This window comes from Streptomyces sp. NPDC051219 (assembly GCF_040682335.1).
Taxonomy (GTDB): Bacteria; Actinomycetota; Actinomycetes; order Streptomycetales; family Streptomycetaceae; genus Streptomyces.
Genome location: NZ_JBFBAS010000025.1, coordinates 1 through 57,671 on the forward strand (window position 1 = coordinate 1; position 57,671 = coordinate 57,671).

The 57,671-nt window shown below is 69.2% G+C and carries 42 protein-coding genes, 5 pseudogenes and 1 riboswitch; of the genes and pseudogenes, 14 read left to right on the forward strand and 33 right to left on the reverse strand.

Features of this window, described 5'->3' with window-relative positions; translation table 11 throughout:
• Positions 1 to 100: 100 nt before the first annotated feature.
• From AB0M62_RS24710 to AB0M62_RS24725, 4 genes are all read right to left on the reverse strand, one after another.
• Complete coding sequence (locus AB0M62_RS24710) at positions 101 to 1,867, reverse strand: choline/carnitine O-acyltransferase (RefSeq protein ID WP_366076465.1); 1,767 nt, start codon at positions 1,865 to 1,867, stop codon at positions 101 to 103.
• A gap of 59 nt (positions 1,868 to 1,926) precedes the next feature.
• Positions 1,927 to 2,880 carry a class I SAM-dependent methyltransferase gene (locus tag AB0M62_RS24715; RefSeq protein ID WP_366076466.1) on the reverse strand — a complete coding sequence of 318 codons (954 nt, stop codon included), beginning with the start codon at positions 2,878 to 2,880 and terminating at the stop codon, positions 1,927 to 1,929.
• 70 nt (positions 2,881 to 2,950) lie between these two features.
• Positions 2,951 to 3,820, reverse strand: coding sequence for an arpA protein (locus AB0M62_RS24720; protein ID WP_366076467.1), 870 nt, complete (start codon positions 3,818 to 3,820; stop codon positions 2,951 to 2,953).
• A gap of 535 nt (positions 3,821 to 4,355) precedes the next feature.
• On the reverse strand, positions 4,356 to 4,898 hold the full coding sequence (locus tag AB0M62_RS24725; RefSeq protein WP_366076468.1) for a DoxX family protein: 543 nt from the start codon (positions 4,896 to 4,898) through the stop codon (positions 4,356 to 4,358).
• 588 nt (positions 4,899 to 5,486) lie between these two features.
• On the opposite strand from AB0M62_RS24725, the gene AB0M62_RS24730 reads away from it, so the two are divergent.
• Entirely contained in the window at positions 5,487 to 6,413 is a 927-nt protein-coding gene (locus AB0M62_RS24730; RefSeq protein ID WP_366076469.1) for a serine hydrolase, read from the forward strand.
• Between the two features lie 406 nt (positions 6,414 to 6,819).
• On the opposite strand, the gene AB0M62_RS24735 is transcribed toward AB0M62_RS24730, so the two are convergent.
• On the reverse strand, positions 6,820 to 6,999 hold the full coding sequence (locus tag AB0M62_RS24735; RefSeq protein WP_366076470.1) for a hypothetical protein: 180 nt from the start codon (positions 6,997 to 6,999) through the stop codon (positions 6,820 to 6,822).
• A 284-nt stretch (positions 7,000 to 7,283) separates the two neighbouring features.
• Entirely contained in the window at positions 7,284 to 7,919 is a 636-nt protein-coding gene (locus AB0M62_RS24740; protein ID WP_366076471.1) for a TetR/AcrR family transcriptional regulator, read from the reverse strand.
• 318 nt (positions 7,920 to 8,237) lie between these two features.
• Between AB0M62_RS24740 and AB0M62_RS24745 the strand changes: the two genes are divergently transcribed.
• The 4 genes and pseudogenes from AB0M62_RS24745 to AB0M62_RS24760 all read left to right on the forward strand — a co-directional run.
• Complete coding sequence (locus AB0M62_RS24745) at positions 8,238 to 8,885, forward strand: DUF5701 family protein (protein ID WP_366076472.1); 648 nt, start codon at positions 8,238 to 8,240, stop codon at positions 8,883 to 8,885.
• 461 nt (positions 8,886 to 9,346) lie between these two features.
• Positions 9,347 to 9,697, forward strand: coding sequence for a hypothetical protein (locus AB0M62_RS24750; protein WP_366076473.1), 351 nt, complete (start codon positions 9,347 to 9,349; stop codon positions 9,695 to 9,697).
• A 247-nt stretch (positions 9,698 to 9,944) separates the two neighbouring features.
• Positions 9,945 to 10,322 carry a Fic family protein gene (locus AB0M62_RS24755; protein WP_366076474.1) on the forward strand — a complete coding sequence of 126 codons (378 nt, stop codon included), beginning with the start codon at positions 9,945 to 9,947 and terminating at the stop codon, positions 10,320 to 10,322.
• Positions 10,323 to 10,426: 104 nt separating this feature from the next.
• A pseudogene (locus AB0M62_RS24760) lies at positions 10,427 to 10,480 on the forward strand (CGNR zinc finger domain-containing protein); the annotation flags it as partial.
• An 18-nt stretch (positions 10,481 to 10,498) separates the two neighbouring features.
• Here the strand turns inward: AB0M62_RS24760 and hemC are convergent.
• A complete protein-coding gene (hemC, locus tag AB0M62_RS24765; protein WP_366076475.1) occupies positions 10,499 to 11,434 on the reverse strand; it encodes a hydroxymethylbilane synthase in 936 nt (311 codons plus the stop codon).
• A 719-nt stretch (positions 11,435 to 12,153) separates the two neighbouring features.
• Between hemC and AB0M62_RS24770 the strand changes: the two genes are divergently transcribed.
• Entirely contained in the window at positions 12,154 to 12,858 is a 705-nt protein-coding gene (locus AB0M62_RS24770) for a 4'-phosphopantetheinyl transferase superfamily protein (RefSeq protein ID WP_366076476.1), read from the forward strand.
• Between the two features lie 139 nt (positions 12,859 to 12,997).
• Here the strand turns inward: AB0M62_RS24770 and AB0M62_RS24775 are convergent, their stop codons facing one another.
• On the reverse strand, positions 12,998 to 14,014 hold the full coding sequence (locus AB0M62_RS24775; protein ID WP_366076477.1) for a serine/threonine-protein kinase: 1,017 nt from the start codon (positions 14,012 to 14,014) through the stop codon (positions 12,998 to 13,000).
• A 536-nt stretch (positions 14,015 to 14,550) separates the two neighbouring features.
• Entirely contained in the window at positions 14,551 to 14,841 is a 291-nt protein-coding gene (locus tag AB0M62_RS24780) for a hypothetical protein (protein ID WP_366076478.1), read from the reverse strand.
• Positions 14,842 to 15,232: 391 nt separating this feature from the next.
• Here AB0M62_RS24780 and AB0M62_RS24785 point away from each other — a divergent pair, with 391 nt between their 5' ends.
• Together AB0M62_RS24785 and AB0M62_RS24790 are read left to right on the forward strand one after the other, a co-directional pair.
• Positions 15,233 to 16,456, forward strand: a complete 1,224-nt coding sequence (locus AB0M62_RS24785) for a SpoIIE family protein phosphatase (protein WP_366076548.1) — start codon at positions 15,233 to 15,235, stop codon at positions 16,454 to 16,456.
• 77 nt (positions 16,457 to 16,533) lie between these two features.
• Positions 16,534 to 16,773: pseudogene (locus AB0M62_RS24790) on the forward strand (amino acid permease); the annotation flags it as partial.
• 127 nt (positions 16,774 to 16,900) lie between these two features.
• Here AB0M62_RS24790 and AB0M62_RS24795 read toward each other — a convergent pair.
• The 3 genes from AB0M62_RS24795 to AB0M62_RS24805 all read right to left on the reverse strand — a co-directional run bounded on the left by AB0M62_RS24795 (position 16,901) and on the right by AB0M62_RS24805 (position 20,437).
• Positions 16,901 to 17,926 carry a hemolysin family protein gene (locus AB0M62_RS24795; protein ID WP_366076479.1) on the reverse strand — a complete coding sequence of 342 codons (1,026 nt, stop codon included), beginning with the start codon at positions 17,924 to 17,926 and terminating at the stop codon, positions 16,901 to 16,903.
• A complete protein-coding gene (locus AB0M62_RS24800; protein ID WP_366076480.1) occupies positions 17,923 to 19,251 on the reverse strand; it encodes a hemolysin family protein in 1,329 nt (442 codons plus the stop codon). The genes AB0M62_RS24795 and AB0M62_RS24800 overlap by 4 nt, the downstream gene beginning before the upstream one ends.
• A 313-nt stretch (positions 19,252 to 19,564) precedes the next feature.
• Complete coding sequence (locus AB0M62_RS24805) at positions 19,565 to 20,437, reverse strand: glycosyltransferase (RefSeq protein WP_366076481.1); 873 nt, start codon at positions 20,435 to 20,437, stop codon at positions 19,565 to 19,567.
• Positions 20,438 to 21,078: 641 nt separating this feature from the next.
• On the opposite strand from AB0M62_RS24805, the gene AB0M62_RS24810 reads away from it, so the two are divergent.
• Positions 21,079 to 21,486, forward strand: a complete 408-nt coding sequence (locus tag AB0M62_RS24810; protein WP_366076482.1) for a hypothetical protein — start codon at positions 21,079 to 21,081, stop codon at positions 21,484 to 21,486.
• Positions 21,487 to 21,621: 135 nt separating this feature from the next.
• Entirely contained in the window at positions 21,622 to 22,566 is a 945-nt protein-coding gene (locus AB0M62_RS24815; RefSeq protein ID WP_366076483.1) for a DUF5996 family protein, read from the forward strand.
• Between the two features lie 401 nt (positions 22,567 to 22,967).
• On the opposite strand, the gene AB0M62_RS24820 is transcribed toward AB0M62_RS24815, so the two are convergent.
• The 10 genes from AB0M62_RS24820 to AB0M62_RS24865 all read right to left on the reverse strand — a co-directional run bounded on the left by AB0M62_RS24820 (position 22,968) and on the right by AB0M62_RS24865 (position 41,037).
• Positions 22,968 to 24,509, reverse strand: a complete 1,542-nt coding sequence (locus tag AB0M62_RS24820; RefSeq protein ID WP_366076484.1) for a vWA domain-containing protein — start codon at positions 24,507 to 24,509, stop codon at positions 22,968 to 22,970.
• A 51-nt stretch (positions 24,510 to 24,560) separates the two neighbouring features.
• A complete protein-coding gene (locus AB0M62_RS24825) occupies positions 24,561 to 27,350 on the reverse strand; it encodes a hypothetical protein (protein ID WP_366076485.1) in 2,790 nt (929 codons plus the stop codon).
• A 2-nt stretch (positions 27,351 to 27,352) separates the two neighbouring features.
• Positions 27,353 to 28,438 carry a hypothetical protein gene (locus AB0M62_RS24830; RefSeq protein ID WP_366076486.1) on the reverse strand — a complete coding sequence of 362 codons (1,086 nt, stop codon included), beginning with the start codon at positions 28,436 to 28,438 and terminating at the stop codon, positions 27,353 to 27,355.
• A 6-nt stretch (positions 28,439 to 28,444) separates the two neighbouring features.
• Complete coding sequence (locus tag AB0M62_RS24835) at positions 28,445 to 30,457, reverse strand: hypothetical protein (RefSeq protein ID WP_366076487.1); 2,013 nt, start codon at positions 30,455 to 30,457, stop codon at positions 28,445 to 28,447.
• A gap of 462 nt (positions 30,458 to 30,919) precedes the next feature.
• The gene (locus AB0M62_RS24840) at positions 30,920 to 32,938 is read right to left on the reverse strand and encodes a serine/threonine-protein kinase (protein ID WP_366076488.1); all 2,019 of its coding nucleotides are present in this window, start codon (positions 32,936 to 32,938) and stop codon (positions 30,920 to 30,922) included.
• A gap of 4 nt (positions 32,939 to 32,942) precedes the next feature.
• Positions 32,943 to 33,848, reverse strand: coding sequence for a hypothetical protein (locus tag AB0M62_RS24845; RefSeq protein WP_366076489.1), 906 nt, complete (start codon positions 33,846 to 33,848; stop codon positions 32,943 to 32,945).
• 15 nt (positions 33,849 to 33,863) lie between these two features.
• Positions 33,864 to 36,716 carry an SAV_2336 N-terminal domain-related protein gene (locus tag AB0M62_RS24850; RefSeq protein ID WP_366076490.1) on the reverse strand — a complete coding sequence of 951 codons (2,853 nt, stop codon included), beginning with the start codon at positions 36,714 to 36,716 and terminating at the stop codon, positions 33,864 to 33,866.
• 18 nt (positions 36,717 to 36,734) lie between these two features.
• The gene (locus AB0M62_RS24855) at positions 36,735 to 37,835 is read right to left on the reverse strand and encodes a MoxR family ATPase (protein WP_366076491.1); all 1,101 of its coding nucleotides are present in this window, start codon (positions 37,833 to 37,835) and stop codon (positions 36,735 to 36,737) included.
• Complete coding sequence (locus tag AB0M62_RS24860) at positions 37,832 to 39,859, reverse strand: caspase family protein (protein ID WP_366076492.1); 2,028 nt, start codon at positions 39,857 to 39,859, stop codon at positions 37,832 to 37,834. The genes AB0M62_RS24855 and AB0M62_RS24860 overlap by 4 nt, the downstream gene beginning before the upstream one ends.
• Complete coding sequence (locus AB0M62_RS24865) at positions 39,856 to 41,037, reverse strand: hypothetical protein (RefSeq protein ID WP_366076493.1); 1,182 nt, start codon at positions 41,035 to 41,037, stop codon at positions 39,856 to 39,858. Before AB0M62_RS24865 ends, AB0M62_RS24860 begins: the two co-directional genes overlap by 4 nt.
• A 394-nt stretch (positions 41,038 to 41,431) precedes the next feature.
• On the opposite strand from AB0M62_RS24865, the gene AB0M62_RS24870 reads away from it, so the two are divergent.
• Positions 41,432 to 41,620: a hypothetical protein gene (locus tag AB0M62_RS24870; protein ID WP_366076494.1), complete on the forward strand. Its 189-nt coding sequence runs from the start codon at positions 41,432 to 41,434 to the stop codon at positions 41,618 to 41,620.
• A 122-nt stretch (positions 41,621 to 41,742) separates the two neighbouring features.
• Here the strand turns inward: AB0M62_RS24870 and AB0M62_RS24875 are convergent, their stop codons facing one another.
• The 6 genes and pseudogenes from AB0M62_RS24875 to AB0M62_RS24900 all read right to left on the reverse strand — a co-directional run bounded on the left by AB0M62_RS24875 (position 41,743) and on the right by AB0M62_RS24900 (position 45,450).
• Positions 41,743 to 42,228, reverse strand: a complete 486-nt coding sequence (locus AB0M62_RS24875; protein ID WP_366076495.1) for a hypothetical protein — start codon at positions 42,226 to 42,228, stop codon at positions 41,743 to 41,745.
• Between the two features lie 590 nt (positions 42,229 to 42,818).
• Positions 42,819 to 42,992: a hypothetical protein gene (locus AB0M62_RS24880; RefSeq protein ID WP_366076496.1), complete on the reverse strand. Its 174-nt coding sequence runs from the start codon at positions 42,990 to 42,992 to the stop codon at positions 42,819 to 42,821.
• A 414-nt stretch (positions 42,993 to 43,406) separates the two neighbouring features.
• Positions 43,407 to 43,802: a DUF3662 domain-containing protein gene (locus tag AB0M62_RS24885; protein ID WP_366076497.1), complete on the reverse strand. Its 396-nt coding sequence runs from the start codon at positions 43,800 to 43,802 to the stop codon at positions 43,407 to 43,409.
• Between the two features lie 127 nt (positions 43,803 to 43,929).
• Complete coding sequence (locus tag AB0M62_RS24890) at positions 43,930 to 44,214, reverse strand: aldo/keto reductase (RefSeq protein ID WP_366076549.1); 285 nt, start codon at positions 44,212 to 44,214, stop codon at positions 43,930 to 43,932.
• Positions 44,147 to 44,668: pseudogene (locus AB0M62_RS24895) on the reverse strand (aldo/keto reductase); the annotation flags it as partial. The gene AB0M62_RS24890 and the pseudogene AB0M62_RS24895, both read right to left, overlap by 68 nt.
• Positions 44,669 to 45,015: 347 nt before the next feature.
• Positions 45,016 to 45,450, reverse strand: coding sequence for a hypothetical protein (locus AB0M62_RS24900; RefSeq protein ID WP_366076498.1), 435 nt, complete (start codon positions 45,448 to 45,450; stop codon positions 45,016 to 45,018).
• Between the two features lie 192 nt (positions 45,451 to 45,642).
• Between AB0M62_RS24900 and AB0M62_RS24905 the strand changes: the two genes are divergently transcribed.
• Positions 45,643 to 46,461 carry a sulfurtransferase gene (locus AB0M62_RS24905; RefSeq protein WP_366076499.1) on the forward strand — a complete coding sequence of 273 codons (819 nt, stop codon included), beginning with the start codon at positions 45,643 to 45,645 and terminating at the stop codon, positions 46,459 to 46,461.
• Between the two features lie 484 nt (positions 46,462 to 46,945).
• Positions 46,946 to 49,093 carry an RNA polymerase recycling motor ATPase HelR gene (gene helR / locus AB0M62_RS24910; protein ID WP_366076500.1) on the forward strand — a complete coding sequence of 716 codons (2,148 nt, stop codon included), beginning with the start codon at positions 46,946 to 46,948 and terminating at the stop codon, positions 49,091 to 49,093.
• A 134-nt stretch (positions 49,094 to 49,227) separates the two neighbouring features.
• Here the strand turns inward: helR and AB0M62_RS24915 are convergent, their stop codons facing one another.
• Positions 49,228 to 51,339: a SpoIIE family protein phosphatase gene (locus AB0M62_RS24915; protein ID WP_366076501.1), complete on the reverse strand. Its 2,112-nt coding sequence runs from the start codon at positions 51,337 to 51,339 to the stop codon at positions 49,228 to 49,230.
• 410 nt (positions 51,340 to 51,749) lie between these two features.
• Here AB0M62_RS24915 and AB0M62_RS24920 point away from each other — a divergent pair.
• Positions 51,750 to 52,099 (forward strand): annotated as a pseudogene (locus AB0M62_RS24920) (dihydrofolate reductase family protein); the annotation flags it as partial.
• A gap of 79 nt (positions 52,100 to 52,178) precedes the next feature.
• Here AB0M62_RS24920 and AB0M62_RS24925 read toward each other — a convergent pair.
• From AB0M62_RS24925 to AB0M62_RS24940, 4 genes and pseudogenes are all read right to left on the reverse strand, one after another.
• A complete protein-coding gene (locus AB0M62_RS24925) occupies positions 52,179 to 52,733 on the reverse strand; it encodes an XRE family transcriptional regulator (protein WP_366076502.1) in 555 nt (184 codons plus the stop codon).
• A 9-nt stretch (positions 52,734 to 52,742) separates the two neighbouring features.
• Positions 52,743 to 54,938: a helix-turn-helix domain-containing protein gene (locus AB0M62_RS24930; protein WP_366076503.1), complete on the reverse strand. Its 2,196-nt coding sequence runs from the start codon at positions 54,936 to 54,938 to the stop codon at positions 52,743 to 52,745.
• Positions 54,939 to 55,154: 216 nt separating this feature from the next.
• Positions 55,155 to 55,928 (reverse strand): LysM peptidoglycan-binding domain-containing protein, encoded by a 774-nt coding sequence (locus tag AB0M62_RS24935; protein WP_366076504.1) that lies wholly within the window; start codon positions 55,926 to 55,928, stop codon positions 55,155 to 55,157.
• Between the two features lie 4 nt (positions 55,929 to 55,932).
• Positions 55,933 to 56,122: riboswitch (cyclic di-AMP (ydaO/yuaA leader) on the reverse strand.
• 785 nt (positions 56,123 to 56,907) lie between these two features.
• Positions 56,908 to 57,438 (reverse strand): annotated as a pseudogene (locus tag AB0M62_RS24940) (NAD(P)/FAD-dependent oxidoreductase); the annotation flags it as partial.
• Positions 57,439 to 57,671: the final 233 nt, after the last annotated feature.

Consider the following 57,671-nt stretch of genomic DNA (forward strand, 5'->3'; position numbering starts at 1 on the left):
GGTGTGCTCTCCGCTACTCGGCGCGCCCCCCCCCCGGGTCGTCGGGGCATCCCACGTGCCCCCCCCCCCGGGGGGGGGGGGGCCCACTTTCGGCTCTCTGTCAGTCCTCGGACCGCTGGGCCGCCAGGAGGTCCCGGAGTTCGGCCACCGCCTCCCGGAGCCTGTCGGCGAACGTACGCATCTGGCCGGCCACCGGCAGCGGCGTGCTCAGATACAGGTTGAACCGCTCGGGCAGCAGCACATAGGCGACGCCGATGCACCGGCTGCTGGTCGACCCGAAGCCGAAGTACTGGATGTTGGCTGACGGCGCGGAGCTGGTGCTCAGATAGTCGTCCCGCATCGTCAGCCAGCCCGGCGACCGGTACAGCGCGGGCTGCTCGGTCAGCCCGAGCTCCGCTCCGCGCCGCCGCTGGATCAGTTCCAGCTCCCACAGGTGCTGCTCGGGCACCTGCCCGGCCTGGCACGCCTTCGCGCGCGCCACATGGGCTTCGGTGGCGGCTCGGAACGCGGCGCGCCGGGTGTCCGCGTCCGCCGACGGGTCGTCCATCGCCGCCACGAACTCCCCCATCTCGGGGGTGACCACGCGCATCGCCTCGGTCCGCCCGTGCCGGTACTGCCGGGTGGCGATCGATTCGTACGTGGCGCCCAGGTGCCCCTTCGCGCGCTGGTGGGCGAGCTGATAGGCGACCTGCACGAACGCGTCCGGCGAGACCCCCAGTGCCTTGGCCGCGCTGCTGCCGAAGTCCGCGAACGACACGGTCTCTGTCGCGGTGTTCTCCCCGTACGCGGCGAACGCGTCGGCAGCGGAGCTCACCTGGGCCCGCAGGGCGTCGTCCAGCTCGAACACGATCGGCTCCAGCGTCGGCAGCCCCTGAGAGCGGGCCCCGGACTGCCCGGAGTGCTCCTCGGCCGGGGTGCTGAGCAAGGCATCGGTGAAGCTGAGGATGGTGGTCCCGTCCAGCTCGCAGTGCTCGACGTTGATCCCCGCCCGGCCGTCGGCGAAGACGATGAAGGAAACGGCCTTGTCGAACCAGCGGTTGCCTCCGTCGCCGTACAGCAGCTCGTCGCAGGCGTTCTGGGTGTCCGCGGGTGCGAAGTCTTCCAGAGCGACGCAGAACAGCGCTGTCTCGACGTCGTCCAGAGCGTCGGCGTTGCTGGGGTGATAGGCGAGGAGGGACTCACGGGCGGCCGCCCACTCCGCACGGGCCATGGTGGTGAGGTGGCCCATCGATGTGTCCGCGCCGGCCGGCTCGGCGCCGGACTTCAGCACGGCGCGCAGTCCTGCCTCGAGGTCGTCCAGGCTGTGCGGGACACCGTCCGGGCCGAGTACGTCGAGCCGGAACATGGCGCCCCGGAAGAACACCACGATGTGCCGGGCTTCGGACGGCCCGGGCCACGCATCGGTGTAGGGGGCGCGGACGGTGTCCTGCTGCGCGCCGGGGATCCGAGTGGTGGAGAACAGGAACTTGTTCTGCACCATCGACTGGGGCGCCCCGCGCTGCACCACTGGGGCAATGAGCCCCTGATCGAGCTGCTGCTTGTAGTTCAGGGCCCCGGCGATGAGCCCGGCCGCCCGCTCCACCTGCCTCTGGCCGGAGTCCTGGAACAGGAAGAAGAAGTTGGCGTTGAGCGCGATCCGGTCCCGGCGGCCCAGGTAGCGGTACGGCCAGAAGGTGTCCAGCCAGCTGTGCACGCCGTCCGTGGCGTCGTACTCCTCGAGCGCCGCCTGCAGCACCCGCCCGGGACCGTCGGGCCGGAGGAAGGCGGCCACCTCCGCCTCGGTCGCAGCCCGCTCATCGGCGGTCAGCAGCGGCGCGCACCAAGCGAGAAACCGCTCGCAGCTCGCCCCCAGCGTAGGCAGCGGCACGCGCGGCAGGCTGTCCTCCTGGGCGAAGGTGGCGCTACCTGCTGCTCCCTGACTGTTGTTCAATTCTGCTCTCGATTCGGATCGTGGGGAATTGTGGTTGTCTCGGGGGATGCGAGCCCCCGGGCGGGCGGACCTGACGTGCCGTAGGGACGGGAGAGGTAGAGCTGTGCGTGGAGCCAGCCTTCCGCCTCCAGTCCCTCCGCATCCACCCCGGCGGCAGACATCCTGCCCAGCACGAGGGCCTGCTCCTCCGGCGAGGCGAACCGCCGTTGCTTGAACGCCTCTTCGACACGGATGGTCTCGTACCCCAGTCCGGTCAGCGCGCGCTCGACGGGGTCGAACGGGAACATCCGGAGTACGAAGTGCGCCATCCATGGCCTGCGGCCGCCCTGCGCCAGGACTACGCGCGTCAGCGTCCGCTCGGTGACGTAGCCCAGGCAGCCCGTCGAGATCACCAGGTCCGTCCCGGCGAACTGGGCGCGCTGCCGCGGTGTGGGCTCGTGCTTCTCCAGGTCGGCGTGTACCGCGTCGTCGAGGAAACCGGCCTCGAGCGCGTAGGACAACGCCGGGCTGGAGGTGTCCAGGCCGACGAAGCGAATGCCGTGCGCGGGCCGTCGCGACCGGGACAGCTCCCGGTCGCGCTCCAGCAGCGCGTCGCGAGTCCACCCCGCGGGCTCCGCGTCTTCCTCGGTGTCGGTCTCCGCGGCGGCCACCGCGTCGGCCTGCGCTTCGGCGCCGCCTTCCTCGCCGCAGTAGCGGGCGTACAGCTCGTCCATGCTCGCGTCGTACTTCAGCAGGGCGGCGTTGATTCCGTACGAGCAGCCGATGTCCAGCACTTTCGGCTCCACGACGTGCTGGGATTCCCGGTACTCCTTGATGAGCTTCGCGAAGTAGGGCTTGGCCTGTTGCGGAATGCAGTAGCCGAGCGGGCGCAGCAGGCTGAAATAGGCGCGCGGATCGGGCTGGGTGTAGATGTGGTCGAGTGTCACTTTTCCGGTCGCGTCGAAACGCACAGGGCTTACTCCTCCGGGGATCGCAGAGTGGGGAAAGGGTCTACGCCGACTGCACGTTCTCCTGCGCCCGCTAATCCAGCAGTTGGTCGCCCCGAACGGCGCGGCCCTCGGCCGCCAGGTGCCCGGGCAGTACCCTGCCGAACAACTGCCGGGTCCGTGCCACGCTCCCGATGACGCCGGGGCGCTCGCTGTAGGCGAATATCGCGGAGTGGCGCGCGACCTCGCCCTGTACGGGGCTCACCCGGTGCAGCGAGTAGCGGCCCTTGAACAGTTGCAGGTCACCGGGTTGCAGTGCCAGGCGCCGGGTCAACCGCTCACCCCGGCCGTCCAGTACGTCCCGGACATCGTCGAAGCTCTCGTCGCGCGCGGACCTGATGTTCGGGCAGTACTCGAAGACGCCGCCGGCCTGCGCTTCCTGGGTGAGCATGCTGACCGTGAACTCGTTGGTGTCGAAGTGCCACGGATGCTCCATGCCCGGCTCGACGACGTTGAGTACCAGCCCGGAGAGCGGGTCGGCCAACTCGTGCAACTGCGGCAGTCCGAAGCAGCGGGCGACGAACCGCTGGAACGCGGTGTGGGAATAGAGCCGGCTGATGAGGGAGCCCGCGGGGACGCGGTCCCGCGCGACGAACGCGTTGCCCCGCTGGAAAGTCCTGCGGCCGGGGTGGTCCTCCGGCAGAGCCGAGTCCACCGCGATGTTGTAGACGTTGACCGTTTCGACGTCGAAGTGCGCACGGGGGGCGATGGCGGAGCACTCCTGCCGCAACACATCGCGGAGCGATGGACGGATGAAGTCCGGCAGCACGGTACAGCCGACGTCCAGCAGTTCGCGCCGGGCGCGGGAAACCACGGCCTGTCCCTCGGCGCTTTCGAGCTCGGACAGGGGATACCGAGCCGTGTCGACCACCTGGTCAAGCGTTACGGCATTCAAAGTGCTCATTCGATCCTCTCCACGTGCGGGCAGACCGTCCGGAGCCGGATGCCACCGCCCGACCGCGGTTACGCCTCGGACACCCCCACGGGGCGACCGACGCGGTCCGCGTGCCGTCCGGTCCTCGCCCCGGCTCTTCAGTAACTCGACTGACGAGTAGCAGAGTTGAAGTTCCCACAGCGCCGCCAAGTTGTCTGTGACACGTCGCACTGCCCCCGACGCGGCGCACTCGAGTCGTAAGGAAGGCCGGCGTCATCGGGCCCGACGCGCCCGCCTGGCTCACGACCCCGCTGCAGCCCTTGCGCTTGTCGCCGGCTCTGGGCGGTCCGTAGGCCTTCGGCCGCGTTCTTCCCTTACCGGAAGGGACGGCCGAGGGGGACGATTCCGGCCGAGCGTTCAGGCTGACGGCGCTCCCCCGGTCTCAGTGACGATCACGGGTGAGCAGGGCCTGCCCGGGACCGAGCGGACCGCTGTCGCGCGTCGGCCGTCGGCCGCCTGCGAAGCGATCGCTGAGGCGGCCTGTCGGCCGCAGATGCGACGCGGGTCAGCCGCGGATCAGGAGGACGACGGCGGCCGCCACCGCTGCCAGCACAAGCGCGACGGCACCATAGGCCAGACGGTGCCCGCGGAGCACCGGAATGTAGTGGTCGAGGGCGTAGCGGCCGGGGCCGGTGAGGGTGAGGGTCGCGGCGGCGGCCATGATCAGTAGTTCGTACTCGATACCTTTGGGGGCGAAGAAGCCGCCGCCCCACTTCACGGCGAGGACGTTGATCATGGTTGCCACGATCGCGGCGCCGGCCAGTGGTGTGAGCAGACCGAGGGCAAGACCGAGGCCGCCAAAGGTCTCGCTGAGGCCGGCCAGGAGGGCCATGGCGTCGCCGTGCGGATAGCCGCTCAGTTCGAAGAACTGTCCGGTGCGGTGGATGCCTGGACCGCCGAACCAGCCGAACAACTTCTGGGTGCCGTGTACGGCCATCGTCAGGCCGACCGCGAGGCGCAGCAGCAGCAGCCCGGCATCGTAGGCGCGTGGGGAGGGGGCGTCGCGGGGTCCGGCGGGCGGAGTGAACGTCCTTGGGGTGGAAGTCATGAGCGCTATCCCTGGTCAGATGGATTGCAGTTTCAAGCACCTTTTCGACGGTAGTCGGTGACTCGGCCAGTCGCCCCAGCAACTACTGTGGGCAGCCCTCTGCGCCGTGAGGGCGGCGCGGCATGTTGCTCGATGGCACCTGCGGCGGCGCCGCCGACTGCACTCCTCCAAGCGCCGCAAGGCACTCACCGGCACGGGTGGTGTGCCAAGGGCCACGGCACCGGGACCAGGGGCGGCGTTGCACGGCACAGCGGCGCGGGGGACAGGTGCCGAGGGCCGGGGAGATTGGGCCTCCGTCTTCGTCCCGAAGGTCCTCAGGCGGCTGAGTGCGGTGGGCGCCTTGCGCCTTTGGGGGGAAACCGCGCCGGGATGCGGCGCGCCTCCCGGCAGAAAAGACTGTGGCCACCTTTTCCGTTCCGTTTTTGCCGCCCACTTGTGCGAGTGAGGTTCCCGGTGGATCCGACTGAAGTTGCCTGTTCGCCCCAGGGGATGGAGCACGAGCCTGTCCCGCGCGTCCCGGTCAGACAAGGCGAGCCCCTCGCGGGATGGGGGCTCATACAGCGGGCGGTGGCATGCTCAGCTGCGGGCATGTTGCTCACGGGCTGCTTCGCTGCCGGTCAGCAGACCGGTGACCGAGGCGGACACCGCCCGGCGCAGAACCAGGCGAAGAGCCAGGCACAGAGCCAGGTGCCGAGCCGGCTGCCGGCGACGTCGGAGAGCAAAAAGCCGGCCAGGGCGCCGTCGGGCAGCCCCGGCACGCGGGCGTCCGCTCCGACGGATGTGAACAGTGTGCTCGCCCGATCTCTCGAACCGATCCGGACGCGGAGCGGCACTCGGGTGTCGGTCGCTGTGATGGATCCCCGGGACGGTCGACGGGCGGTGTACGGCTCGCGAGCGCACGTCACCGCGAGCATAGTCAAGGTGGATATCCTGGCGGCCCTGCTGCTGCGTGCCCAGCGAGAGAGGCGGCCGCTCACCCGGTGGGAGGCATCGACCGCGGCTTCGATGATCCAGAGCAGCGACAACGCCTCCGCCAATGCCCTGTGGCGGCGTATCGGTCGCGGCCGAGGACTCACAGACGCCAACAGGGCCCTCGGATTGACCTCCACCCAAGCGGGGCCAGGCCCCCACTGGGGCCTCACCCGGACCACTGCGGCAGACCAACTGGCCTTGCTGTCCTCGGTGTTTGACGACCATTCACCGCTCAAGGGTCCCTCACGCGACCTGATCCAGACCCTCATGGGCCAGATCGATGACGACCAGGACTGGGGGGTCTCCGCGGCAGGCAGCCATTGGCAGCTCAAGAACGGATGGCTGCCGCGCTCCCACTCCCAACGCTGGGAAATCAACAGCATGGGGCGGGTCAAAGCACACGGGCGCATATTCTACCTCGTGATCCTTTCTCACGGCAGCCGGACCATGTCCCACGGCATATCCGCCGTGGAGCAGGCAGCGCAGTCAGCCGTACGTGCCCTCTGCAGCACTCCCCCTCTTGTGTCCCCGATCGTCGGCTGACCCTTCTGCCGCCGCTGCCCCTTCCGCGCTCGCGCCCTGCCGGCCCGAGGCCGCCTCTCCTGCGTGTGTGGAGAAGGAGCACCCGGTAGGCGACTTCCATAGGCCGTAGGGGTTGGTGGCGCAGCGGCGGCGGAAGGCGCGGGTCGCCCCGGAGGTGCGGGCGAGCGGCGCGGGAAGCAGTTCGTCAATCCACTGCGCTTAAGTGCCGGCGACATGGTGACGGGGGGACCCGCACCCTCCCGGGCCATCGAGCGGCAGGCCGAGGCGAGGGGGTACGGCAGGCCCAGGTCAGGCGTCCGGCGCTGGGTAAGGGCGCCCGGTCGCGAACGGCTGGAGGGCACGGGCGCCTGTTTCGGCCGAGTGATCAGCCAGTCTCCGAGCGTCAGCGGCGGGTGAGGGCACGGGGTCAGTCCGAGTCCGGCTCCTCCTCGTACGTCGGGACCTGCCCCTGGCCGCCGGTCGGGGCCTCGGGCTGGGCGCCGCGCGCGGCCTGGTCAGCCGACTTCCGGTCCCGCTCCCGGGCATGCCGCTTCTCTTCCTCCAGCCGCTTGCGGACCTCTTCCGGATTGTCTCCGAGCTGATTCATCACCGTCTCCCCTCGTCGACATGGCCCGCTCTCGCGGCAAGGGTCACACAGCTCCCCTACGGCCGCACGCCGAGACAGCCGGGCGGCACGGGCTTCCCCACATGAGTGTGCGGGGAGGGAGGTCTACGGCGGTGGGGCCGGGTACTTGTCCGGCGGTTCCGGGGTCGATCAGGTGGTGAGGACGAAACAGGGGCGCACTTCGTCACGTGCCGCCGCGAAACGCCCCGCCGCCTGCGGCATGCGGTGTGGAGTGCCGAGGCGGCAAAAGGGGGCGGCTGCTGTCCTCATTTCACGGCGTAGTCGGCGAGCGGGCCTTCCAGCAAGTCGAAGACGCGGTGGGCCGACGCGGTCACCGTTTCGGCGATCCGCTCGTTGCTCTGGCCGTCGAGGGTCAGCTCGAGGATGTGCTGGAAGAGGACTCGGTGGGCGCCGCCGAGCTGAGTTGCCGCCGCGTGGGGGGTGATGTCGCCGGGGGCGGCTGCGGTCTCGGTGGCCAGGAGCCCGGCGAGCGCGTCCTCGCGTTGGTCGTGCAGGTCGCGCAGACGGGCCAGCAGAGTGGGACTGTCCGCGATCATCCGGGCGAACGCCTCACCGGAGAATCCGATGACCGGGTCGTGCCGCTCGACGCCTTTGAGGAACTCGCGCCGTAGTGCCGTGAGTGCCGACTCTCCCTCGGACCGGTCTGCGACGGTCCGGGCAAGGCCCGCGACGAACTCGTCCTGGTGGTCGAAGGCCAAGTCCTCCTTGCGGGCGAAGTAGTTGGTGACTGTCTTCTTGGCGACCCTGGCGACTGCGGCGATCTCGGCGATCGTCGTGGCTTCGAAGCCGTTGTCGATGAACAGCCTGGTCGCGTGGTCGGAGATGAGTTGCCTGGTTTCTTGCTTCTTGGACTCGCGAAGCCCCACTGGTTCGATACCCATGGGGCAATCTTACACGCGTAGCAAGTTTACGCTTGACGAAGGATGCACACCAGGGCTAAGTTTACGTCCATAGCAAGTTTTTGGGATTCCCGGCGTCCTGAAAGGCACCCATGAACTCCTCGTTCAAGAGCAGCTTCGCCGCAGCCCTCGACCGCAAGAACGGGCACACAGCCGCAGGGCCCAGCACCAGGCCCGCACACTCCCGCCCACCTCCGCACGCGGAGGTCAGTTCCGCCCCACCAACTCCCCCCGCAGGCACGCCTACTGAGGCGCAGCCCCTCACCCGTCTGCCATCCGCCGTTCCGAGGAAGGCCTCACATGACTGATTTCGACACCGGAACCGAGTTCGACCGCCAGGTCAGGACGCTGGTCGACCTGGGATACCCGGCCCTCGCGGGGATGACGGACACAGCGTTCCGCAGCCTCGTCGAGCCGCTGCGCGAGCCCGTTCTCACCAGGGCGGCAACGCTGGAACCGCCGGCCGAAGGCCGCGTTCCATTCCTGCTGGTGGTCACTCGGGCGCTCGTCCCCCTCGAGGAGTCGGTGCCGCTGACCACGCTCGCCGGAAAGAGCAGTCCCGGAGTCATCGAACGCTTCTACGCTCCGGGCGAGCTGGAAAGGTTCGTCACGCTGAGGGAACTGGCGCTGCCCGAAGGGGAGGTGTACATCGCCTTCGACGTCGACCGGGGCGAGGAATTCTGCAGCGTCGTCCCCTTGGACGCTCTGGCGGCGATCGCAAAGCGGGACCGCACCCCGCTCACCATCGAGGAGGGTCTGGCACTCATCACCCAGTATCCCCGGGCCCTGGCCAAGAACAAGTGCTTCTCGCTCGGCGGCAGCCGCCTCGGGGACCGGCGGGTCCCGGCCCTGTGGATCAGCAAAGGCGCCCCCAAACTGGGGTGGTGCTGGGAGGGCAATCCGCACACCTGGCTGGGCCTGGCCTCGGCCAGCGGGCGCAGTCGCTGAGACTCCTGCGACCCTCAGCGACGGACGACGGCACGAGTCTCTCAAAGAGCGGCGCCCTCGCAGGGGTCCGGGACCACCTGGTACTTGCGGCCCGTCAGTCACTCCATGACGTCGACGTCCGACGTGGGCATCTCGTCGCGCTCGTCCAGCGGCCCGTCCCCTGTCGCACACGGTCCGCGGGCCCGCGGTCCAGGCGGGGGCCGGTCGGGGCGTTGACAAGAGGACCGTCAAGCGGCTTCGGCTCCCTGCCGGCGGGCGGCCGACAGGGACTGCCCTGACAGACATCGCTTCACCACCGAGGTCACGGCACTTCTGGCGGCCCGTTACGGCCGGTGGGCCTGCGGATGGCATTGGGCGGTTGGCGAGGGCGGTGGTGGCGTCGTCACCAGCTGGTGCTGCGTCTCCCATTCCGTGGGCGAGCCCGCGGCGACGGCCGCCAAGGTGGTCGCGTCGCTGCTGGAGTGGCGCGCCTGGCTGGAAGAGTTGCCGAGCGGTTCGCGCGATTGGCACCGCCCGCCGGAGCGGATGCTGAGGATCGCAGCTGGCACCTGGAACGGGCGGCTACCCGCCTGGTGACGGTGGTCGTGGACCGCACGGGTGCCGAATGCGGCTGGTACGGGCTCTGCCGCAGGGTGCTGACGTGGTTCCTCACTTCCACGGGCATGGGGCCGGAAAGGGCGAAGGAGGCGGTCGACACCGCAATTGGTGGACGGTTCAAGAGTTGGACGGAACCGTCGCGGACCCTGGTCGATACCGTGGGAGAGGATCTTGCGGTAGGCCTGACCGGAGAGCAGCCCTATCGTGACCGCTGACGCTTTGGCTGCCTGGTGCAGAGCCAGGAATCAGATCGACTGGACTTCCGCGGTCGGTGAGACGCCGACCCCAGTCAAGGCGACCGTGGACGGCCTCGCCACCCGGTGCGGCGCGGGGGCCCGTCCCACGGATCCGGCTCGAGCCGACCGACTGCTCGCGGCGCTGGCTCAGTCCCGCTCGGACGCTTCCCACAAGCGTCCCCTCACCTGCGCGGTTCTCGCTGAATGGCAGCGGCTTGTCCTACGCGTGTCTCAGGTTCCGTTCCGACAAGGCGATGCATTCACCAAGGGCGGCCGGGAACGCTACGGACTTACGCCACACACGCAGCAGGACTTTGAGCGCTGTCTGGGCGATAGCGTCGACCGCGCAATCCCCCTCGCCTCCCGCGCGGCCAGGGCCTATCTGGACGTAGCGTTCTTCCACCCATTCCCGGATGGCAATGCCCGCCTCGCCATGCTCACCCTCGCCTCCGTCCTGGAGCTGGAGGGAGTCCGGCTGGATCAGACCGGCCCCTTGCTGACCACGCGTTACGCGGACGACGCTGCCGGCACAGCAGACCTGGCTGTCTTGGTCTCAGTCCTCATCCGCTCGACCCATCACCGGGCAACCAGAGCCAGCCGCTGAGAGCGCAACCGCCCATCAGGTTCTCTTGATCAGTCTGGCGGGGACTTGAGCACGTACATCCGCACGCGGCTGAGCACGTTGATGCCTACGCCGACAGCTGGTTCTTCATCGACCGCAGCCGCGGCGGAACCCGCCGCTGGTGCAGGACGCCGGCAGGGTCGCGACGCACGCCCGCCTCAGTGCGCGATGTTGTCGATCAGTTCGCGGGCGCCCTGGCGCAGCAGGGCGACGGCGACGGAGGTGCCGAGGGTGGCGGGGTCGAGGGGGCCGGCCCATTCATGTGCGTTGAGGACGGTCTTGCCATCGGGGCTGAAGACGCAGGCGCGCAGTGAGAGGTCGCCGTTGCGGTGGGCTGTGGCGTAGCCGGCGATCGGGGAGTTGCAGTGACCCTGGAGGACGTGGAGGAACATGCGTTCCGCGGTGGTCTCACGGTAGGTGCCGGGGTGGTTGAGGCCGCTGACGGCGTCGATGGTGGCGGCGTCGTCTTGGCGGCACTGGAGGGCGAGGACGCCGGCGCCAATGGGCGGGCACATCGCCTCCGGAGAGAGGATTTCGCTGATGACGTCGGGGCGGCCGATGCGCTGAAGGCCGGAGACGGCCAGGAGGAGGGCGTCCGCCTCGCCCGCGGCGAGTTTCTCCAGGCGGCGGTTGGCATTGCCGCGGAACGGGATGCATTGCAGATGCGGGTGGGAGGCGACGAGTTGCGCAATCCGGCGCACCGAGGAGGTGCCGATCCTTGTGCCGGCCGGTAGCTGGTCGAGGGTGAGTCCGTCGGGGTGGATGAGGGCGTCGCGGATGTCGTCGCGCTGAAGGAAGGCCGCAAACGTCGTACCGGCCGGCAGCGGCCGGTCGGCCGGGACGTCCTTGACGCAGTGCACGGCGAGGTCCGCCACACCGGCGAGCAGGGCGGCGTCTACTTCCTTGGTGAAGGCTCCCTTGCCCTCGACCAGGGAGAGGTCTCCCATCCACTTGTCGCCCGTCGTCTTCACGGGAACGACCTCGGTGACGGTGGCAGGGTGCAGTACGGCCAGCTCGGCGCGGACGCGCTCCACCTGGGCCAGGGCCATCGGCGAGTCGCGGGAGACGATACGGATCAGCTCAGGGGCGGACATGTCGTACACCATAGACCGTCGGAATCGAGCGCCCGCCGTCAGCACGGACGTCCATCTCAGCGGTGTGGCAAGCCGGTTGGGCCGATCGGGCAGGTGTGCGAGGAAGTCGACGATGCGGTCCCCCGATACACGAGCCCGGTGGTCCGCGCGCCATCACGCGGAGCCGGCCTGGGGATGCCAGCGGCTGGTGACCCCCCGCCGGGCACCCGGCCGCGGCTGAGCGCGCACGTACAGCGCCGCACCGCCGGCAGCCGGCAGCCCGCGACCCGTGAAGACGACCGCCGACACTGTTCCGCAGCCTACGCGCGGACACGCTCAGGCCCGCGCCACCGCGGCGGTGTCCCCGGCCGGCGGCTGAAGCCACCCCTTGCACCGGCCGCCCGCTACTGCCTTCTCCGCCTTGCATCAAGAGACGAATAGCCGGGACTACGGACTCCCGCACGGACCGGGCACGGTGGCATTTCGACCGCCCGCTGCGACCGCAGAAGCGCGAGCCAACCGACCCGTCGTCCCCGACTCGTCCTCCTGGGCGCTCTCGTCTTTCTCATCCTGTCCGTGGTGCTCGGAGCGGGAGCGACCGGCCGGTTGAAGACGCAGGAATACGACGATCCGCGTTCCTCACCTGCGACCACACGCCCGACCAGATCCGGCACGCCGTGAGCGCGCTGCAGCACGGCCTGCGGCACCCGGACATCGCCGCCGCCTGAGCGGCCGCCGCGATGGACACGAGGTTCCCGACGATCGCGCCGGGGCGTATCCACCGATGGGGCGGAGCCACCCTCATCGTGATCCCGCGCGCCGCCCTCCAGTCGGCATCACCGCACCCACCGCCGCTCTCCCCGGCCGAACGGTACATACACCGCGGCCTGCCGCCCTGGCCGCAGGCCGAATGGGTGGCCCCGGCGGCTGCTCGCCAAGCACCTGGTCGGCGAAGCCTCGCCGCGCCGGTGACGGAGGTCGAGATCCTCCCGCACCTCGACGGCAGCCCCCACGTCGTCGTCAGCGGCAGCCCGGCGCCGGCCCTGAACGCCTCCAACAGCCACACCGCCGCGGCCCTCGCACCGGACCCGGTCGGCGTGGACCTGTGCGAGACCGCCTCGGCCCCTGCGGTGCGCAGGGCCGCCGGCCGGGTCCTCACGGCCGAGGAACGCTCGCACACCGACACCGGCCGGCCCGATGACCTGGCCGCCTCCTGGGCCCTCAAGGAATCCGCCGTCAAAGCCGACCGGAACAGCGTCTTCACAGACGCGCCGCGCCACATCACCACCCTCGGCCTGCAACCGCCCGCCCTGAGCGGCCCCCGCCGCGCCATGCTCTGGCAGACCGAAGGTGCCACCGGGGGCGCGGTCCTCGCCCTCGTCCTCACCCACCGGTCCCGGCCACCGAGCATCCCGGCAGCGCACTGCCCGGATCCGGCCGGCTGAGGACGCACACGGATACGAAGACATGTGCGACAGAGGCGATGCCGATTGGGTGCCGGCCTTCCGGAACCTCTGCGAGCACTGCGAGCACACCCTTCGGACGCACCCAAACGGCGCCCCCGGCGGCGGCCCGCCGTCGGCTCTACCGGCCCGGCGCTCGGCGGAAGACCGGCCTGGCCCAGGCGGGCGGTTCCGGAGGCGGTCCTGGATATCCCACGGCTCCGCCGGCCAACCGGGAGCCCACCTGCGTCGCCGGATGACCACCACTGCCAACACCGCCCGCAGCGCCCCGCAAGGCCGCCACGAACTCAAGACAGGAGCCATAACGGTCATCAGGAACCTTCGCCAACGCCTTGCCCAGCACACCGTCGAACGCCGACGCAATCCCCGGCAGCTTCTCCGTCAACGCAGGCGGCTGGTCATACTGATGCGCCCACAACAAGGCCATGTCCTCCTCCCGCTGGAACGGCGGCCTCCCGGTAAGGGCTTCGTAGACGACGCAGGCAAGGCTGTAGAGATCGCACCTGCCATCCACCGGCCGACCCGAAATCTGCTCCGGTGCCACGTAGTCAAGCGTCCCGACGAACTCACCCACCGTCGTGAACCCCGTCAACGACAACGACTTCTTCGTCAGCCCAAAATCTGTGAGATACACGTGCTCCGGGTGATCACTGTCCGTTCCCTTCGCAACCAGAATGTTGCCGGGCTTGACGTCCCGGTGCACAAGGTCGTGTTCATGCGCAGCATCGAGTGCGGACGCGATCTGGGCCGTGATACGGACGGCAGTCGCGACGGGAAGCGGGCCGTCCCTGTCCAGCAACGCCCGCAAATCGAGCCCTGAAACGTAACGCATCGCGATGTACAAAACGCCGTCGGTCTCGCCGGCCTCGAAGATCGGCACAATGTGGGGATGGTCGATCGCGGCAGCCACACGCGACTCATGGGTGAATCGGCGGCGGAAGGTGTCGTTGCGGGCAAGCTCCGGGGCCAGCAGCTTGAGCGCGACCGTACGGTCCAGGCGCAGATCCTTCGCGCAGTAAACGACGGCCATACCGCCGCGGCCGATCTCGCGCTCCACCCTGTAGCCCGCAATTTGCGTCCCGATCAGGCCGGACGGCCGACCGGCGTACAGGCTCATGTCGTCCGACGCCCGCTCCATCAGCAGCCACCCTTACCCAGTCAGCCGACGTGTTGCGGCTGTCCGCATCGACGACTCGTACGCCCCTTCGCAGTAGCGCGCCACTTCGCATGCCGACGGGATACGACCGAACTCACCACCGTCGAGTCGCATCCGGTTCCTGTTCCGGTGACGAGTTCGGACCCGGTCAGCGCGACGAGTCGCTTTCGCATGCCTGAATTCTATCCAGTGATCCTTCACGAGTGCCCGTTTGAGATCAATCCTCCATCTGGGAGCACTCACGGAGATCAACGGCACCGCCCTCGGACGCCGGAATTGGTCCCGGCCCTGTGGAATGTACGCAGCACTGATCACCGGGAGCAACGCACGCCGTCTCCTGCCCTCTGTCACGACCGACGGCCGCGGCATCAAGGGGACGTCGCAGGGGGTGTCACTACACCCCCCAGCGCGGAACCCGCGTTGCCCAGCACCATTGGAACTGACGGCGAGTATCCACAGTCACAGGCGGGCGGCCCGGCACCGCGCCGACCGCGCGGTGCCGGGCCTGCCTGGCCGGGTCAGTCATCAGGCCGACGGGCCACCTGCGAGATCCCCGTGAGGCGCCGTCCTATGTCGGGGGTTGCCGCTGACGCGTAACCGCCGTCGTTCACATGACCGCCCTTGTCGCCGTGCTTGTGGACGTCCTCGTAACCGCCCTTGTCCCCGTGGCCGTTGAGCCAGCTGTCGTTCCACAACTTCGAAATTGACGAAGCAAAGTCATCGTCGTCGGCCGCGGCACCGCCGACGCCCAGGAAGACAGTCCCGACCGCGAGTGCAACGGCGACCGAGATCCTTTGCATACGCTTCACGCCTGTACTCCTCCAGTTCAGGGCTGACTGACAAGGGTGTGGCACTACGGACGTGGCACCAGTTGCAGCCGAGGCGCGGAGCACGGAAGATCAACCCAATTGGCGCGGAAGCGATATCCGTGCAAGCTTTTCGCGGCCTTCGGCACCGAGTTACAACGTCGGCCTGGCTTGCGGCGGCGCATCCCTGACCGCTGTCCGCCAGTACATCGACAACCGGCAAACGGCCGGTCCGACAGGCGCGGAGCCGGGAACGCAGCTAACTCCAGCGCTCCGCGCCTCCGCACCAAGAACGCCCTACACCCCGCCCGGAAGGGCGGTAGCTCGGGCGTCAGGGGTAGATTGGTCGGTGGGCGGCCGGATTGACGACCGGAACAGGCAGGCGCCTGATGACATGACTCTCGATTACGCAGCGCTGTTCGCCGCCACGCCCAGTCCTTATCTGGTGCTGGACAGGCAGTTCGTCATCCGCGATGTCAACCGCGCTTACCTTCTGGCGACCATACGCACGCGAGAGGATCTTGTCGGGCGCTACGTTTTCGATGCCTTCCCCGACAATCCCGCTGATCCCGAGGCCGACGGGGTGCTGACACTTGAGGCCTCCCTGCAGCGGGTCCTGGCCACCGGAAAGCCGGACTCCCTGGCGCTGCAGCGTTACGACATTCCCCTCGTGGGGCGGCCCGGCGTGTTCGAGAAGCGCTGGTGGTCAACCATCAATGCCCCGGTACTCGCCCCACAGGGAGCCGTGGCCTGGATCATTCACCGGGTCGAAGACGTGACCGCGTTCGTAAAGGTCCGCGATTTGGGCGGAAAGCTGAGCGAGCGGGAAGTGGGAATGGAGGCCGAGTTGTATGCACGAGCCCGGGAGCTGCAACGGCTCAACGAGGAACTGACCCAGGCTCACACCCGCGAACGGCAAGTCGCAGTGACTTTGCAGGAGGCCATGCTCCACGCCCCGGACCTGACCAAACACCAGGACATCTCGGTTCGCTACCTGCCCGCCATCGGATCACTCAACGTGTGTGGCGACTGGTACGACATTGTCGACTTTCCCGATGGCCGCTTTGCCGTAGCGGTCGGCGATGTGGTGGGCCACGGCCTGGAAGCCGCCGCGGTCATGGGAATGCTCCGCAGCGCGCTCAGCGCCGCAGCGCGGACTGCGGAGGGCCCCGCGAAGGCACTGGAAGTGCTGGGTCTGTACGCGCGATCCATCGACGGGGCGCTGGCGGCCACCGCGGCCCAGGTGGTGATCGATACCAACCGTCATCTGATCACCTACAGCACCGCCGGGCACCCACCGCCTGTCCTGGTTCAGTCCGACGGGACCTGCGACCTCCTCGACCAGGCCACCGACCCGCCGCTGGGCGCCCGTCCGGAGCACGTTCCCCGCCCCCAGACCAGCCGCTCCTATACCCCCGATGGCACCCTCGTCCTCTACACGGACGGACTGATCGAACGCCGAGGCGAGGACATCGACACCGGCCTCGCACGCCTCACCAACGCCCTGACCCGGTACCGCCACCTCGGAACGGAAAGTCTGGCCGACGCCGTGCTGGCACACCTCGGCGTTACGGGCGGATCCCGCGACGACATCGCCCTCGTCGTCATCCGGCTGTGACGACGCCGGCCCCGACGCCCTGTCGACGCCCGGGACGGCGGGAAGCGGTCTCTTCCACGCCTACCCGAGCGGCACGTGGCTCTTACGAGGTCGCATCGACGAACCTGGGTCCCTCGGCCGGTCTGGTCGTCGCCGCTTCTGGTGGTCGACTACGTCATGACCGTGGCGGTCTCGGTCGCCTCCGGTGTGGACAACATCATCTCGGCGGTGCCATCGCTGGCCGACCACCGCGTTCTGATGGCGCGCTCTGCTTCGTCGCCCTGCTGACCGCAATGAATTTGCGGGGTGTACGGGAGTCCGGTCAGCTGTTCGCCGCGGCGAACCCGCCACGCCCGCACGCACGATTCGATCTCACGCCGGAACCGAGAAGGGCCGGGGCGGCCCGGTGGACAACTGATCGTCGCGCTCATCCTGCGGGGAGAGCTCGCCGGGTGTCGGCTGTGGTCAGTCCGCCGCACCATGGGCGGGTCCGACGAGTTCTTCCAGTACGTCCTCCATGGTGACAAAGCCGATGACGGTGCCCTTTTCGCCGGTGACGGCGGCCATGTGGGTGCCGGCGGCCCGCATGGCGGTCATGGTGTCGTCGAGTGGGGTGTCGATCTCGACCTGGATCACCTTGTGCAGCGCGCTGCGGGGGAAGGGCCGGGTGCGGTCGGCGACGCCGAGGGCGTCCTTGATGTGCAGGTAGCCGAGCACTTGGTTGCCGGGGCCGACGACCGGCAGGCGGGAGAAGCCGGATGCCGCGGCGGCCCGCTCCAGCTGCTGCGGGGTGATCTCGTGGCCGACGGTGACCACCTTGTCAAGCGGCACCATCACCTCACCCACGGGTCGGGTACCCAGCTCCAGGGCGTCCCGCAGCCGCTCGCTGTCAGCGGGCTCGAGGAGGCCGGCTTCACTGGAGTCCTTGACCAGGCGTGCGAGTTCGTCGTCCGTGAAGACCGCGGCGACCTCACTCTTGGGCTCCACCTTCAGCAGCCGCAGGATGGCGTTGGCGAGCGCGTTGATCCCAAGGACTACCGGCCGCAGCGCGTGCGTCAGGTCCACCAGGGCGGGCCCCAGTGCGAGCGCCGTCGGCACCGGGGCCGCGAGGGCGATGTTCTTGGGAACCATCTCGCCGACCAGCATGTGCAGGTAGGTCGCCAGGGTCAGGGCGATGACGAACGCGATCGGGTGGGTGAGCCCGTCGGGGACTCCGATCGCCTGGAAGGGCGGTTCCAGGAGGTGGGCGATGGCCGGTTCGGCAACAGCGCCCAGGACCAGCGAGGAGATGGTGATGCCAAGCTGGGCGGTGGCCATGGCGGCGGAGAGGTGTTCCAGGCCCCACAGCACTCTCTTGGCGCGACGGTCGCCCCTGAGGGCCATGGGTTCGATCTGGCTGCGCCGTACGGAGATGAGGGCGAACTCCGCGCCGACGAAGAAGGCGTTGGTGAGGAGGGTGAGCGCGCCGATGAGGAGCTGGATGGTGGTCATCGGGTTTCCTCCGCGCTCTCCGCGACGGGTGCGGTGACGCGGACCCGGTCGGCGCGGTGGTGCTCAACCCTCAGCACCGTGAACTGCCAGCCTTCGACGTCGAGTCGGTCGACCGGGTCCGGGATGCGCTCCAGTCGGGTGGCGATGAGGCCGGCGAGTGTTTCGTAGGGGCCCTCTGGGGCGTTGAAGCCGATCTCCTCGAGCTGGTCGAGGCGGACGGTGCCGTCCGCCTCCCACACGGGACTGCCGTCCGGCGACGGCTCGAGCTGCATCAGCTCGGGGACCTCGTGCGGGTCGTGTTCGTCGCGGACCGGGCCGACGACCTCCTCGACGATGTCCTCGACGGTGGCGACGCCGGCGGTGCCGCCGTACTCATCGATCACCACGGCCATCGTGCGGGCCTGCCGAAGCCGCCGGAGCAGCTTGTCCACGGGGAGCGAACCAGGGATGAGCAGCGGCTCGGTGGCCAGGTCCGATACGAGGACGTGGTCGCGCTTGTTCTCGTCCAGGGCCAGGACGTCGCGGATGTGGACGGTGCCGGTCACCTCGTCGAGGGTCGCGCGGTAGACCGGGAACCGGGACAGGCCGGTGGTGAGTGTGAGGTTCGCGGCGTCGGCGGCGGTGGCGTGGGCCTCCAGTGCCTTGACGTCGACGCGCGGTGTCATGACGTTCTCCGCGGTCAGCTCAGCCAGGTGCAGGGTGCGGACGAACAACTCGGCCGAGTCCTCCTCGATGGCGCCTTCCCGTGCGGAGTGGCGGGCAAGGGCGACGAGCTCCTCCGGGGTGCGGGCGGAGGCGAGCTCCTCCTGCGGTTCCAGGCCGAACCGCCGTACGAGACGGTTCGCGGTGTTGTTCAAGTGCCGGATCAGCGGCCCGAACGCTGCGGTGAACGCGCGCTGAGGGCCTGCGACCACCTTGGCGACCGCGAGTGGGCTGGAGATGGCCCAGTTCTTCGGGACCAGCTCACCGATGACCATGAGCACGACGGTGGAGACCGTGACGCCGAGAACGGTGGCGACGGAGGACACCGCTCCGGAGGGCGCTCCTGCCGCTTCCAGCGGGCCGCGCAGCAGTGCGGCCAGAGAGGGTTTGGCGAGCATGCCGATGACCAGGGAGGTCACCGTGATGCCGAGCTGCGCGCCGGAGAGCTGGAGGGTGAGCCGCTTGGCGGCCTTGAGGGCGCTCACAGCCCCCCGTTCGCCCGCTGCCGCGGCACGCTCCAGCTCGCTGCGCTCGACCGTGGTCAAGGAGAATTCGGCCGCGACGAAAACCGCACACGCCAGGGTCGGTACAAGGGCCAGCACCAGCAGCAGAACCTCGGTCACCGTGCCACCCCCGTTCGCCGGCTCACACACTGCGAGCACGCGGTGACACGGGTGGTACTGGGAGGTTCACCCATTACGGGTCTGCTGCTCCTTCTTGACTCGGCGGACCGGGCGGAGCGGGCGGACCGGATTGATGCGGCGCTGCCGGCTCGGGCCCCCAGTATCCCCACGTAAATGGCAAAGAGCAAGTAAAGTCGCGTCGCGGAAGCGGGCAACCCTGCCCTCTCAGGACGCCGTGTGGGGACCGGCGCCACACCAAGACCGTCGAGCTGGGGCCTCGCGTAGGCGGGTCCCGTGGCACACCCGCCGACCGTCACCGCCTGGCTCCTTCCAGGTCGAGGCGGCGGGCCGCGGCCTCCACGGCTGTCGGAAGCGGTCTGCGCGCCCGCAGGGCCGCCGGGAGCCGGCCGAACATCTCGCGCAGCGCCTTGCGGGCCTCGGGGTCGTACCTGGCCTCGGACGCGAGGACGCGGGTATGCCGCAGGGCGACGGTCAGAGGGCGGCGCAGCCAGGCGGTCAGCACCGCGTTTCGGCGCATGACCGCGGGCCGCCCGGTCCGGGGCCCGCCGACCGGGCAGTGCATGGCGACCAGCTCGGGCGAGTGGCAGACACCCCAGCCGCAGGCGGCCAGATCGTAGGCCAGAAGCGTTTCCTCACCGCCGAAGAAGAGCACGGGATGGTAGCCGCCCGCCTCGAGGAACGCGTCCCGTCGGGCGATGGCGGCGCAGGCCAGAAAGCCGAGCACCTGGGGCCCCGGCAGATCGGCGGCGCGGCCGAGCGGGGACGTGGCGAGGGTGTGGTTCAACGGGTCGGGTGTGCCCCCGGGGCCCAGGATGCGTGCGGCGAGCAGCCCCAGTCGGGGATGGGCGTCGAGCAGCCGCTCGGCAACCGTGAGGGCGCCCGGCTCCCACCAGGAGTCGTCGTCGCTGAAGGCCACATACGGCGTACGGGCGTGGCGAACGCCGAGGTTGCGACCGACCGCGCCGAGGTTGCGGCACGGCGTGAGCACGGTGACCTGCGGGTGGAGTCGGCGGACAGCCTCGGCGGTGCCGTCGCCGGACGCGTTGTCGACGACGATCACCGGTGGCCGTTCGGGCAGCTCGGCGAGCCGGTCCATGGTGTGCCGCAACTGGTCACGCCGGTCACGAGTGATCACAACCACGGTCGTGCGGATGTCGGTGCTCACGCGTACCTCCTGTGGTCGGACAGGGCTTCAAAGGCGCCTTCCGACGGGTGCCCGGCAGCTCAGGCCCATGCTCCGCGACCCGCCGCCACGCCGCCTGCAGGGCGGGATTGCCCGCGACGGGCGCGGAGGCACAGCGGCACCCCGGGAGGAATGAACAGGGCAGCGCCACCAAGGTGCCGCCGCCGAGTCCTGGCGAGCACTCCCGTGGCAGAGACCTTGGTCCATTGAGCTGATGGGGGCGAGTCTCTACGGCACCTTCTCCTACCACACCTCCCTACCTCACCTCGCGCCTTCGTCACGAGACGCCGTCGTGCCGCGTCCCGAGCGCGGAGTGCCGCAACCGTGGGACCGCTCGTGCACAGGCACTACCGGTCGAGCTTGTCGGGCAACCCCGCACGAGTACCGGCGTTTTCGCCCCCGACCGCCGGGCCCTCGGTCATGCCGCCGTCCTCGCTGGAGGTGAACACCCTGGCTGTGCTTCGGACTCACGCCTGCATCGCTGACACGGATGTGTGAGCACGGGGACATCGGATACACGGAGAGCACCTCCGCACAGAGGCGACACCTCGCGGCGCGTGGCGGTCGGGCGCGTGGCGGTCGGGACAACGGAGCAGTCAACTTTCGCAACCAAGGAGAGCCGAATGACGCACGAGGACCGCCGACTGCCCGACCTCGGCGATTCAGCTGCCCCGGCAGCCCCGCCCACCGATGCGGAGAGGGCGCTGTGGTCCTCGATCCGCAAACAGGCTTCCGGCAAGTCTCACCGTGAGGTCAAAGCCGCGTTGGAGGCAGCCAAGGGGGAAGCGGGGCGGACCCCTCAGACTGACGGCGGCCGCTGCGCCCGCGCCCAGATCGACGAATGGGAGCGGATTCTCGAGACACTCGCCGACCATGACGGTCCTTATGATCCCGACGCCGACCCGTTCGTGCAGGGTCAACTGATGGGGCAGCACGACCGGGAGGCGTACGAGCACCAGCATTCCCTGCTCCCTTCGGCCATGACGTCGCCTCCCGACGAGTGTCCGCGGGCCGAGCAGCGCCCGGGGTGATGCAGGGTGTGCCGGTCGCCGGCCCCAGACGGCGACGCAGCTCCGCCGGGCCGGTCGACGCGCCATGCGTCTCCAGAAGCGGTCATCATGGGATTGTCCGGCCGACAAGGAGCGTCGGGCAGGAAGGGGAACGCGATGGATCTGTTCCCTCCGATACCGCGCGCCGAGTGGCGGGAGACCAAAGAAACGCTGCACCGGTTCGAGCAGGTCGTCGGCAAGATCCGCCTCGCGGCGAGCGTCCGGCGCAACCACTGGTGGAACGTCCCGTTCCATCTCACCGGCCGAGGCATCACCACGCGTCCGATGGGGCGGGCGGACGGCAGCCCGGTTTTCACCATCGACTTCGACTTCGTCGACCATCAACTGGTCGTCGCAACGTTGGAGGGCGCAGCGATGTTCGTCCCTCTTCCCGGGCAGTCGGTGGCATCTTTCCACGACAGGACCTGGGCGGCCATGGCCGCGCTGGGCGTGCGGATGGACATCGGCAATCCCAGGCCGTACGACCTGCCGGACTCCGCTCGGCCGTTCTCCGAGGACACCGAGCACGCGACCTACGATCCCGTACATGCCAACCGCTACTGGCAGGTTCTCAGCCAGGTGGCTCTGGTGCTGGAGGAATTCTCGGCCCGCTTTTCCGGAAAGGCCAGCCCGGTACACCACTTCTGGCACACCTTCGACCTCGCCCACACCCGTTTCTCCGGGCGTCACGTCGACCAGCCGTCGCGGGTCGACCCCGTAACACGGGAGGCGTACTCCCGTGAACTGATCAGCTTCGGATTCTGGTTCGGCGACGACACCTTTCCCGAGCCGGCGTTCTACTCCTACACCGCGCCCGAACCCGCCGCCTTGGCGGAGGAGCCGCTCACCCCGGCCTCGGCGCGCTGGGTCGCACGCAATGACAGCCATCTGGCCGTACTGCCCTACGACGCGGTCCGCTCCGAGAGTGATCCCCGTGAGGCCCTGCTCGGCTTCTACGAGCGCGCGTACCAGGCCGGAGCCGGGCTCGCGGGCTGGGACACCGCCCGTTTGGCCTGCCCCGGCGGGATCACGGATCCGCAGTTGTCGGTGCGACGCACCTGATGTGTGAATGCCGGTGCCCGTCCGCGGGCACAGATCATGCGACAGGTCGAAGCTGTGAAGGCCGAGCTCACGGAGGCCGGCGCCTGGGTTTTCGCCAGTGGCCTGGGCCGCCGAGCACCGCAAGCGTGCTGCGGCTGAAGGGCGACGAAGTGCTCACGACCGGCTGTCCGTACACAGAGGGCAAGGAACACCTGGGCGGGTTCACGGCCATCCAGGCACCCGATCTCGACGCGGCGCTCGAATGGGGGCGCAAGCTCGCGCGGGCCGTCACACTCCCGATCGAGGTGAGGCACTGGAGCACGGGTCCCACGGCTGAGAACCGGTGTGCCACAGGCTCCTGCCGGGGAATGCTCACGCAGCGGCACCCGGCTTGCGTGAGCCTTCCCGCGGCCGTCCTGCCTCTAACGCCCCGACTCGTAGCGGAACTCGATACCTGACAGCAGCACGCTGCTTCCCGGCGCGCACACGGCTTCCCGGGTCGCACGGTCCGCGATCCTGCAACGCAGGCGCAGCGAGGGCTGACGGCTGCGCGGGCCCGGCAGGCCCTTGATCCAAAGGGTTCCGCTGCCCTCGATGAGGGGGGAGAGATCGGCCGTGACCGTCCGGCGGCCCTGCAACGGGATGAGCAGCGGTGTGGGCCGATCGACTGCCTCGGCCATCAGAGTGCCGCCGATCGAGCGGTAGGAGCGCCGCAGGGCGTACAGAGCGGCGGCCGCGCCCGCAGCGAGGACGGACAGGAGACCGGCCCACCAGCCGAACGCGGACGACGTCCGCACGCTCCCTGTGACGGACAGCGGTTTCCCGGACGGGTGTTCAGCCAGTTCAGGGGTCAGACCGCCGAGATGATGCTTGATCGACCCGGACAGGGGCGAGGACACGGCTCCGGCGACGGACAGCCGCCAGGTCGCAGGCTCGGTGCTGCCGAACAGTCCGCTCCGCTCCTCGGCGGCGGCGGTCAGGGAGAGCACGACGTCCTGCGTCTGCCCCGGTTCCAGCTCGAGGCTCTTCGGCAGCGCCGGAGAGAAGCGCACACCGTGAGGCAGCCCCCGCAGTGACAGGGCGTCAACACGTACCGGCATTACCTCGGTTGTGGCGGTCAGACGTATCCGGATCTCGCTGCCCGTCCTGAGCTGTTCGTCCACCTCCTCCGGCCAGGAAACGGTCACGCCCTTGCCTGCTTCGGCCCGGACCGCCTGCCTGGCCTGTTTGATCCGGGTGTCGTCGTGCGCCTCGGCCATCGAGCGGCTCAGATCCGCCTCCGACGCGTCCAGCATCTTGTAGTGGGGGAAGGCCTTGGCGAGCACGTCCTCGAGTTCGTGTGCCTCCCCCAGAGGGATGCCGTATCCGGTCAGTCCCTCCGAGCCGGGCAAGGTGGCGGCCTTGCTGCGCAGTTCGGCCCAGCCCGGACTCTTGAACGTCTCGAACCGGGGGTCGTCGGGGGCGTTGAGTTTCGCATCGGACAGCAGCAGCACTCCGGAGGCGTCCGCCTCGGACCGGCGCAGACCGTCCAGGCCGGACTCGAAGGCCCGGCCGAAGTTGGACCCCAGGCCCGTGGCTCGTGGGGGCAGTGCGTCAAGCTGTGCCTGTGCCTCGGCCTTGGGTACCAGTTCGCAGTCCCGCGCACCCGTACTGAAAGGAACGAAGCACACCTTGTCCTCGGCCGTGAGGGAAGCGAGGAACTTGGGGAGCACGTCCCGTACTTTCGCGTAGTACCCGTTCCTCTCCATGGAGTCCGAGGTGTCCACGACCACTGCATAGTTCCCGCCCTGCCGGCCACCGATCCGGTCGAGCAGGGTTTCCAGGCCGATCGCGGGCTCCTCGGCGGCGTAGGCCGGCTGGGACAACGGCATCAGCCCGAGGGCCAGTACGGACATCGCGGCCGCGGCAAGGAGCTTCCGGTTGCGGCGGGGCGACGGGGTCGGGACGCCGACGGGTTGGTGCATGCGATCCAGTCCTTCTGCGAGATGTTGGAAGCGATGTGGTGCGGCGGGGGGTCAGCCGTCATCGCGGCGCCTGCGCCTGGAGTGCTTGCTCCGGCTGCGCGGGGACCAGGGGAAATGTGAGCGCCATCGGGCCCGTCGCAACGCACGGAAACGACCGCGGCGCTCCTTGAACTCCTTCTTCTCCTGCCCCAGGACCTCTTTGCCGTGCCAGCCTCCGCCGGTGGGGGTGGAGGCCTGTTCGGAAACGATCCAGACCCGGAACTCGTGAACCACTTCACGCGCCACGGAGGGGCGGCACAGCCCCTGGACGACGAGTGCTTTCTCCAGCTCGTGGAGGAGCGCGTCACGGTCGCGGACATCGGCACCCTCCCACCACCGCCCGACGCGGACGAGGGCGTCATGATCCCGGCTGCTGACGGCGACGGGAGCCCAGAGCTGGGCGATTTCAAATGCCCTCAGCCGCTTGCCGACTGCCTTGTCGAGACGGTCCCACTCCTCTGCGGGACTCAGGGGGAAGGTCGGAACGCGGGGGTCCGCTGCCGTCGACGGGGGCAGCGACGTGGCCGGGGACGACGCGGGCGAGGGCGACCAGGTGACCGAAGTGGCGGGAGGGTCCGCCTGCGGCTCCGGCTCCGGTTCCGCCCGGGGCTCCGGCTCGGGCTCCGCATGCCCGTGATCCGCCTCCCACGATGCGACCCGGGCGGCCACGGCCTCGCGGGCGCGCCGCACCGGTGCATCCCCCAGCACGGAGAGCAGCAGGTCTCCCCCGGGCTGCCGCGGTTCGTCCCGCAGGACCAGTTCGGCCAGCGCCTCAGCGAACAGGTGAAGATCCCGACGCAGATACTCGTCGAAGTAGAGGTCGGCGATCTCGTCCCGGTAGCGCATGCTGTCCCGGGCGTCCGACGGCGGGCCTGTGAGCGGCCGGCCCGCCAGGCAGCGCAGGACGTCCGCCCGCGCCCGGCACTCCGCCCACAGTTGCGGCTCGTCCAGGAGCTGACCGAGGTCAGGCACGGCGGAGGCCGGCGGCCCCGCCTCCGGAGGATGATCCGAAGCCCGGTCGGAGCGGCGGCCCAGGATCTGGCCGAGGAGGCTCCGTGATGCCTGCGGAGGAGGGCTGACCCGGTTCCGTTCGTCCTTGGCCGCGTTCAGCAGTGCCTTCCACAGATAGCGCACCACCGAACTCACCCGTCCCGCCGACCCCGGCCCCGACTTCGCTGCCGCGGCGAGGACGAGGACCGCGTCGTCGGGGGAGTCGGGCGTGGTGTGCATCGGCGCCAACGGACCACTCTGGTCGTCCCATGCGGCCAGCGGCATCCAGGCGCGCAGCCAGGGCTGCGCGTACTGGCCCCAGGGCCGTACGTAGTCGAGCCACGCACCGAGCCGGGTCACGTCGCCCGCCTCGGCGTACAGCAGTGCCTGGGTGAGCCGAGGCGCCTCCCGCAGCACCAGGTGGGAGGCGGGGCCGCCGCTGCGCAGGGCTTCGGGTCCGAGAGTACGCAGAAGTTCCACGACATGGTCGGTGGGTTCCAGGACCATGCCCGCCTGGCAGCGGTCGATCAGCGCCCGGAGCACCTCGTCGTCCTTCCGGCACTGGGTCACGAATTGCCACAGCAGCTGCTGCCGGCCGGCACTGCATCCGGAGTCGAGATGCGCGGCGAGATCCTCCGGAGTGGCGAGCAGCTCTTCGACCACGTGTACGGTCACGTCGTGGCTGGTCTGCGGATCATGCCAGTGGTCGCGCAGCGGCTCCCGAGGCGAGTCGTCCACATGTTGGACCGCGAAGCGGTACAGGACCTCCTGACCCTGCGACGGCGGCTCCCCGTTCCGCTTGCTGTTGAGCGCTTGCGCGACGAGATCCGGAGTGCCCCGGTTCTGGTCCACCGCCGCGACGGCGTGACGTACGAGATCCAAATGGGCCAGACTGCCCAGAATCCGTGCGTGGTCGGTCAGTTGTAGGGGCTCACGGAGTCCTGACAGTGTGCGCAGCACCGCCTCGTGGCCCTGGGAGTCGATCAACCGCCGGAGTGTCTCGCCGTACTCGCGCGCCAGGCCGTGACCTATCAGCGGCTCTCCCAGGCCGGTCTTGCGGGCGTGGGGGGTGTGCGGCGGCCCGAAGGCGAGCCGGGTACGCGGTCGGCGCATGCCGTCCATGCAGTTGCCGACGGCGAGGTCGCTGCGGACTCCGTAAGGAAGGAAGCCCGCCACGGCGTCAAGCACGGTGAGGCGTTCGTGGGGGCCCAGGCGGCTTGCCCGGGTGATGACCACCGGTTCCCCGGAGAGCAGGCCGGCGGCGACCGACGCGGCCCAGTGGGCAGCAGCGGTGAGACGGTTCACGCCCTGAGTGCCGGTCGCCGGCGTACGCAGTGAGTCGGCGATATGGCCGAGGCCGATGAGGGAGGAGGCCTGGTCGTCCGGCAGGTTGACCACCGGTACCGTGGTGGGGTTGCCGGCCGGTGGGAGCACGATGGCTTCGACGGCTCGCCAGAGCGTCAGGTATGTCGCTCCCCACGGTGCGATCTGGTCGTACGGCACCATGAAGAAGCGCGTGGGAGTGATGAGCCTCCCGCTGCCGTCCAGTTGCTCGGACGGCTCCATGGCCGAGACGGCCACCCACCGCTCCCCTTGCGACGTCAGGCCGTTGACCGTGATCCAGGGCAGACGGTCCGGATTGCCGCGGCCGCCGGCCGGCGGATTGCCGGGGGCCGACGTCTTGATGTAGCCGTCGAAGACATGCCGCTTCCCGGCGCCTCCGCTGCAGTGGAGCACACCGTACTCCTGCAGGGAGCCGGGCTCCTTGCCGTACCAGGCCCAGTGCGCCAGGACCTCTTGCACCCTTTCCATCGTCATCCTCGTTTCCGAATGCCGAGCAGCAGGGCTATCACCGGGTCCATGACGTTGTGCGGACTGATGGGGCCGAGGATTTGCGGCCTCCCGTCCACCTGGTTCACGTTGCCGAAGTGCCTGAGGTCGACGCCTCCCCCGGGCAAGGTGCCGAATCCGACGGCCGAGGTGGCGAAGAAGTGGATGCGGGACGGGTGGAAGCTGGCCCGGATGGCCCGTCCGATGAGGCGCATGGAGCTGCCGTGCAGATCAGCGGCCAGCCAGTCGAAGAATCCTTCGGGGTCCGGCACGACGGGGGTGCCCTGCGGCCCGAGCTCGGTCCAGCCTCCGCGTCGTGCCCGCTCGAACACCTCGGGATCGTCGAACTTGGTGACGCAGACGGCGATGTGGTGGGGCAGGTAGGGGCCGTCGAGCCTTTGCTTGTCCATGCAACGTCGGGTGAGCCGGGCGAGAGTGCCGTTGAGGTAGGCGAAGGAGTCCCCGTCGACCGCCTCCCGCATGGGATCGAAGAGGTAGATGAGGCCGGCGGAGCGGGCCAGGTGATCGGTGCTTCTCTCCGCCTCCGCATGCCGGTGCATGTCTTCGTACGCGCCGCCCGGCACGTCCAGAACGCTGAGCTCGAAGTCCATCCGGTTAGTGGCACGGGAGCGGCGGAATCCCCTCTTGGCGTAGCGAGTGCCAGTCAGATCACCGCGGAAGAGCCAGCTCAGCTGACCGGAGTCCTGAGTGGCTGCGGGGAACTGCTTGTTGATGGCCAGTTCCCTGGATGTCTCGACCAGGAACGCCTCGGACACGTCGTCGGCGGCCACCACCTGCCAGCGTCCGTACGAACCCCCCGGGTCGAGGGCGGCGAGCCGTAAGGCTCCGAGAAACGTCGTCTTGCCTGATGTGGGAGAACCCCACAGTCCGATGCGTATCCCGTCGTCGGCCTCCGGTCGCGGGCGGGGGATCGGCCGCACCTCCTCGGGCGGCGGCGGGGAATGACTGCCGGCCCAGGCCGGAGTGGCTTCGGCCTGGGGCTCGTCCGGTTTGGCTGCCGCCATCAGTTCCGGAGGGAACCGGACCTCTCCCGGCTCATCTGCGCTCATGGCTCCTCATCGCCCTTCTGGCTCTGCCGTACCGCCGGGCAGGCGCGTGTCGACGGCCAGGTAGTACGGATCGGCGTGATCCGCCGGCATCGGCGAACGAGCCGGCCCCGGGGTGGGGCCGGCGCCGTCGTCGGCTCCGTCAGGCATGTCGATCATCAGGCCGGGCACGGCGGCTGGGTGCCCGGCGGCGCGGTTGACGCGGACGACCACGTCCTCGGGAACGTGGGAGTCCAGCACAAAGGAGTCCTGGCGCCCCAGTTCTCGCCAGGCGCGCTCGATCCGGTCCACGGTCTGCGGCCGCCGCCAGGGGTCGGACCGGTCGGGGAACGGATCGCGCACAGCGATCACGCGCAGGTGCAGATGTGCGCGCAGGTGGTGCAGGGCCTGCTCCCAGTCGAGCTGGCCGGGACAGGGCAGCGCCTGATCCCTGCCCTGTCGCGGGGGGTGAGGCGGCCGGCGGCCGAGCACCACGAGCAGCCGTCGGGCCCCGGCTCGCCAGTAGCCCGAATGCGCCGCCGCCTCCAGGGCCTCCTCCAGTGGAGCCCCGTAGTCGTCCTCCAGGGGCGAGGGCGAGAATCCCGTCAGAGCCTGGGCCGCGTCCTGGGCGGAGCCGGGGCCCCAGTAGCGCAGCGGTTCGCCTCCGCTGCGGCTGCGGCCGACGGCCCGGAAGGTGTGGTCGGCGTAGCCGATGACACCCACGCGTAAGAGGCCGGTGGCCGGCCAGGTCGCGCCGAGCCGGTCCAGCACACCGCGCAGAAAGGTGATGCGACGCACGAAGTCGGTTTTGTGGCCGCCGAGTTCGAGCAGGACGAGCAGATCGGCGGCGGGGACGGGCGTCTGTTCCGGTGAGGGGCCGCCCAGCAGCGTGTCCTTGTCGAAGCTTGCCTCGGCGATCGGTTCCGGACCGTCGAATCTGAGCTTGCCCGGCTCATCGAGAATCACGGTCACCTTGGTGCGCCGCCCAGGTTCGAGCCGGGTCTGTCCGGTCCGGACAACGGTCCAGTCCTGCATGCGCCGCCCCTTGGCAACCACGACCGGCAGCGCGAACGTCATCGCGTCCTCCCGCGGCGAGGCGAGCAGCGGCACAGCCACCGACAGCTCGCCGACGTCCGGCAGTACGGTCCCGCAGGGAAACAGCAGACGGGCCCGGGCATCGGGGGCCGAGGCCGTCCCTCGGTCGGGGGAACGGGTGAGGAGCGCGTAGCTGTAGCGCAAGGGGACTCGGCGGCAGGCAGCCGCGACGATCTCCGCCAGCCGGCGGGGGTCGTCACTGTCAAGGTGGATGCGGGCGGAGGGCGGTGCGTGCCTCTCGAGCAGAAGAAGCACGTGTTCCGGCCAGCGCCAGCCCGAGACCCAGCTCACGACGACCAATGGAACGGCGTGCCCCCGGCCGCGGACCGTGTCCAGGCGCGTGAGCATCCTGTCGACGGCTGTGCCGAGCCCGTTCTCCCAGGCGACGTCGGTGGCCCTGGGCACGCCTCCGGCGCCGTAGGGAGCCGAGGCTCCGATGCCACCCGCCAATAAGAACTGGCGTTCCGGCGGGGAGTGCCGCAGCCAGGTCACCGCCTCGGTCCAGTCGAGGGCGGCGCTGCGCTCGGTGCGGGAGCGCAGGGCCCCGGTGTCGTCGCGGCCGACTTCCTCCAGGGCGAGCCCCGAAGGTGAGACGCCGAGGAAGTGAGCGGCGTCGAGTTCGTCCGCCGCCAGGGCGGTCAGCACCGAAACCGCGCCGGCCAACTCGCCCGTCGGAGCCCGGTCGGTGCTCTCGCCGAAGCCGGCGGTAACACCCGGCGTCCGGTCCCCGGCCGGTACGGGTGCTTGGCGGATCAGCGACCGGAGCTGCGGATGAATGCGCCGGCCCCGGCCGACTGCCGCCGCGGTCTCCGGGAAGCGCCCACCGGAGGCGAGCATCGCGGCTCTGAAGTCCCAGCGCCAGGCAGCGAGACGTTCCCGGGCCCGGGCGTCGGGCATCCGCGCGGCGGCCGGCTCCCAGCCGCAGACAGTACAGCGCGGGCTTTTCACGCAGGTCCAGCAGACGGGACACAACTCCGCTCCAGCACCGTGCGGATGGTTGTCAGTTATGCCCGGCTGGTCGATCGGCTCCGGCCGACCCCAACGCGGGCGGCTCACCGAGCCGCCTCCCGGCCGGGATGTCCCGACGGGCGCGCGCGATCAGGCGCGGCTGGTTCGACGATGGTGTTCATTGGTTCCCCCCTCGGACCGGCGCAGCCGCTCTCTCCGTCTGACGACAGGGAGGCGCGTTGCCGGCCAAGCGCCGACCTGCGGCCCCTCCCCCGGCAACCCCGGGAGTTCGGCCTCGGGCAGCGCAACGTGCCTGCGCGGCGGACGGCGGAGAGTGGCCTGAACCATGCGCTCCGCCGTGACGCGTCACCGATCGTAGTGGGCCAATCACGCCACTGTCCGGCGAAAATAGGGATCCATTCCTGCTTTTCTTATGGTGTGTCGGGCACTTCCGTAATCTCCTCAGCGGAGGGCCGGTTCGGCCGGGCCTTTGAGCCGGACTGACCGGAGGCTGCCGTTCAGTCCGCCGAGGAGCAGCTCGCCCGGACCGGCCCATAGGCTCGCCACACTCTCCGCGCGCCAGCGCCACAGCTCGGTCCCGTCAATGCGCGACAGCGCGCAGATCCCGTCGCGGGCCGCAGCGTAGACAAGGTCGGCCTCCGGCGTTCCGGCCGCATACGCGGAGGGCGCCGAGAGGACCGAGAGGCCGGGCAGAGCGGCCGGTCCGGCTCGCCACAACTTCCGGCCGTCGCGCGCGTCGAGAGCCGTCACCGTTCCTTCGACCGTTCCGACGATCAGGGCGCGGCCGGACAGCAGAGGAGCGAGATGGACCGTTCCGTTCAGCCGCCGATCCCACAGCCGCTCCCCCGAGCGGGCGTCGAACGCATTGACGGAGCCGTCCGCCGCGGCCGTGAACACTCTGCCGCCCTGACTCACCACCGGTCCCGCCTGCGACGCTCCGCCGGCCCGGACCCGCCACAGCAGGACCCCATCCGTGAGCCGCCATGCTCCCAGCGTCCCGTCGGCCGTAGAGACGTACACCGCGACGAGGTCCGCCGCCTGGGGACCCGACGCCACTCCCGCACCGCGGGCGGTCCAACGCCTGTCGCGCCCCACGGCGTCGACCAGATGGAGATCCCGGCCGCTGGACACGGCGAGCAGCGCCGGCGCACCGGCGTCGGCGGGTGCGACGTACGCCACGGCGTGCACAGGAGCGGAGAACCGGATTCGGGAGTGCAACGGACCGCCCGGCCGGATCCGTACGAGGTGTGCCGACCCGTCGGCCGTCCCCACCGCAACCCCGTCGCCTGCCGGAACGAGCCCGCCGCGGACCCCGGCGCCCAGGTCGAGGCGCCAGCGTTCCGTCCCGTCGGACCGGTCCAGGGCGCACAGGGTGCCGTCGGCCGTGACCGCGAGCACCAGAGCGCCGTGAACGCTGGGAGCGCTGCGCAGCCAGTCGGAGCAGCGCCACACCCACTTGGTCCGCACCGGAGCCGTCTGGTTGCTCGCGGACGGCTGCGGCAGGGATGCGCGGCGGGGCGCGGGCAGCTCGTCGTACTCGGTGAAGTCGTCGTGCACGTCGGCCAGCGACCGGAGAGCGCTGCGGTGGTGGTCGAGTGCCCTAAGGGCCGTGTCGGGCAGCGGGAGTGTTCCGGGGCGGGAGCCCGCAGTCACGGTCTCCGCCCGGTCGAGCACCTCGGTGACCTCGGGCCGGTCGGCTGCCTCGAACTCCAGGCACCTGCTGATGAGTTCACGGAGCGGACCGCGGGACAAACCGGAGATGTCCGGGGTCTCGGTCAGCGCGCGCAGCCGTATGTCGAGCTGGTTCCGCCCACTGTAGGGGGGATGACCGGTGGCTGCGAAGAGCAGGGTGGCCCCGAGGGCGAAGACGTCGGCCTGGCCCTGAGCACGGCCGAGTCCCGCGGCCTGTTCGGGAGCGGCGTACTGGAAACTGCCCATGGCGTCCGTGGTCGCGGTCAGGCTGGGGTCACCGACCAGTCTGACCAGGCTGAAGTCGATGACCCAGGGGCGTACCCGGGTGACCAGCACATTGCTGGGTTTCAGGTCCCGGTGGTAGAGCCCGACCTTGTGGAGGTCGGCAAGGGAGCCGGCGAGGCCGATCGCCAGAGCCCAGACGCTTGCCTCCGGGAGGACCCCTGCCTGGTCGACGAGCTGCTGCAGGGAGGGGCCCGGGATGTACCGGGTCGCCAGCCAGGGGCGTCGTGCGGCGGGATCCGCGCCGAGCAGTTCCGGGATGCCCTGGCCACCCGCCCGGCTCACGGCCTCGATCTCGCTGCGGAACCTCGGCCGCAGCCGCTCGGAGTCCGCGACGTCCTGCTTGATCAGCTTGATGGCCGCGAGCCGGGCTCTGCGGGAGGTCTCCCGAGCCAGGAACACGTCCCCGAAGCCTCCCTCTCCGATCCGGCACAGCAGTCTGAACTCGCCGAGCAGCGGCGGGTCTTCCGAGTCCAGCGGCTTCATTGGCTCAGTCCCCCCGTGTCCCTGCGCCATTCTCCGACGGCTCGCGCGACATTCGGCCGCCGAGAACGGCCGGACGCACATCAGCGGCCAGCTCCCGAAGGGTGCCCAGAGTCCCCAGTTCTTGGCGCAGCAACCGCACGCGCGCCAGGTGGGCGCGGGCGGCCCGCGACCTCGGCTCCGGAGCAACGCCCTCGTGCACCCGGATTCGTGACGGCGCTGACGCGTGGGTGTAGCACAGCCACGGGGTGCGGGCCCCCGGCTCCGGAGCCCAGGTCGAAGCCGTCAGAGCGGCCCGGTAGCCGTACGGGAGCAGCCATGCCACGGCGTCGATGGTCGCAAGCCTGGTCAGCGCGAATCTGCTGGACCGGGAGACCAGGCTGAGCGGAGTCTCCAGAGCCACCGCAGCGGTGGCCGCCGCCCAGCCGAAACCCAGTTCCTCGTCCACAAATTCGGCGACCACGGGCAACGGATCGGACTCGACGCCCAGAGCCAGGGGCCGCTCGCCTTCGACGGGCGGGAGTTCGACCGGACGGACCGCGTTCCACAGGCCGGTCAAGCCGATTCCCTGCCGCGCCAGGTCCTCGTACGGCAGGACGAAGTAGCGGGTCGAGGCGGTGCGCCGGCCGGATGAGTCCCAGTACGACTCCACCGGACCGCTCCAGTCGGTGACAGAGACGCTGACGTGCCTCGTCGACACCTCGCCGTCACCGAATGCGCCGAAAGAGATCCATGGCAGCCCTTCACCGGGCGACCCCCCGGCCGTCCACTGCGGGGGTGTGCCGAACAGGGTCTCGCGTACCAGGTCCTCAAACGCCTCGTACGCGGACGGGCCGCCGCTGCACGTCAGAATCCGGTAGTCCCCGCCGTCGGCCGGGGGTTTGGACAGCACGGCCCAGTGAGCCCGAATCATGCCGGGGGTGCCCATTCAGCCGTCTCCCCGTGCCCGGCCGAGGGCGATGAGAGGTTCGAGGACATTCAAGGGGCGGGCCTCGCCCCGAAGCATGGGGGTGCCGTCCTCGTCGCGGGTCTGGTTCGAGCAGTCGTCGAGATCGACCGAGCCGTCCTTTCGACGGTGGATGCCGATGGCGGACAGGACGAACCACGACACCCGCTCCGGGATGAAGTTTTCGGCGACCAGGCGCTGGATTTCCTTGATGTCGGGTGATTTCCGCGCGAGCCAGGCGATGAAGCGCTCCGCGTCCTCGGGGGGCACACAGGGGTCACCCTCTTCGTTCTGGCCGACCCAGTTGCCGGCTCGCGCCTCACGAAACACCTCGGGATGGTCGAACTTGCTGAGACACACCGCCACATGGTGGGGCAGCCGCCCCTCCTCGAGACGGCCGTGCTCGCGGAACTCGCTGGTGAGGCGGGACAGATGAGGCGCGAGGTAGGAGGCCTGGGGATCTCCGTTCGGCGCTCTGAAGGGGTCGACCAGCAGGAGGATCCGGTTCGAGTGCGCCAGGTGGGCGTCCAGGACTGGATCCTTTCCATAGCGGCGGGGCAGGAAGTGCCCGCCGTGGGCGTCGTAGAAGTCCAGGGTGAAGTCGACCCTCTCCGGGCTTCTGAAAGGAGTGCGCGTCCCGCGCAGTTCAGCCCGGAAGACGTACGAGAAGGGCTTCGGCGTGAGAGTGGGCTCGGGGAAGCGGCGTACGACCGTAAGGCTCCGCGTTTGCTGAACCAGAAATTCCTCGTCCGATTCGCCACGGGCGATGATGTTCCACCGGCCCCGCTCCTCCGGTACCGAGATCGCGGCCAGCCAGGCAGCGGCGAGGAAGGTGGTCTTCCCGCAGTGTGCGGCGCCCAGAACGGCAACCCGTTTGCCCGGGCGGGTCCTGGCGGGCCGAGGTGCACGGCGTTCCGTCGGCTCGGGTGGTGGCTCGTTCTCCTGGGCGGCCGCGGGGGCGGCCTCATGGACGCGCGGGCGGGCCGGGGCCGGTACAGCGGCGCCGGGGGCGGGGGCGGGGGCGGGTGCGGCCGCGCCGGGGGCGGGTGCGGGTGCGGCCGCGCCGGGGGCGGGTGCGGGTGCGTCTGTGTGCGGTGCCGGGCCGCCGAAGCCGGCCACCTGTCCGTCCTCGGGCGGGAGCCCGCCCGGGCCGCGCGGCGTCTGAGGCTGTGCGAGGGCCTGAATGGCGTTCTCGATCCGCTGCACCGCGTCCCGGTAGGCGGGCCCCAAGCCCTTGAGAATCTGGGCGGCGATTTTGGCGAGGGGGCGCACTTCTGTGTCGATCTGGCTGATGAGCGCGGTGTCGCCCGGCGATGCCAGGAGTGCGGGGAAGGCCAGGGGCGAGCGGCCGAGCAGCCCGGTGACGAACGCCGAGACCGTGGAGAAGGTGGCGATGGCCTCTTCCCGGTCCATGCCCTCCAGCAACAACTGCCTTACGTTGCCCACGAATTCGTAATCGTCACTGCCCGGAGGGGCGGCCTCGGTACGCATGCCGGTTCCGGGCCTGCGGCGCAGGAGCCCGCTCAGGAACACCTCCGCCAGTGGGGCGGGGTCGGCGGGCTCGTTCGCCCATCTGCTGGTCGCGAGATGCACCAGCCACATGGTGGAGAGGTTGAGCGGGGCGGTGGCGAGACGCCGGACCAGCCGCCGCGCCCGGACGGTCGCTGTGGCGTCGAACTCGCTGAGCAGGATGCCGGGGTGGACGCGCCCGGCCCCCATGGCGGTGGGCGGCGGGAACTCCGGGCGGGGCCGGTCCTCGTCGGCCTCCTGTTCCCAGACGATCCAGCCGGATCCGGAGACGACGCGCCCGCGTTCTCCCGCGACGAGCGAGGCCCAGCGGGACAGTGCTGCAGGATCCAGTGGCACGACGGGTACGGCATGTGGGCGGCCGCCCCCCGGCGGACGCCCACCAGGCCACAGGTCGGACACCGCCCAGCCCGCCGGAGTGAACCGGTACGAACCGGCGCCGGCCTGCGCGCCACTCGCTCCCTCGGCACAGGGATGGAAGTACACCGGCAGCGGGTTCACACCCGTGCGCGGCCAGAGATGGCGTGGCAGCAGATGGATGACGACCACTGGGCCGTGGCGGGCCAACCGATTGGCTTGTCCGGCGAGTTGGCCGTCGTGCCAGCCGCGCCCGACCGCGTCGGTCACGAAGGCCACGATGCGCCGCCCGTTGGGCTCGACCAGCTCACCGAATCCGGTGTCTCCGCCCGGTCCGAACAGCGCGGCCTCCTCGTCGTCGGACCGCAGCCGGCGCACGGTCACCGACCGGAAGGCGCCGTGGTGTGCGGCTGCTGTGGCCATCTCCCTCATGAGCTGTTCCCACAGGCTCATGGACCCGCCCGTGTCACAGACCAGCGTGAGGTCGAATCGCGGCTCCAGCGCCGGCGTTGCGACCGGAAGGACCAGCCCTGTCGCCGCAGACCACTCCGCGGTGTGCACTTCGTCCACCTCGGTGCGCACCGGGGAAGGGCTCGTGCGCGGCAGGTTACGCAGGGCACGCCCGAGTGGCAGCCGCTCGGCGAGCAGCCGAGTGGCACCGGGTGCGTGTACGGCCTCGCTGAAAGCACCGCCTGCCGCCGCCAGCGCGGCCTCGGCCCGGGGAAGGAAGACGCTCACGCCGTCAGCGGCGGCCTCGCGGGCCTTCGGCTGTCCTCTTGGGGCTCCGGCTCCGTCCACGAGCTGCGTTCGCGGGATCCCACCCTCCGGTTCGAGGGCTGGGAGCAGAAGGGAGGCGTCGGGGGAGGTCGTCAGACGGCCGGCCAACCAGGCGACGTCGAAGACCTCCTCCAGGCCGATGTCCGCCTCCGAGTGCAGCAGGGCCGCTGCCACGGCCGCCGGATCCACCGCTCACGCCCCCGAGAGCGGGTGAAGGACAGCGCGCTCGATGGTCGCGAGGTCCTGTGGACCGAGCTGTGCGTTGAGCCGCAGACGCACGGCGTTGATCAGCTGGTCGGGCGAGAGCTGACGGCCTTGCGACCCGAGAGTCTCATATCGGGTGATCACGTCCTGGACCTGCGCGAGGTCGGTCAGCTCCGGCACATGCTTCCGCAGGATGGCGTGCAGCCTCTCCCCGCTCGGGCGTTCGAGCTCCAGAAACAGGCAGCGCCTGCGGAAGGCCGGAGGAAACTCGCGTTCGCCGTTGCTCGTGAGGATGACTACGGGGAACTGCGCACACCGCACCCGTCCCTGGTGCACGGGAACCCGGTCGTTGCCGTCCGAGCCGAGGACGTGCACGGGGGAACGGTCGATACGCCGTAACTCCGGAATCTCGTAACCCCCCGTCTCGAAGACGTGCAGCAGGTCGTTCGGCAGATCCACGTCGCTCTTGTCGATCTCGTCGATAAGCAGCACCCGTGGCAGGCGCCGCGGCAGCAGGGCGTCCCCCAGTGGTCCCAGCCGGATGTAGCGTCCGATGTCCTCCCGCTCGGACTCCTGCCGCTTCCAGTGTCCGGACCGCTGCTTCAGATTCATATCGTGCAATCGGCCAAGGACGTCGTAGTCGTACAGTCCTTCGCGCAGAGTGGAGCGGCTGGTGATGCCCCAGCGCAGTACGGGGCCGAGGTTCAGCTCCTTGGCCACGCTTGCGGCCAGCGTGGTCTTACCGACGCCCGGCGGTCCGGTGACAAGCAGGGGTCTGCGGAGATGAATCGCAGCGTTCACCAAGTCGTGTGCGTTGCGGTCGCCCTGATAGGACACCGCGATGCGGTCCTCCCATGACGGAGCTTCCGGATCGGCCTTCGGAGCCGGCACCGGGGCCTTCGGGTCGTCGGGCCCGGGGCCCTCGCCTTCCTCTCGGGGCTCGACGATGCCGTCCAGTCCGAACCTTCGCCAGGGGGGCGGTTCGGGGAACTGCTGAGTGGCACAGCCCGGGCCGTCGCCGTCCTTCCAGCGACCTCGGTACACCCACCACTGCGGAACGGGGCCGCCGAGTTCCTCGAGACTGGTCATCGTCCATCCCCTTCGATGGGCTGGGCAGCCAATGTACGGACCAACGGAGAACGACGTGGGTCGTCGAAGAGTACGGCCATGTCACGGAATACACCGTTGTACTCGTCGTTCTCGTGACGCAGGTCGAAAATGATGTCGGGAACGTCCTTCAACGGCCGGCCCGACAACTGCTCCTCCAGCATCCGCCGCACATCCGTGCTTCTGCAGAGATGCTGGGCGACCATGTCGTCGCGGCGCTCCTCCCGGCACTGCCGGTGCGGCCAGACCACCACCGCCGCACCGTTGTTGAGCGCTGTGCCTACGTTGTCGTGCAGGGCTGGAGTTTCACTTCTGGGCTGGGCGAGAACGATGCCGGCGCAGACGGGCTCAGCTCTCCCGCGATTGAAGGCCCTTCTCACGGCCGTCACATCCGCCGGCGTGACACATGCGTCCCAGAGCAGCGAGGCGGCAGGTACGGAGTCGAGCAGCGTCGCCCGCCGCTCCAAGAGCATCAACTGCGTCCCATGCTGGTACCGCCAGCGGTCACGCAGCACCACTGGGGTGGTGTCGCCCAGTTGCGGCGCGACACCTGTTTCCACGGCAGAGGTCGGGAAGTTGTCGAAGCGCTCGTCGAACAGATCCCGGTCCACGAGGAATTCGACCCGCGCAGCGCTCAACTCCGCCCTGACCACTTGCCTGGAACTCTGCTCGTAGATCAGTGCGATGGCCTCGGGGAACTGGGACCTGCGCCAGACGTGCTGATCGAAGGTAATCTCCCTGGGCTCGTGGCCGGCGTAGAACCACGCCCGGATCGCGTAAAGAGGATTGCTCTTGATCTGCCCAGTGATGTGGCCCTCCTCGTCAGTGCGGTGGATCTCGACGACGAGGTTGTACTCCTCCTGCTCCACAGGGGACGGGAAGGAGGCCAACGGCAGCTCGGGCAGAGCCGCACGGGCGGTCAAACTCGCGTACCAGTCACGGATTTCCGTCCCTATCCCGCTGATCGTCGCCAGCGTGGCGCACAGGGTGACGAGGTAGTGGTGACCGTCGTCCCGAAGCGGGAGTCTGGCCACCTTGCCGGCCAGTTCCGGCAGCGGGGCATCCGGTTCGGCGAGGCGCAGTCCGGCGGCCGCGAGCCTGCCTCTGACCTCCCCCTCCTGCAGTGCGGTGATCTCCGCGGCGGCGATGATCGCGCACAGCCGGTCGGTCTCCAGGTCGCTGACCGTGATCCGGTGGCGGTAGTCACGACTGATGTCCGGCTGCCTGATACCGGAGAACATGACGTGTGTCGGGATGTGGTCGACTTCGAAGCGCTGATGCTCGTCGAAGAATTCTCCTTCGAGTGCAACGGCGGTGTCGATGACGGGCTGCATTTCGAGTCTGTCCCGTTGCGGCAGCCGGGTCAGGGCCTCGATCAGACGGCTGGAGAACGCGCCTCCCGCGCTGTTGATGGCAGCCTGTTCTCCCTGCCTGGCCGCATAGAGGACGAGCTGATCGCCCCAGTCCGGATTCGGTACTTCACTGGCGGCCGCGACCACGGGCTGGAAGCCGTAGGGGCCGACCTCAAGTGGTCTGTCCCGTTCGCGGCAGGCGTCGATCACATAGAGCTGGCGATCCGGCCGTCCGCGCTTGCGCATGTACGCCTGGATGTCCTCCAGCTCCATGTACGAGCGGTACGGCAGATAGAGCGAGTGCCGGTAGTTGGACCGGTTGACCGCACCGTGGCCGAGCCAGTACAGCACGAAGGCGTCGTCCGGTCGCAGGTCGTCCAGCCGTCCCTGAGGCCGAATGAATTCCCGGCTCAGCGTTGCGTGGACGGGCTTGTCCACCTCGATTCGGTGCGTCCCCCCGACGCTCGCCAGCAGTTCGTCGAGTGCGGTGACGGACCCGGCGGGATTGGTGAGCAGCGTGACGTGACACGCCTCCCGTACATGCTCGACGAGCCACCGGACGAAGCGCACCGCGGTATCGGACGATCCGGGAAGATCGTTGAACAAGGGGTCTTCGTAGATCTCTGGACACACCACCAGAGCTCGTACGGTCACTTCGCTCGCCCCTTGACTGCCGAACCGATGGCCTCGTACACCTCCTGGGTGGCCCAGTAGGCACTGTGTGCCCGGGGAAACGGCTCGCGCGTATTCACCACGACATCGCGCACCCGGTCCTTGAACTGGGGTTCGGCAGGAAACCCGAGCAGGTCAACGGGGTCGTGGATGTTGAGCCACGGCGCCTGGAAGTGGCGGGGCAGCGCTGCTCCGTAGCGCTGGGTGGTAAGGGCGTCCAGGCCGTACAGGTACGGGATCTGGCTGCCGACCGTGACCAGCAGTTCGACCTGTGGCAGTGCGGAAGCGACCAGCGTTTCGAAGGAAGCGATGCCTCCCAGGCTGTGGCCGAGCAGGACGACGGGGCCTTCGATGTCCTGGACGCGCTCGGCGAGGAAGGTCCGCAGGGGGTTCCCGCGGGCCTGGTACATGAGGACGTCGCCCGCCGCAGGGGTGGAGTGGTCGAGGATGTCCTCCCGGTATCGCCGGACCACGGGCTTGGCCACGAACTGGGCGGTCCGCCAACCCGCTTCCAGCGCTCTGCGTCCCGTGCCGAGGGCCCCGCCGCCGAGAATGTCGGCGATGGCCCGGGCCAGGGCGTCGCGCTCCTCGGCCGGCACGAGCACGGTGTGGCTCTGGTGCTCACGCACGCCGATGTACCGCGAGGTGATCGCGCGGCCGATGAGGTCGTTCGACTTGGCTGCGGCCAACGTGGGCAGCGCAGAATCGAATTCCTCGTTCGCGAGGAGGTCCTCCACGGATTTCCTCAGATCGGCGACACCTTCCTCCGGTACGAGCGCCTGAATGGTGGCCCTCTCGGGGAGAGTCCGTAGCCGGTCCTGGAGTACAGCGAGCGCCCGGGGCGAGGTGGCGGACACGTTGACTCGTTCGTCCAGCGCGGACAGCCGGATCTCGAACAGCGGATCGTCGTAGAGCCTTGCCCACACGGCTCGTTCGGCGTCGGACCAGTTCACGCCGGCTCGTGCACGCGGCAGCGACGCCTGCACCCGCGGGACTCCCCCGCCGTTGCGCGGTGCGACTCCCAGCACGTCGCCCCAGGCGCAGGGCTCCACCCTCACGTCGGGCAGGACCCGGCCGAGACCTGCCCGCACCTGGTCCAGCGATTTCCCGTACCTCTCGGAGCGCACACCTGTGCCGTGCACAAAGAGAATCGTCGTCATGTTCCCCCCTTGCATGTCCTTCTACTGTCCCTGTCCGACAGTGAGGACCCCGTTGCTCAATGTAGTGGCGCTTTGGCTTCGAAGTGTGTGAGTCGACGAATCCTGTGGGGCGAATTGAGGGTCACCGAAAGTCCAGTCCCGTGGGCACGCCCCCTCGGGCCCGGATTCGACGAGAGCTCGAAAACATATTCGTCAAGGGTTCGCACATTCGATTCCGGGGGGACGGCAACTTCGGCGGCACCCGCGGCTTGGGGGCTATGGAAACCGCCCCCAAGCGGCACCCCGAATCCCTCCCTCACCACTCCGCCACAGCCCACGCTACTGTGCGCCCATAGTCGGGGGCAGGAGGGGACGTGCAGGGAAGCGGACAGCAGGGTCCGCCTTGGGGTGCACCGTGAGCAGACGGCGGTACGTGGCCAGGGGCGTACCGGGCGGCTACCGAATCTGGGACAACAGGGGGCGTCGGTGGTGGGGCGACCACTACGAACTCTGCCCTGACGATCTCATCAGCGAGCTGAACGGCAGAGCGAACCACGAGAAGATCACCACCCTGCTCAAGCGGTACAGGGCCCAGAAGCGGTAGTCGAAGGCTGCCGGAGCATCGCTGGGGCGCTTGCATCCGCGCTCGCCGAATCCCGACAGCCCGACGAGCGGTGGCAGTGGCTGGTGGCAGGTTCACGAGGGCGTCATTGCGGGATCTGGCCATCAATTGCTGGGGCCCGCTGCTTCCAGCCTGTCAATGACGCGGACTGTGACTACCGCATAGAGAACATGCGGGATGATGTCTGAGACCCAGTCCGTGGTTGCCCAGGTCCGTGGATCCGTGATTCCCAAAAGAATAATCGGCACATTTGTGACCGTTAGGGCAAAGAGAGACGCAACGACATAGCGGGAAGCCTTCGTCGGAGGCCAACCAGCAGCCTGTGCCAATGACAGCGCCGCCCCCATGCCCAGCCCCACGGTGTATCCGGTCAAGGGGCCAAGGCCAGCGATCCGGTTCTCCAGGATCTGATCGTCCCCGGGGATTCGAATACGGAGCTTCGCAGCAAGGCTACGCACTGTGATCTCAGGTGTATCGCTGATGGGCCGGCCTCGAAGCGCGATGTCGGCATAACCTGCGATATTGAGCGCGGTCGTACCGGCGAGTCCCGCAACAGCGCCGTGAAGAAGCGGCCGCATAACTCTGATCATGGGCGGTCCTCCTGCTGAGCAATCAATCTCGAGTCGGTGACCCGTACCCCGAGGCTGAGCTTCAAGAGTCCCATTTCCGTGGACGCTCCGCATCACAGGACGTGTGAGTGGACGACGGCGGGACCAGCGGTAGGAGCGTCCGCCACTGCGTCTATGGTCCATGCCGGTGCGCTCGTGTGAAGCGCGTGCCGCACGGCCGCTGGGGGATGCGGCGTGGGATTGTCCTGCCTCGGTCTTTGACAGGTCTCACGCAGGTGATCGCCGTGGCGTGACCTTCTCGGTTCTGCGGCCGTCATCGTCCAGGCTGTCGCACTCGGACCTCTTGAAGCAGCCACCCATTGCCGTCCGGGTCGCTGAACGTCGCGAACGAGTGGTAGCTGAGACCATTAGGTCTGGTCCGTCTACCTGTTCTTGGGCGCCGGTGTCGTAGACGCGGTGGAAGATCTCGCTAACCTCGACACCCTGGCTAATCAGTCGGGCGCGGGTTTGGTCGAGGTCTTGGACGACGAGGTACATGCCCTGGGCGGAGCCTGCTGCCGCAGGGGTGACTCCGCGGCCGAACTGGATGGAGCATCCCGACCCCGGAGGCGTCAGCTGCACAATCCGGAATTCCCGGGCCCGCCTCGAGCCTCCACCCCAAGCCCTGGTAGAAGCCGCAGGGCACGATCGACGTCAGCCACCGGCATCACGACGACCTCAAGATTCATATCCATGGTCGGCTCTTCATCGACGTTCGTTGCGCCGTCCTGCTTTGCGGTGCCCATAACGACCTCCTACGCCGCTTTCTGGTTAGGTTCATGACCTCTGAAAGCCCGCAACTGGCGAAAGACCATCGTCACCAGGGGATGCACAGGTAGTTGATCACGCCTGCCAGCGCCCGCTCCTGCGGCTACCGCGAGTGCAATCCTCGGCGCCATGCTCGCGGAACGTGATCGGAAGACCGGGGCGGCGATCCGGTTCACCACCTGCTGGCAGCGGCTCACTGCCCTCGAGGCCGTCACCTGACGGCCGGACACTGCCTCGACAAGGACCAGGAAGGAGAAGACCCGACAGCACTCCGGGCCCGTGGAGCCCGGCGCACCCGCAGCGTCACGCGACGGCCCACCCCGAACGACCCGGGGACATTACGGGTGAACTGCCGAACAGGCCAGCGACCGGATCCCACTGACGAATCGAGGTTAGGACACCGCAAACCCGTCAGCACGGATATTGGGTGTGGCGTTGCTGGATATGCGATACCGGCCGTTGGGCACGTGGCTCGACTTGGCGACATGAACGGTGAGCGGGCCGGCCCATTCGTAACCGCTTCTCTCGGCGTGGCGCGCCAGACTGTCCGTCAGCGCTTGTCCCACCTGACTGCCGCGCCGTGCCAGTTCTTCGTACACACCGTCGGCAAGCTCCACGTTGTAGGCGTTGGGGACCACCACACGGCTCTTGCTGCACACCACTGCGTGGCCATCGCATTCCCGCCGCAGAGCGTCGAGGAGCTCGACGGGGTCGCTACGGAATACCTTGGCGAGCAGCGCATTTTCCCACCGCTCTACGGCTTGTTCCCATCGGCTCAGCGTTCCCATACAGGTCGCCTGCCCCGTACGGATCGCCCCATGCTCGCGCAGGCGCTTCACAAACCGCGTCGCGGTGCCATGGTTCGCAACGACTTAACGCTCCGCGTCTGGGCAGGTGCGAGCCGGCGCTCTTGAGCTACAACAGGGTGCCGCCCTGGACCTCGGTGTCGGCGAGGATCGCGTCGAGGCGTTCCCGGACAGCCGCCGTCAGTTCGACCCGCGCGGCCGACAAGTTCTCCTTGATGTGTGCCGGCGTACGGCTGCCCGGGATCGGGACGACATGCTCGTCCTGGCCCAGCACCCAGCGGAGACCAGGCCACCACGCCTGCACCCAGTTCCCTTGCGGCGGCCAGCAGATCGGGGGCGACCGGCCGCCACATCGACCACTCGGTCTGCACGGCCGCGACGGGATGCACGGCATGCGCGGCACGCAGCTGGCCGGCGGTCACGTTGGATAGATCCAGGTGGCGTACCAGCCCGGCCTCGATCAGCTCGGCGACCGCGCCCACCGTGTCCTCCAGCGGCACCAGCGGGTCCGGAAAGTGCGGGTAATACAGGTCGATGTAATCGGTGCCGAGCTCTCTCAGGCTGGCCTCGGCATAGCCCCGTACATGCTTCGGGTCGCCGTTGACCGCCAGCTCACCGAAAGCGAACCCGACGGGGAAGGGGTGCGGCTCGACACCTGCCGGCAGCCGGAATCCGAACTTGGTGGCAATGGCCACATCGTCCCTCCGGCCCCTCAGCGCCCTGCCGATCAGCCGCTCGTTGAGACCGTCCCCGCCATAGCCGTCCGCCGTGTCGATGAGCGTCGCACCGGCGTCGACGGCGGCGAGCAGGGCCCGCTCGCCGCGCACGTCATCGACCTTCCCGTACACCCCGGGTCACAGAACCGTCACACCAAAACCGAATGCGGAAACCTCAAGATCCCTGAGACTGCGGCGGGGCAACGACTGCTCGCTCATGGGAGGCGTCTCCAACCGGAAGATTCCACGGCTTACCCGCATAAGTCTTCCCGGCCTCCGTACCGGCGTCCAATGCCGGGATTCGCGGCGGGCACGCGGCAGCCCCGCCGCAGGAGTGGGCGGGGCGGTACGCGAGGATTGGGGAAGCGCCTGTCCGGCGTGGGCTGCCTCGCGGAGGACAGCAGATGGCGTCTTCGCGAGGGGAAGCGGCTACGAGTACAAGGCCGTTTCTCCACCCTGCAGAGCCGTGTCCACACCCTTCAGAAGTTCCCGCGGACCAGCCGGGTCAGAGGACCACCCTGCGGCCTGGCTGTGTGCCGGCCCAGGGCGAACGCCGCCCCGGCAACCCCGGCAAGACCGGCGGCGGCCCCGGTGGCGATGGCCTTCCTGTTCTTGATGACGGTCCATGTCGTGAGGGCGGTCGAGGCCGCCTTGCCTGCCGTGGCAACAACAGCTCGCTGTCCACCCTCCACAGCCGCAGCCGCTGCGCGCCCGGCGCTCCTGGTGGCATCGCCTGCGGAACGCACACCGGACGTCGCCGCCTCTTCGGCGTCCCGCGCAGAAGATTTGGCCTTCGAGGTGGCCTCCTGCGAATCCTGCCTGGCGCGTTCGCTGACGGTAGCGGTCTTGGTGGCGGCTCGGCGCGCGGCCCCATTGTCGGTGGGCTTCGTGTTCTTTTCGTTCTCTGCAGTCATGGAACTCGTGTTGCCCCTCGAAGCCGGGTGAAACGTTTGGCTGACATCCGTCCGACAAGTCCGCTGAGCATAGGATCCTCAACTGGACCGCAGGACAGGCTTAGTTGACAGGGGTAGCTGGTGCGTGTCGAGGCCTCGGAATCAGTACGTCCGGCAGCGTGCTCGGAACGGGATGCCACAACCCCACATGACTTGCCCGGCCCGCTGGTCGGCTCCGACTGGCTGGCGCCGCGGTTGGGCGAGCCCGGGCTCGTGATCCTCGACGCGTCGGTGGGCACGCATCGAGGCTCCGGGCAGCGGATTCCCGGGGCACGGCGCTTCGACATCGACGGAGCTCTGTCGGATCACCCCCACCCGCTGCCTCACACGATGCCCTGTGCCGACGCGTTCGCCGAGGAGATGCGGGCCCTCGGCGTCGACGACGCAGCCACCGTCGTCGTCTACGACGGGGCGGGCATCTACTCCAGCGCACGTTCGTGGTGGATGCTGCGCGCAATGGGCTTCGACCGGGCGGCGGTACTTGACGGCGGCCTGCCCGCCTGGATCACGGCCGGACTGCCGCTTGAGTGCGGCGAGCCCGTGCCCTCGGGGCCGGGTGACTTCACCGCGCGGCCGCGCGCGGGACTGCTCGTGGGCAGCGGCGAGGTGGTGGCAGCCCTCGCCGATCCGACCGTCGCCGTCTTCGACGCCCGCTCCCGGGAGCGGTTCTCCGGCACGGCCGACGAGCCTCGTCCGGGACTGCGCGGCGGCCATATGCCCGGCGCCATGAACCTGCCGTTCGGCGAGATACTGCACGACGGCCGGATGCGCCCGGCGCCGGAACTGCGCGCCGCCTTCTCCTCCCTCGCCGGCGACCGGGAACGGCTGGTCTTCAGCTGCGGGTCGGGTGTCACCGCCTGCGTCCTGGCGCTGGGCGCCGAACTGGCCGGGTACCGCGAGCTGTCGGTGTACGACGGGTCCTGGAGCGAATGGGGCCTGCCCTCCGAACTGCCGGTGGTGACCGGCAGTTAGGGAGACGGCCCGCGGCCGTGACGTCTGTGCATCTGCCGGGCGTGATACCTCACCTGGGCCTGGAGCCGGCCTTGCTGAAGAGGGTGAGAACTTCTCGTTCCGCGCTGCATGTAGGCCCCATGGGAGATCCTCCTGGGCCGACGAAACCGCCGTACGTGGCATGTCGGCGCCTCGCGAAGGGCTTGTCCGTCCACAGCGGGCGATAAAGGCAAAGATGAGTACCCACCCCTTGCCACTCTCAACTTATAGCGCACCGGGGGGCTTGCGGCAAGACCCGGGTCGTGCCGCAGAATCGCTGGCCGAGGCCAGAACCTGCGGAAATAGGAGATTCACGAAGTGCATGTGCTGTTGTCGGTTTATGGGTCGTGCGGTGACGTCGAGCCGGTGGAGGGACTCGCGCTGCGGTTGCGGGCACTCGGCGCCGAGGTGCGGGTTTGCGCGCCGCGGGACTTCGCGGGCGCGACCTCGGATCGGAGCTGATGACATGAACCCCCTGACTACCAGCGCGTTCGACCTTGCCGACCACCTCTCCCCCAAGGCCGACCCGACGCTGATCGCCGGCGACGAGCAGCACTTCGCGGCCATCACGGAGAGCCTCGAGCAGGCGATCGCCGAACTGTCCGACCGCCTCGATGCCGAGCGCAAGGCGCCCGGCGGCATTGGCCGGGAGGCGATGGAGCGGGACATGGAGATCCACCGGCTGACCGGTCGTCTGCGCGCCTTGCATCGCTTCGGTTTGGACCTGTGCCTCGGACACATCGTCAGCGCAGACAACCCCGAGCCCGTGTACATCGGACGACTTGGCCTCACCGACAGCACGGGTCGTCGGCTGCTGCTCGACTGGCGCTCCCCCGCGGCCGAGCCGTTCTTCGCGGCGACCCACGCCAACCCGATGGGTCTGGCGAGCCGCCGCAGGTATCGCTGGACCCGCGGCCGGATCAGCGACTACTGGGACGAGGTGTTCACCGCTGACGGACTTGAAGGGCACGCCGCGCTCGACGACCAGTCTGCCTTCATCGCCAGCCTGGGCAGTAACCGGTCGACCCGGATGCGAGACGTGCTCGCCACCATCCAGGCCGACCAGGACGCCATCATCCGGGCGGGATCCCGCGGCGCTCTCGTCGTCGACGGCGGTCCGGGGACGGGGAAGACCGTCGTCGCTCTGCACCGCTCCGCCTACCTCCTCCACTCCGACCCTCGCCTCGGTCACCGCCGGGGCGGCGTGCTGTTCGTCGGTCCGCACCGGCCCTACCTGGCCTACGTCGCCGACGTCCTCCCCAGCCTCGGAGAGGAGGGCGTGCAGACCTGCACCCTGCGGGACCTCGTCGCCGAGGGAGCCGGAGCAGCGATCGAGACCGACCCGAACGTGGCCCTCCTGAAGTCGTCCGCGAACATGGTGAAGGCGATCGAGACGGCCGTCAGGTTCTACGAAGAGCCGCCCACCCAGGGGATGACGGTCACGACCTCCTGGTCCGACATCTGGCTGAGCGCCGACGATTGGGCCGAGGCGTTCGAAGCGGCAGAACCAGGTACTCCGCACAACGAAGCGCGCGACCAGATCTGGGAGGGGCTGCTCACGATCCTGATGGACAAGCACGACGGCGACGTCTCGCCCGACCTGTTCCGGAGGTCGCTGCTGCACAACAAAGAGCTGATCAGGACCCTCAACCGCGCGTGGCCGCTGCTCGAAACGGCTGACCTCGTCGGAGACCTGTGGTCGGTACCCGCCTACCTGCGGATGTGCGCTCCCTGGCTCAGCCCCGATGATGTTCAGAAGCTGCAGCGCGAGGACGCCCAGGCCTGGACGGTGTCCGACCTGCCGCTCCTGGACGCGGCACGGCAGCGGCTCGGCGACCCGGAGGCGTCACTGCGTAAGCGTCGGCAGAACGCCTCTGTCGCCGCCGAACGCGAGCGCATGGCCAGCGTCATCGACGACCTGCTCGAGGCCGATGACGACGGTGAAGGTGCGGTGACGATGCTGCGCGGACAGGACCTGCAGGACAGCCTGATCGACGAGACCGCACAGCCCAGCACCGACCCGGATTCTCTCGCCGGCCCGTTCGCGCACATCGTCGTTGACGAGGCTCAAGAACTGACCGACGCAGAGTGGCAAATGCTGCTGCCCCGCTGCCCGTCTCGGAGCTTCACCATTGTCGGGGACCGCGCCCAGGCCAGGCACGGGTTCACAGAGTCGTGGCAGGAACGGCTCGAGCGGATCGGACTCGACCGGATCAATGTGGCCTCCCTGAGCATCAACTACCGGACGCCGGAAGAGGTCATGACGGAAGCCGAGCTGGTCATCCGAGCCCTGCTCCCGGACGCCAATGTGCCGACCTCCATCCGCATCAGCGACGTCCCCGTCGTACACGGATCTGTTTCCGATCTGGACTCGATCCTCGACACCTGGCTCGTTGCGCATGCCGACGGGATTGCCTGCGTCATCGGCGATCCCACGTTCCGGGCGACGTCCCGCGTCCGGTCGCTGACCCCGGAGCTGTCGAAGGGGCTCGAGTTCGACCTGGTCGTCCTCATCGACCCAGAGGCTTTCGGCAAGGGTATCGAAGGAGCGGTCGACCGCTATGTCGCGATGACCCGAGCGACCCAGCAACTCGTCATCCTCACGAGCTCCTGACGTCGGCCGGTCTGCCTGGCCTAGGCGGAGGACCGTGGGCTCGGGACCGCCGCGGTGGTGGTCATGCCGGCGCCGCACCGGGAAAGCAACAGCACTTAGGCGGCGAGTTCGGGGCGCCCGAGATCGCCGGACGGTCAGAGGGACGAAGGTGGCGCAGATCCCTCGGTGCCCGGCCCGCCGTCGGCAGGCGAGCGGCGTACGCGGGCCAGGACGAGCACCGTGTCGTCCGTCGGCGGGTCGGGGAGCAGGCTTGCGAGGATGCGGTCCGCTGTCGCTTCCAAGGGACCCGGCTCCTTGCGCAGTTCGGCGCGGAGCGCCTCCAGGCCCTCTTCGATGTCCTGACTGCGTGCCTCGATGAGACCGTCGGTGTACAGGGCGAGGGTGGCGCCCTCGGGTAGTTCGACCTCCGTCGACCGGAAGGGACAGCCACCTACCCCGAGGGGGACTCCCAGGACGTCGCTGATGGTCTCGACCGTCCCGTCCGGGTGAAGTACAAGCGGTGGTGGGTGGCCGGCGCTCGCGATGCGGGCACGCCCTGTCCTGGGGTCGTAGAGGATGTAGAGGAAGGTCGCCAGCTCGATGCCCGCCTCCTGCGCGCACTGGTCGAGCTCGGAGAGCAACTCCTCCGGTTCACGGTCGTGCCTGGCCAGCGCCTTGGTGGTGATGCGCAGCCGGCCCATTGCTGCGGCGGCCGGCACACCGTGTCCCATCACGTCGCCGACGACCAGGGCGACCCGGCCGTCGGGCAGTGCGATGACGTCGTACCAGTCGCCGCCGACCTCGGTGACGTGGCTGCCGGGCATGTACCGGTGGGCGATGAGCACGTAGGGGCTGGTCGCCAACGCGCTGGGCAGCAGTGCGCGTTGGAGGGTGAGCGCAATGTCCTGCACCCTGCTGTACAGACGCGCGTTGTCCAGGCAGAGTGCGGCGCGGGAGGCGAGTTCACCGGCCAGGCCGAGATCCTGATCGGTGAACGCCTGGCGGGCCGCGGACCGGCCGAACATGACGATTCCCTGGACCGTTCCACGGGCGATGAGCGGGGCGATGAGTATGCAGGCCAGGCCGCTGTCGGCCAGCAGCCGGGCGCGTGCCGGGTCCAGGACGGTCCGGGCCATGAACTCCTCGTTCACCGGTGCGGAGACCGGACGGCCCGTTCGCAGCACCTGGTGAATGATGGAGCCCGGCGGGTACCTGACGGTCTCCAGCCCGCTCACCAGCTCCGTGGCCGGCGGCGGAAGGGTGGTTCCGGAGGCGATACGGCGGGTGAGCAGCGGCAGATCCGGATCGAAGACCTCGTGGTCGTCCATCCACTCGACGACTTCCACGACGCCGCCGTCTGAGAAGTCCGGCACCGCGGCTTCGATCAGTTCACGGGCTGTGACCCTCACATCCAGGGTGGTGCCGATGCGGGCAGAAGCACGGTTCAGCAGAGCGAGCCGCCGGCGGCCGGCGGTGGCCTCCAGGATGGCTTCCTCCCGGTCGGTCACGTCCACCAGCAGACCGCCCACACCGGGCCGTGTGCCGCCTGCCTGGCTGAGGGGGAAGAAACTCACCGAGCGCACCTGGTCACGATCCGGATAGCCCGGTGTGCGCATGCCCACCAGAGTCCCTACGATCGACCGGCCCCCCGCGGCGACGTCTCGCAGCATGCGCGGGTACTCTCCGCCGTCGGACGTGATCATGATGTCGTCAATCCGTCGTCCGAGGTGTTCCTCGATGGGGAGCCCGTCCATGTCGGCGAGCGCCTGGTTGAGGTGGACGTACCGCAGTTCCTCGTCGAGCATGACCAGGCCGATGGGGCAGGTCTCGAAGAGGGCGTCGAGGAAGGCGAGGTTCGTCTTCACCCGATCGAGTTCGTCACCGCGGCTCGCCAGGGCCATGACCACCGTGCGCCCACCGCTCCCTGTCACAGGGAAGACCCGGAAGCCGCAGTTGAAGACGGTGCCGTCCTGATGCCGTGCCGGCAGCCGCCCGCGCCAGTACCCCAGGGTTCTCCCTCGCTCCGCCATCCGGGTGGATGCGTCGGGGGCGCCTGCGGGCGGGCCGGGGAAGAGAACGGAGCCGGGGGCCGACAGCACCGCCGCGGACTCGTACCCGAACAGGGTCCGCGCGCCGGGTCCCCAGTAACAGATCCGATCGGCGTCGTCCACGCCGAAGACAGCCACGGCCACATGCTCCAGCAGCGTCCCCGGCTCGGACCAGAGCGGACCGTGAGCCTTCTCGTCCCCCGGCCGATCTGATGGCACCGGATGATCCTTCCACTTACGGCACGCGCAGGTTCTGGGGCCGCCCACCGGGCAGGAGGCGGACTTCCCGCCATTCTCCCTTGTCATTCGTTCTGCGGACATCGAGGCGGCCCGGAGAGACGCCGGAGGCGCTTCCGGTCATGCTCAAGCCAAAAGTCTCACCACTGACCCTGCTCGGTTCCGGGTCCCGTCGAGGCCCAGGCCGAAGCGACACATTGATCCCCGGGCCGTGCGCAGCGGCCGCGGCGCCCACCTGGGTGACTCCCTGTCCGCCGAGCTGTCCGTCGGCCAGGACGGGGGCGTTCCGCACCGGGCACAGTGGGAGCAGGCCAGCGGAAGACTGCCGGCCCCTCAAGGAGGGGGCGTGGCCATCCATGGGGGCAGCCCCGACGGCTTCGGCGAGGACCGTGATGAGAAAGATCATCCTGATGATGTCGATGTCCGTCGACGGCTTCATGGAGGGACCCGACCGCCAGATCGACTGACACATGGTCGACGACGAGCTGCACCGCCACTTCAACGAACAGCTCAGGACGGTGGGCGCCTTCCTGAACGGACGCGTCACCCATGAGCTCATGGCCGGGTTCTGGCCGACAGCCGACTCCGATCCCTCGAGTAGCGGGCCTACGGCGGAGATCTGGTCCTCGGCGGCGCCGGCCTTGCCGCGGCCTTCATGCGGCACGATCTGATCGACGAGTACCGCCTCTACGTCCATCCCGTCCTCATCGGACGGGGCAAGCCCCTGTTCGAGGCGTCGGACGCCAAGATCAACCTGTGCCATCGGCACGGCAACGCGATGCGGTCGCGCCGCAATAGCTCTGTACCGGCAAACCGGCTCGTCAGTAGTCGAGTTCGACGTAGTCGATATCGGTGAACTCCACCACGAGGTCCTGGGCGCGGCGGCCGCGGTCCTTGAAGTAGATCTCCTGCAGACCTTCGGCCGCGATCTCGCGAAGTTGCTGCTCGCCGGCGCCTGCGGCCTGGGCGTCGAAGAGCCGGGCGGCGTAAGCGGGCGGAAGGTGCTGGGTGACGCGCCGGAGCCGGGCGTCGTCGGTGGTGCCGGGGGCGGCGGAGTAGCCGAACCGCGCACGGGTCTCGATGACGATGCCGCCGGCGGTGGCGGCCTGCCGTTTGGCCCTGCCCCGGACCCGGGGCTGCCAGCGCTTGCGTACCTCCGAGGCCAGGCGGGCGGCGAGGTCCCTGCGTGGGCGCCTCAGCCGGCCCGTGACGTAGCGCTCCACGGTGCGCTGCGAGACGCCCAGCAGCACCGCGACGGCCTTCGTGCCCTTCTCGCTCTTCACCAGGAACCTCATCTGCGCCTGTGCGGACTTGGGCATGGGCCGGGTGAAGTTCGCCGCCGCGGCCTTGTCGAGACTGTCCCCGAGGATGCCCATCGCGAGTCCCTACTCTCCGTCGATCGATGCGTCGGTGCCCTTGATGTGCCGGGCGGGGTTGTGGCCTTCGTCGAGCAGCTGAACTGCCCACATGAGGGACTGTGTGCCCTCGTGCTTGACCATGCCCGGGCTGACTCCGAGGCGGAAGCCGCCGGGGATCGGCTTGCCGTCCTCGGTGCGCGGCAGGAAGTCGAGCGGCGACGGCCCGTCGGACAGGTAGACGGCGCAGTCAGACAGTACGGCGATCGGGAACAGGCCGGTGTCCGCGAGCCTGAGCATCTTGCGGTGCATGTTGACCCTGGCCGTGGAGATGACCGCGGCGCGGATGTCCGGCCGCCAGGTCGGGCGCTCGAGAGCCGGCCACCGTTCGCCGGGCCGGTACCCGGCACCTTGGGGACGCTCGCGCAGCTTCCCGATTCCGCCCTTGACGGTGGCCTTGATGGCCGACAGCACGGCTGCCTGCCCGGGGTCAACGCTCTTGTGCCGCTCCATCGCGGCGAGGAAGTCGCTGTCGCTCATGCCTGTGACGACTCCGAGCCGCTCCATGGTGGCCAGGTAGGCATCGCGGAGACGGCTGTACCACGCGTCCAGGTAGGGGCCGTTGTTCCCTCGGACGTACGCCTCGATCGGCGCGACGCCGTGGCCCAGTTCCACCGCGTACGCGACGGTCGGCGTCGCGTACCAGGCCGGCCCCGTGGGACGTACGCCGTGGGGGGTGAACGGGCTGGGCAGCCGAGGGTCGCACTCGATGTGGGACAGGTCGACCAGCCACGAGCCGGGCAGTGCCTTGTCGAACGGCGGGTTCTTGAGGTGGACGGGCGCCCCGAGACCGACGGTGAGGCGGTTGGCTGCCGCGGCGAACGCCATGTTGATGTCGATGCCCACCGCGCACGCCTTCGCACACTCGGCGTCGGTGAGGAGCTCCGGATCCCGGATCCACTCGTACGCCTCCTCGTCCAGGACCTGGTCGGCGGTGCGCTGGTGCCCTCGTGGATGCAGAGCCGCGACGACGGGATGCTCGTCCGGAGCCTCCGGTGGCGCCGGGTCCACGGCCTCCGTGAGGGAACCGGGCATCGGGCCGGACACCCAGGCGGCCGACTGCTCGTCCTTCACCGGGCGCGTCGGCGGCCGCAAGGCGGTCATCAGCTCGAGGCCGGACACGGCAGTCGATCCGCGGGGGGTGACGACGCGGGTCGCGTAGTCGCACAGTACGCGGGCCAGTTCGGCCGGCGGCAGCTGATCCGCATCCCGCCAGGCCCGGGGGTCGAGCGCTCCCCACGGCAGGATCGCGAGTTGTACGCACTGGCGCTGCCCGCCCTGCGCGGGGCGGTAAATGCGAGCCCAGGGCCCGAAGCCACGTCGGGTGAGCTGCCACTTCGCCCGCTTGATCTGCTTGACGACGGTGTGGTCGTCGGGCAGCCGCAGGCCCCGCCGGTCCGCCAACCCGGCCGGGAGTCCAAGGCGTTCGGCAGCAGTCCCCGTGAGAACGATCAGCGGGTCGGCGTCCTTGCCGTTGCGGTGCAGCCGGGTCGCGCCCAGCTTGGCCTCGTTCAGCGTCCAGTCGACCAGCAGGGGGATGTCGGTGGCCGGGCAGTCGAGCACCAGGCCGCCGACGCAGTACGCCGATCCGTCGCCGTCCAGCACCGCCAGCGGGCCGTGAGCGAAGCGGGGGTCCACGTCGACGGCGGGTTGATCGGCAGCCCGCTTCCGGGCAGCCTGTTTTGGGGCGGCCTTCTTCGGCGCGGCCTGCCGGGCGCCCGAACGGGCCGACGGTGAGGCCGTCGACTGCCGGGGGTGCGCCGACCGTGTCGGAGGAGCGGCCGGCTCGGACACCATCGGCACGGGCGCGGGCCGGGGCGCGGCCTCCGGAGCGGGCACCTCCGCCTCCGGCGGCGCCGGAGTGAAGGTCTGCGGCACCGGGGGCGCCGAGGCGGCGGTCGAAGGTGCGGGGTGGCGGGCGGCAAGGCCGTCCAGGAGCCGGGCGTACGCGGCCCGCTTCGGCGGCCGTGGATCGGTCCGCCCCGACTCCCAGCCGGTCACGGTCTCGCGCCGCACCGAGAGGGCCCTCGCGACCTGCTCCTGGCTCAGGCCGGCCGCCTCACGCAGCCGCCTGCGCTCGTCGGGATCCGGAAGCGCGTCATGCGCGGCCGCCTGCTCCAGAAGGGCATCGACCGAAGCGAACAGCTGCTCGTGCTCGTTGGGCACAGCAGACCACCTCCACACGGATCACCCTATCCGAAGCGAACAGTCGATCACACGCGAAACGCACAGTGGGCGCTTGATCCGCCGAAAGGGCGAGTGGTGGAGGACGGTGGGGAGCAGTGGGCCGGGGGGAGCAGGTGGTCGGCAACGGAGATTTCGGCACCTCCTGCCCGTGGCGGCGGCGCGCCGGGCAGGAGGTGCCGAACCACTCGGCGAGGCCTAGTAGGGCCCGTTCACGTTGTCGATCGAGCCGTACCGGTCGGCAGCGTAGTTGCACGCGGCCGTGATGTTGGCGACCGGGTCATAGCTGTCCATCGACGTACCGGGCACGTGGTAGGCCCGGAACGTCGGGTCGATGACCTGGAGGAGCCCCTTGGACGGCGTGCCGGCCACGGCGTTGGAGTCCCAGTTGTTGATCGCCAGCGGGTTGCCCGACGACTCGCGCATGATATTGCGGTGGATGCCTTCGTAGCTGCCGGGTATGCCGTGCTCTGCCATGACCGCGAGCGACTCGCGAATCCAGCCGTCGAGGTCGTTGGTGTAGGTGGGCTTCGCGGCAGCAGGCTTCGCGGTGGCCTTCTTCGCCACACCAGCGCTCGTGCCGGGCGCAGTGGTCTTCTGCTCGGCAGCGTCAGCCGCCTTCGCGCCGATCGTCAGCGTCTGGCCGGGACGAATCAGCGAGGGGTTGGCCCCGACGACCTTCCAGTTGTCCTTGTACAGCTTCTTCCAGCCGCCGCTGAGGTTCTGCTCCTGGGCGATCTTGGACAGGTAGTCGCCCGCGACCACGGAGTACATCTTGGGGGCGGCAGCGGCGGCTGCGACCGGAGCGGCGGCCTTCTCGGCGGCAACGGTTGGCGCGGCCTTCTCCACCGCGATGGCGCCGGTGGCGCCCATCAGCGGCAGTGCGAGAGCGGCGCCGCCGGTGCCCGCGGCCACAAAGCCACGGGTGATCGGGTTGGCCTTGGGACGACGGTGCTTACCCTTTGCGGGCATGACGAATTCCTCTCCGTCGCCTGCGAGGTGAGCTGTCGGGTTCGGGCTGGAGATGCCCGGCCGCGGTGTGCTGCGACTTAACCCCGAGCCGTTCCGGATTCCGGATCGGCGGCTTACCTGGGTCCCCCGCTCCTGCCGTGCGTGAGTGGTGGGTGCGGTTTCCAGGCGGTGGCAGGATTCGGCGGTCCACCTGGATTGACGGTGACCGTAAGCGAGATCGGCCGGGCGGAACAAGCCCTGAATTCTGCAACGCAATCCACAAGGCGGATCCGGGAGGGGGAAATCCCGTCACCCACCCTGGAGTGAAAACTCAACTTTCTTTCTCTGGAAGGGGAATGAACGCGGTGGGGGATTCCGTGCAACGGTGCGGATGTGAGCGGAATCACTGGTGGCATTGGGCAACCCCCGCCGCCCTAGCCGATGAGCGATACGACAACTCGCGTGAATAGCCTGGAAATAGACGTGAGGGCCTATTCGGGCATTACGTGTCATACATGCCATTGCCGGTCGAAAAACTCGCCCAGCGAGGGTGTTTTCGCCCGCGCGCCTCGCAGCCACTCACTCCGGCGGGCCGATACGGCGCACGCTCCGTTCGGCTGAGAGGGATCGACACTGGTGGCAAATTTGCCCATATTGCTCATCCTATTTCCGCATCAGTCTAGTATGTCCACATTTTTCTAGTAGTTCACTACATGGACATACATGGACACGCTCTCCCGATGCCGTGGACCATCGTCGCGTCTCCGTCTGACGTCGCCGCGAACGACTCACCCTTTCGCTTATGCCGAGCTCGTCGGGCCGCCTTGATCTCGCTCCGCGCCAGGAATTTCCAACTCCGTGACGGCGGAAGGCAGTCGCACGCCTCGACGGAATTTCACTCGCTGTAGCGCTGGAACCAATGGGTGTTGTAGTGGCGGGCTATGGAATGCGGGAGGGCCGGGTCGGTCAGGAGGCGGTAGACGTACTCGGCGGTGTCCAGCGTGGCGCCGGTCGGGTCTGCGGCGATGTAGCTGCCGATCACATGGCCATGCATCTCCTGTTCGGTCGCCTCAAGGCCCAGGCCGGTGAGTACGTCGGCGCGGGCAGTGAAGCGCGGGGCCACGACGAGAGCCTGACAGGGGATCACCCGGCCGCCCGCCAGAGTCAACCGGGTGAGACGGTCGCCCGCCACCGCGAGACCCGTCACCAGGCCGTCCACCACCGCGATACCGCGGGCGGCGAGTTGCTCGTACTCGTCGCCGCTCAACTGGGGTGCGGTGTGGAGGAAGAGGGTCACGGTCTTGCTCCACTGCCGCCAGAGCAGGGCCTGGTGGACCGCCGGCGGCCCCGTGGCCAGGACGCCGATCGCCTGGTCGCGGACCTCCCAGCCGTGGCAGTAGGGGCAGTGCAGCACATCGCGCCCCCACCGCTCCGCCACGCCGGCCACATCCGGCAGCTCGTCGACCAGGCCGGTGGTCACCAGCAGCCGGGCGGCCGCGACCACGGACCCGTCGTCGAGGGTGACGCGGAAGCCAACCGCGGCCGAGCGCTCGACCGCGGCGCACCGGCCACCGGCGATCCACGCATCCACCCCCGACCCTTCACGCGCGACGGGCATGACGGGCGATCGACCGCGCGATAGAGCAGGCACGGGGCGCTGTCGCGAGAGTAGGCGTGGGCCGATGCGTACGCCGTCCTGCGCGGCCTCGCCCCCGGCTGCCCGGCGCCCGACGACCTCGCGGCGCTCTCCGACGCGGCCTGGTG

Excerpts from the sequence above, each read along its gene's own strand:
- AB0M62_RS24720 (WP_366076467.1), bottom strand. The coding sequence starts at position 3,820 with ATGAGCACTTTGAATGCCGTAACGCTTGACCAGGTGGTCGACACGGCT.
- AB0M62_RS24725 (WP_366076468.1), bottom strand. The coding sequence starts at position 4,898 with ATGACTTCCACCCCAAGGACGTTCACTCCGCCCGCCGGACCCCGCGAC.
- AB0M62_RS24730 (WP_366076469.1), top strand. The coding sequence starts at position 5,487 with ATGTTGCTCACGGGCTGCTTCGCTGCCGGTCAGCAGACCGGTGACCGA.
- AB0M62_RS24735 (WP_366076470.1), bottom strand. The coding sequence starts at position 6,999 with ATGAATCAGCTCGGAGACAATCCGGAAGAGGTCCGCAAGCGGCTGGAG.
- AB0M62_RS24740 (WP_366076471.1), bottom strand. The coding sequence starts at position 7,919 with ATGGGTATCGAACCAGTGGGGCTTCGCGAGTCCAAGAAGCAAGAAACC.
- AB0M62_RS24745 (WP_366076472.1), top strand. The coding sequence starts at position 8,238 with ATGACTGATTTCGACACCGGAACCGAGTTCGACCGCCAGGTCAGGACG.
- hemC (WP_366076475.1), bottom strand. The coding sequence starts at position 11,434 with ATGTCCGCCCCTGAGCTGATCCGTATCGTCTCCCGCGACTCGCCGATG.
- AB0M62_RS24770 (WP_366076476.1), top strand. The coding sequence starts at position 12,154 with ATGGACACGAGGTTCCCGACGATCGCGCCGGGGCGTATCCACCGATGG.
- AB0M62_RS24775 (WP_366076477.1), bottom strand. The coding sequence starts at position 14,014 with ATGGAGCGGGCGTCGGACGACATGAGCCTGTACGCCGGTCGGCCGTCC.
- AB0M62_RS24785 (WP_366076548.1), top strand. The coding sequence starts at position 15,233 with ATGACTCTCGATTACGCAGCGCTGTTCGCCGCCACGCCCAGTCCTTAT.
- AB0M62_RS24795 (WP_366076479.1), bottom strand. The coding sequence starts at position 17,926 with ATGACCACCATCCAGCTCCTCATCGGCGCGCTCACCCTCCTCACCAAC.
- AB0M62_RS24810 (WP_366076482.1), top strand. The coding sequence starts at position 21,079 with ATGACGCACGAGGACCGCCGACTGCCCGACCTCGGCGATTCAGCTGCC.
- AB0M62_RS24815 (WP_366076483.1), top strand. The coding sequence starts at position 21,622 with ATGGATCTGTTCCCTCCGATACCGCGCGCCGAGTGGCGGGAGACCAAA.
- AB0M62_RS24820 (WP_366076484.1), bottom strand. The coding sequence starts at position 24,509 with ATGCACCAACCCGTCGGCGTCCCGACCCCGTCGCCCCGCCGCAACCGG.
- AB0M62_RS24825 (WP_366076485.1), bottom strand. The coding sequence starts at position 27,350 with ATGGAAAGGGTGCAAGAGGTCCTGGCGCACTGGGCCTGGTACGGCAAG.
- AB0M62_RS24830 (WP_366076486.1), bottom strand. The coding sequence starts at position 28,438 with ATGAGCGCAGATGAGCCGGGAGAGGTCCGGTTCCCTCCGGAACTGATG.
- AB0M62_RS24840 (WP_366076488.1), bottom strand. The coding sequence starts at position 32,938 with ATGAAGCCGCTGGACTCGGAAGACCCGCCGCTGCTCGGCGAGTTCAGA.
- AB0M62_RS24845 (WP_366076489.1), bottom strand. The coding sequence starts at position 33,848 with ATGATTCGGGCTCACTGGGCCGTGCTGTCCAAACCCCCGGCCGACGGC.
- AB0M62_RS24855 (WP_366076491.1), bottom strand. The coding sequence starts at position 37,835 with ATGACCAGTCTCGAGGAACTCGGCGGCCCCGTTCCGCAGTGGTGGGTG.
- AB0M62_RS24865 (WP_366076493.1), bottom strand. The coding sequence starts at position 41,037 with ATGACGACGATTCTCTTTGTGCACGGCACAGGTGTGCGCTCCGAGAGG.
- AB0M62_RS24875 (WP_366076495.1), bottom strand. The coding sequence starts at position 42,228 with ATGATCAGAGTTATGCGGCCGCTTCTTCACGGCGCTGTTGCGGGACTC.
- AB0M62_RS24880 (WP_366076496.1), bottom strand. The coding sequence starts at position 42,992 with ATGGGCACCGCAAAGCAGGACGGCGCAACGAACGTCGATGAAGAGCCG.
- AB0M62_RS24885 (WP_366076497.1), bottom strand. The coding sequence starts at position 43,802 with ATGGGAACGCTGAGCCGATGGGAACAAGCCGTAGAGCGGTGGGAAAAT.
- AB0M62_RS24890 (WP_366076549.1), bottom strand. The coding sequence starts at position 44,214 with ATGCCGTGCATCCCGTCGCGGCCGTGCAGACCGAGTGGTCGATGTGGC.
- AB0M62_RS24900 (WP_366076498.1), bottom strand. The coding sequence starts at position 45,450 with ATGACTGCAGAGAACGAAAAGAACACGAAGCCCACCGACAATGGGGCC.
- helR (WP_366076500.1), top strand. The coding sequence starts at position 46,946 with ATGAACCCCCTGACTACCAGCGCGTTCGACCTTGCCGACCACCTCTCC.
- AB0M62_RS24925 (WP_366076502.1), bottom strand. The coding sequence starts at position 52,733 with ATGGGCATCCTCGGGGACAGTCTCGACAAGGCCGCGGCGGCGAACTTC.
- AB0M62_RS24935 (WP_366076504.1), bottom strand. The coding sequence starts at position 55,928 with ATGCCCGCAAAGGGTAAGCACCGTCGTCCCAAGGCCAACCCGATCACC.